The organism is Pseudoalteromonas sp. G4, assembly GCF_028875915.1.
Lineage (GTDB): Bacteria > Pseudomonadota > Gammaproteobacteria > Enterobacterales > Alteromonadaceae > Pseudoalteromonas.
Map to the genome: position 1 here is coordinate 1 of NZ_JAPEHW010000014.1, position 57,671 is coordinate 57,671.

Genomic DNA, 57,671 nt, shown 5'->3' on the forward strand with positions numbered 1-57,671 from the left:
GCGCCTTGTAAAGCACTATTACGGTATTGAGGCTGCAAATCAATTTGGTGAAAAATGGCAAAGCATCGTGTTAAAAACATCAAAAGTAAAATTAACACCAGAAGAGCTATCACGCTTATACCAAAGTGAGAGCAACCAACCAATTAATGATTTCCATCAGAAACTAGTCAAAGCAATAAAGCAATTTAAGGTGAAAGGAGCGTTAAATGTTTGAGTTTGCTTGGCCATTCGCTTTTTTATTATTGCCCTTGCCGTTTTTACTGCACAAATTACAAAAACATCAGCAAGTCGCCACTGTGCGTACGACTGCCCTTTACCATAATCCCATAGTGCAAACAGGCGATATTAAACAGCCAACACGTTTTTCAATTTGGCCTTGGCTAATTTGGTTATGTTTATGCGTTGCCCTCGCTCATCCTAAGTACTATGGTGAGCCCATTCAACTGCCTAATGAAGGCCGTGAAATTATGCTTGCCGTTGACTTATCCACCTCGATGCGTGAGCAAGATATGCAGTATCAAGGGCAATATATTGACAGATTATCTGTTGTAAAAGCGGTGGTTAACGAGTTTATTACAGCGCGCACAGGCGACAGATTAGGTTTAATTCTATTTGCCGATACCGCATTTTTACAAACCCCACTAACCCGCGATTTAACTACCGTTGCCCAAATGCTGGACGAAGCGCAAATAGGTTTAGTTGGTCAAGCAACTGCCATTGGTGATGCACTTGGCCTTGCAGTTAAACGCTTTGCCCTTAAAGATGATAGTAATCGCATACTTATCTTGTTAACTGACGGGCAAAATACTGCGGGTAATCTGGCACCCGATGAGGCACTTATTCTTGCAAAAGATGCGGGCATAAAAGTGTACACTGTCGGTGTGGGTGCGGATAGTCAGTCAAACTTTTTTGGCTTTCAGATGCAGCGTGGCAGCGCGCTTGATGAAAGCTTATTAACCGAAATAGCTCGCGAAACCGGTGGGCAGTACTTTCGTGCAACGGACGTAGCAAGTTTGCAACGTATTTACCAGATGCTCGACCAGCTTGAGCCAATTAGCGACAACAGCGAAACCGTTCGCCCGCAAACTGCATTATTCTATATACCGTTATTTATCGCGCTGTTGCTATTGTTCTTACAAACCTTAGTGAATAGTTTTAAAACGCTACTATCAAGGAGAGGCGCATGACACTTGAATTTATTCGCCCTGAAGCATTTTATTTAATGCCCTTTGTTGTTTTAGTTATCGTTTTGCAATTACTAAAAAAACGTAAACATATTGCCAGTAGTCCCATTGCACCTCATCTTGCCCAGTTTTTACTTGATGGTGAGAGCAAACAAACTAAAACCAATGCTGTGTGGCTCAGTTTATTTTTAATAGTAAGTGTATGCGCTCTTGCTGGCCCAAGTTGGCAATCACAACCCCTGCCCGTTTATAAAAGTAAACATGCACGCGTTATTGTAATGGACATGTCGCGCTCAATGTACAGCCAAGACATTAAACCAAATCGTTTAACACAAGCGCGCTTTAAAGCACTTACACTGACTGACATTTTAAAAGAAAGCGATTTAGCCTTAGTTGCTTATAGTAATGATGCCTACACAATTTCACCTTTAACCTCAGACCATCAAACACTGGCTAACTTAATCCCGAGCCTAAGCCCTGAAATTATGCCAGTTCCCGGCAGTAATGCCTTTGCAGGTATCACTCTGGCGGTTGATTTACTCACGCAAGCCAATGTAAGCAACGGGGAAATCTATTGGATTACCGATGGTATTGATGATTTTGATGAAAGCCGCGATATCGAAAAGCTCGTTAAGCAACATAACATTAAACTTAATATTTATACTGTAGCCACCGAACATGGTGCACCGATCCAATTACCTGACGAAGGCTTTTTAAAAGATAACCATGGCCAAATTGTTATTCCAAAAGCCAATTTCAGCTTATTGCAGCAACTGGCCGCAAATAGCGATGGTAAATTTAATTATTATCAAGTGAGCGATGCTGATTTAGCCCTCTTTAAACCATCATCTACTAATACAGATGATGTTATTAAACGGGAGCAAACTAGTGAACAGCCGATTGATGGCGGTATTTATTTAGTATTTTTATTAATTCCACTGGCCTTTATGATGTTAAAGCAGCAGCCTAAATTTTTACTGGGTTTATGCTGTTTCGTGCTGTTTAAACCTGAATTAAGTTACGCATTTTCACTGCCCACTTGGCTACTAAATGACGAGCAAAAAGCGCATCAGGCTTATCAACAACAAAATTACGAAGCGGCAACAAAATCAACGACCGCCAGTCTTTCAGGCTCAGCTCTATATCAACAAGGTGATTTTGAAAATGCGCTGACTAAGTTCAAGCAAGATAACAGCGCACAGGGCCTTTATAACCAAGGAAACGCCCTTGCTAAACTTAATCGTTTTGATGAAGCAATAGAGGCTTACAAAAAAGCCCTTGAAAAACAGCCTAAGTTTAAAGAAGCAGAAGAAAATAAAGCGTTGTTGGAAGATTTAAAGCAACAGCAACAAAATCAACAACAGCAAAATGGTGATGATCAACAAAAGAGCGATGAGCAGCAGCAAAGCGATCAAAACCAGCAGCAAGGCGAGCAATCGGGTGAACAATCGCAGCAGCAAAACCAACAAGAACAAAATCAATCGCAGCAACAAGGCCAACAAGATAAAAACAGCGAAGAGAGTAAAAATGGCAGCAACTCTGAACAGCAAAACAACAATCAACCAGAAATGAAAGCGGACTCAGAAGAAGTTAAAAGCGATGAACCAAAGCAAGCGCCCGAGACCCAAGCAGAGCCGCAAGAACAGTCAGGTGATGAACAACAGCAAGCGCCACAGCAACCTATCTCAGAGCAACAGGTAAATCAAGCACCTGAATTAACCCCTGAAGAAAAAGAACAAGTACAAATCATTAACCAACTACTAAGAAAGGTACCGGATGATCCGGCCATCTTGTTACGCAATAAAATGAAATTAGAAAGTCAAAAAAGATATCGTCAGCGCATCCAGCAACAAGGAGTTGAGAAGTCATGGTAAGTCGCATAGTTGTATTAATTTGCCTCGTTTTACTGCCATTGCAAGCTGTTGCAGCACTGAGCGCCAGTGTTGATCGAAACCCTGTGCTCGCAGGTGAATTTTTTAATTTAACCATTCGCGCAGACCAAAATGTCAAAGGTGAACAGCCCGATACCTCAGCGCTACTTAAAGACTTTGTGGTTGGCCCCACGTCTGTACGAAGTAACACCAGTATTATTAATGGCCAAGTAAACCATACAACGCAGTGGCAGGTTGAACTAATGGCGCGTAATCCAGGTGATTACACAATACCGAGTTTTGCTGTTGCGAATATGCAATCAAGCCCAATTACTGTGAAAGTGGTTGCCGCTTCCAATGCTGATACACAAAGTAAGGATGTGTATATTGAAACCAGTATGGAAAACAGCGAATTGTATGTGCAACAAGCAGGTGTTTACACGGTAAAACTGTTTTTAGCCAATGATTTAACCGAAGGCCAACTCGGTTCACCTGAATTAGAGAATGCTAATGTTTCTCAACTAGGAAAACAAAAAGAAAGTTATGAAATTATTGATGGCATTCGCTATTTAATCATTGAACGAAACTACCTTATTCAGCCGCAAAAAAGCGGAAAATACACTATCAAATCGCCTTATTTTAAAGGCCGTATTCGTGATAATTACCGTACCCGAGCGGCAAGTGCTATTGGCAGAGATGTTCAGCTGACTATTAAACCTATTCCAGAAAATATTTCCGGCAACTGGCTACCGAGTGAATTAGTCACATTAAATGAAGAGTGGCAACCTGAAAAACAAAGCTATCAAATTGGCGAACCAATAACCCGCACCATAACCATGACTGCGCTCGGCATCACCAAAGAGCAACTACCAGAAATCAATTTACCAAGCATTAATGGTGTACGCAGTTATTCAGACCAAGCTGAAACTAATAACCTTGTAAGAAATGGCAAAGTGATTTCACAAAAAGTAGAGTCATTTGCACTTATGCCACAAACGCCTGGCACTCACACGTTACCTGAAGTACGTGTGCCTTGGTTTAATGTAATCACTAATCGAATTGAGTACGCAACATTACCAACAAGGGAATTAACCGTCGTCGGCGATCCAAACTTTGTACAGCCAACAATCACAGCACCACAAGTTAGTAACGCACCAACAAGTGATATTAAAGAAGACTCCATTACCACACGCGTTGAAACGCCAATTTATTACTGGCCGTTAGTGATTCTGGGTTACGCACTTTGGCTAATTACACTGCTAATTATGTGGTTTAAGCGCAAGCCAGTAACTACTTTAGCAAAGACTGATAAAGAGTACGTACCAAGTGCAAATCCACTGCCAGCATTACAAACCGCAGTTAAAGAAAATAATCAGCGAGCGTTCTATCATCAACTGGTGAAAATGTGTAAGTTCCATACAGGCAGCGCTGATTTAACTAAACTTAATAACGTCATAAATAATCCGCAATTTGCAGAAGCTATTAATCACTTACAAGCAAATCTCTATGCCGGTAAGAATCACACTGTTGATCTTAAATTTATCTATCAGCAGTTAAATAATTTAAATAAAAAACCTAAAAGTGAGAATGAGTTAACCCAGCTCTACTAAAATAGTTTCAATGTTCGGAAAGAAAAAACAACAACGTCAGGTCTTAATTGACATGGCAGATAAACAAAAACGATATGAAGCGTTAGTGAATGTGTATCACAAAGAGCTATACCGCTTCGCATATTGGTTAGCAGGTGACCCGACAGTGGCCGAATACCTTGTGCAAGAAACTTTTTTAAGGGCTTGGCGCTCACTTGATTCACTTCTCGACCAGCAAGCAGCTAAAGCATGGTTAATTACGATTTTGCGTCGTGAGAATGCGCGCCGTTTTGAGCGTAAACAATTTGATTACAGCGATGTTGAGCAAGATACGCTATGCGATACACAAACCCTCGATATGGAACAAAACGCTGAGCGTTCACAGCTACAAAAACGCATTATGCAGTTAGATGAAGAGTATCGTGAGCCTCTACTTCTGCAAGTAGTAATGGGGTTTAGTGGTGATGAAATCGCATCCATTTTATCACTTAACAAAAATACGGTAATGACTCGACTTTTCCGTGCTCGCAACCAATTGAAAGACAATTTACAACCAAGTTTACAAAGGGGGATCAACAATGGATGAATTAGAATTACGACGTCGTTTATATGCTGATCCTAATACCAGCGACAAAGACGTGCTTAATGCGCTCGAATCAGACCCAGATGCACACGCATTTAGTAAAGAGCTAAAATCACTCGACAATGATATTGAGCATGCGCTAAATATCCCTGTGCCTGAAAACTTAGCAGAGCGTTTAGTGTTAAATCAGTCATTGCATGCATTTCAAACTCAGCGTAAAAAAACACGCATTCATTTAGCATTAGCAGCATCTGTGGCGTTTTTATTTGGCGTGTCGTTCACTTATTTGAATATGGGTGCACCGCTCAACTTAGAGCAGCATGCACTTGCTCATGTTTACCATGAGCCGAGTTCGCTTACTAATGTAAATCACAACTTTAGTTTGCAAGAAGTAAACGCCAAGCTAGCAAGTTTTGGCGGTAATTTTAGCGAATTACCAAACCAAGTAAGCTACCTAACCTTTTGTGATTTCAAAGGGCAAAAGAGCCTGCACTTAGTGTTTCAAACAGAGCAAGGCCCGATGACACTGTTTATTGTACCAAGTAAAAATCAGTATCGAACTGAGTCTTATTTTTCGGATGAGGCATTTGATGGTGCGACTTACCAAGGTCATAAAGCAAACCTCATTTTACTCGGTGAAAAAGGCCAAGCACTCTCACCGTACAATGACAAATTGCAAAATTCACTGCAATGGCGCATTTAATAAAAATAGAATGTAACTTAAACAAAAAAACAGCAGGTATTAATCTGCTGTTTTTATTTGAGCTGCAAGCTAAACGTTATGCCAACGCAGTTAGCAAAAACGTATAGCCCACTAGAATGATTAGCTATTTACATGAACCGCTATCACCCATAGGTATAACTTGCTTGTAAACCTAATTGTAAACCTAGGCCCCAGTAAGCAAGTAAGAACAAGGTCCAGCCAATCATAAAGGCTATTGAATATGGGATCATTAACGCGATTAATGTACCAATACCAGTATTCTTAACATACTTTTGACAGTACACCACCACTAGCGGGAAATAAGGCATTAACGGCGTGATAATATTCGAGCTGGAATCACCAATACGGTAAGCTGCTTGTGTTAAATCTGGCGAAATACCTAACTGCATTAACATAGGTACAAATATAGGCCCTAGCAGCGCCCATTTTGCACTACTTGAACCAACAAACAAGTTTACAAAACCTGTTAAGAAAATAATGCCCACCACAGTAACCGCACTTGGTAGCTGCATTGCTTTTAGTACTTCAGCGCCTTCAATCGCTAATAATGCACCCAAGTTCGACTGTGAAAACGCAGCAATAAACAGTGCACAGAAAAACGCCATAACCACATAATACGCCATGCCATGCATTGCTTTGGTCATTGCATCTATCATGTCTTTACTTGATTTAAAGGTGCCCACCACAAAACCGTAAACCGCCCCTGGGATCCAGAAAACCAAGAAAATAATCGGCACGATAGATTGCATTAGCGGCGCTTTAAAATCAGTAAGCGAACCCTCTTTACTGCGAAGTGGTGAACTTTCGCCCCACGCAGCATAGGCAAGGAGTGCAAGACCAGCAATCATGACAGCTGAGGCAATATAAAAGCCTTTACGCTCGGTGTCATTAATTTGATCAAAGCTTGGTAAGTCATCAGTGTTACCATCAAGCTCAACCTTGTTTAGGCGCGGCTCGATAATTTTATCGGTAATATACCAGCCCAGAAGCACGATAAATAAACTCGATGCCGAAGTGAAATACCAGTTATTGAGTGGATTAACTTCAATAGTAGGGTCAATAATTTGCGCTGCACTTTGAGTGAAACTTTGCAGTAACGGGTCAATACCAGATGGAATAAAGTTGGCACTAAAACCACCACTTACACCGGCAAATGCTGCGGCAATACCAACTAATGGGTGACGCCCCATGGCATAAAATATAACGCCCGCTAATGGAATTACTAATACATAGCCTGCATCTGTTGCGGTGTGGCTAACTATCGCAATTAAAATTACACAAGGTGTTAATAGCGCCTTTGGTGTGCGTTTTAACATTAGTTTTAGGCCAGTATTAATGTAGCCAGAATGCTCCGCGACCCCAACACCTAGCATTGCAACTAGCACAACACCAAGTGGTGCAAAGCCGGTGAATGTTTTAACCATATTCGCCAAAAAGGCTGCAAGGCTATCGCCAGTAAGTAAGTTATTTACAACAATTGCCTCGCCTGTGCGAGGGTCGATTGCTGAAAACGTATAATTTGAAAAAATTGCTGAAAGCACCCAAATCAATAGCATTGAGAACAAAAATATCATTGCCGGATCTGGCAATTTATTTCCTACATACTCAATACCATTAAGAAATTTATCTATGGGTTTTACTTTTTGTGTCTGTGCATCAGTGTTACTCGATGACATGGTATTTCCCTAATAGTTATTATTCTTGCTAATTTATCATAAACGATGTGGCGATAAAGGAAACTTAATTTGTTTTAACGCGTCGTTTATTTTGCATTTAATTTATATATGTGCAGTGCTACTATTCGCGTCCTTTTACTAATCGGTTTGTTTTATGCAGGTAATTAAAGAGTTCCATTTTGTTGATGAGCTCGCTCTTAACAGTCATCAACATATTTTGCGCCCCGCTACACGTGCTATCGTCACCCAAGGGCGCGATATTTTACTGCTTCATACCGAACGTTATCGTGATTACTCCCTACCTGGCGGCGGTGTTGATCATGGTGAAAGCTTGCAACAAGCGTTAATTAGAGAGTTAACCGAAGAAACTGGGGCACGTGCGATTGATAAAATTACACCCTATGGCTTAATCCGTGAGTTTCGTCCCAACTACAAACAAGATGGCCAAATTATTGAAATGCTATCTTATTGCTTTACCTGCGAAATTGATGATGAATTAGATCAGCAAAATTTAGAAGATTATGAGATTGCCAATGGCATGACGGTTCATTGGTTCGATATAGATAAAGCCATTGCTTACAACAAGCAAACAATGGCTAAGTCAGATAAAAAAGGCATCAGCATTGTGCGCGAAACCTTTTTACTTGAGCATATTGCAGAAAACTTACTTAAGCCTTCGTGCGGATAAGCAGGACGTATTAGTGAAGTGCCGCTGTATGCGGCAGCTTGGCACAGATTTCGGCTTCTGCTTCTAAAATTTCCTCTAAACGCGCATCCACCACGACTTTATCAAAATATTCATACGCCAGTTCAACAAATAAAAATGCGTGCTTTTCTTCTGATTTAGCTATGGTAACGTAAAAGTCTTTTTCTTTGCCTTCTTCAAGCGCTTCAGCAACCAATGAAAAGCGCTCATAACCACGGGCTTCAATTACCGCTGCGACAATTAGACGGTCTAGTAAAAATACATCTTTACCTTGGCGAAATAGCGCACGTAAATCTTTTACATACGAATCTTTGGTGTCTTTTCCTAGAGTGATATCGCGCTCTAACAGAATTTTCACTACTTGCTTAAAGTGGATCATTTCTTCGAGTGCTAAATCAGTCATTGCACGCACTAGTTTACGACGGTCTGGATAATGCGACAGCATTGAAAGCGCCATGCCAGACGCTTTTTTTTCAGCGGCAGCGTGGTCTTGTAAAAAGGTATCAAAATCGGCCATTACTGCTTCAGTCCATGAGAATGGCGTTTTGTATTTAAGTTCAAACATACTTGGCTAATTGTCATCAATTCAAATTAGCCGCAGTTTAATGGTCAGCTTCAAAGATGTCTATTTTAAATCCGCTTTACCATTGCGTGTTGAGTCGAGTTTGAGTGGGTTTTTGATTTGTTTCCACGCCGTAACTTTGCCGTTTACGTTGAGCTGTTCAAAACCGCCTTTCTCTTGCTTTCCCAGAAACAAACAAAATTGCTGATAACTGTTTTCATCAGTCAAGTTAACCACTAAGTGCTGATTATCGATGCGCTGCAAAAAGTCCATTACCTTGGCTTTATGCGATAAATAACACTGTTTTAAATGCGCATCATCTAACATGGTTTGCTTATTTAGCGGATTAAAAACCTCGCCATAACAGCGTTTTAAGCTTGGGAAAAAACCACCGTGTTCAGTTAGCAGCCTATCTGCCATACGCGTTAACAATACTTTGATTGATGGCAACCAGCTTGCTAAATCTCGCTCAAGATAAATAAACTTTGCCGTAGGATATTGCTGTAGTAGCGCCTCATAATCGTTAAAAACCGGTGTGTCCGCGACAAACTCGGCACTATCTAACGTTGATTGAATATACACTGTATGCGCCGTTCTAAAGCCTAATGCTAATGCGGCTGCACACACACTTGTTGTGCCTGTGCGCGGTAAACCAAGCACAAAGATTTTTTGACTACTAATAACACACCCCTTGAGTGGTCTGATGAGTTGCGATAAGCTGAATATTATCGCATGTTCTTAAGCAACTTATTATGCAACTACATACCTTAAATGGACATATACAGTCTATCTATTTAGTAGAATATTCAGATAAATTAATGTTACTGGATGGTTGCTGCCGTGCCGATTGCGATTTAGTTGCGCATTTTATTACAACCAAATTAAATCGCCCACTTTCTGATTTAAAATTGATTATGGTTACGCATATGCATCCTGATCATGCCGGTGGCGCACATAAACTGCGTGCTATGACAGGCGCAAAAATAGCAACATCAAACGCACCCGGCCACTGGTATCAGGGGTTTGATGGCATTATGATGCATATTACCGATATTCTGTTAGCGCGTTGGGTAGCCAGTCGTAAAGGTAAAAAACAAGCCTTTATGTGGTACCCACGTAAGCTTAAGGCCGATATTTATTTGCCTGATGGTGTGAGCGTGCCAAATTTTGATGAGTGGCAAGTACATCATAGCCCAGGCCATACTGACAGAGATATTTGCTTGCATCACCTACCAAGCAATATGCTTTATGTGGCTGATTTAATGGTTAAAGTTAAAGGGAAGTTAATCCCACCTTTTCCTGTTTTTTACCCAAAACGATATCTTAATTCGCTGTTAATGTTAAAAACATTAAAACCAAACTCTTTACTATTGGCACATGACGGTAAAATCCAATTTTCCGACATCGACTTCAATTATCTATTACAAAAAGCACCAAGTATCCCGATGACACATTGGCGCTCTGTTAAAAGTAAATTAAAGCAGGTTTTTAAGAGCTCTAAGGCGTATTAACCACGCAGCCGTTATATAAACTCATCCATTGCTCATAGCTAAGCGACGATGCTGTTTGACAGGTTTTAGCTTTAATCTCTTTTAACTTGCCAGAGACGCACCCTGGGCGAAACTCATGACGCATCGCAAAGCGCTCTACTTCATATTGTTGCATTTCGCTCATATAAGTTACTGGATAACGCTCGCCATTACATTCAATTTGGTTGCTGCTACGTGGCGCTGTGCTACAGGCACTGATTACTAAAACAACACTTAGCAAACATGCTTTTTTTATCAACTTCATTCTATAATCCTTGCAGCTTATCAATTACCGCACCGAGCTTTTCGATACGCTCACTCATACCCAGAATAATGCGGTCTTTTATTTTATCGCGAATCGCATAAGGCAGTTTTTGCATTGCTGTATGGGAAATTGCCAACAAAATAGTTTCATCATTTGCTTTTGCATTGATATTGCGAGTATGGGTTTCAACAAATGATCCCTCCCCAACAAAGTCGCCAGGCTCGATATGCACTAATGATGGTTTGTGCTGCTGTTTAAACAGCACAAGCTCGCCTGAAAGCACAATATAAAGATGGTTATCATGCTCATTTTGGCGAAAAACCATTTTACCTTTTTTAAATAAATGCAACTCTGAAAACGACTCTACAACCATTTGCCTTTCCGCTAATGTAAGCGTTTTAAAAAAAGATAATCGGTTAACTAATTCCATTTTCTTTATCAGTGGAATTTGGGTAATGAGTGCCACCTAAATTCTCCGCTATAAAGATTGAAGGTAATTCAAACCGCCACAAATTGCGGCAACTTGCGCATCAATACAATTTTGCTCATTAGATTTTGGGCTATCAGGATATACTTCTGTGGTTGTTACAAATTTCGCATCTGTAATACCAGCACACAGCGATAATCCTTTGCAGTCATAATTGCAAACACCAAACTGTTCGATAGCAACCCCAATAAGCTCACCATTTTCGTCTTCTGGTGCAATATGCGTTACTTGTTCAACTGATTCAATAATCGCTTTTTGAAAAGCCGCTTCAGGTCGTTTTGAATCACCAACAAGGTAAAAACCATCCGGAATATTCCAGTTAGTATGTTCTACAGCATCGCGTGCAGCAAGTGCTGGGCGAAATTCCGTATTATCGGTATCAGTTGTTTCATGTAAATCAATATGCATTAAGAAATCACAATTCAATTTAGCGAGATAATCTAATACCGCTTGTGATTCTGGTGCTGGAGAATCCATATAAAATGAACGATTTGGATCAACCGCATAGGAATTCCAACGATTAATCGTTTCAAAACCCCAAGGGCTAATACAAGGTAAAATAACGAAATTAAATGCGCCTTGGTACTCTTTCACTTTACCTTGTGCAAACGCTAGAGCTCCCATTACACCGCTTGTTTCATAACCGTGAACGCCACCAGTAATTAAAATAGCTGGTTTATCGTGCTGCCAAGACTTTGAGCGCAATGCAAAAAGCACAAGGTCTTCGCCATAAGGTAGCTCACCATATTGCTCTATCTGAAAATCAGCTTCTAACGCATTAATCTGAGAAACAACTAATTGATGATAGTCACGTTTTTTGTTTTGAAGATTTAACCACTGTGATTTTTCGGTTTCATTCCACTTTTGACCCGGAATGCCGATTGGATAATGTGAACTCAAACTACACCTACTCTAAAAAAGTACAGAGGGCGTATCATAACAACTGATTGAATAAATGACATAAAAAAAAGCGGCTATCGCCGCCTCTTTTTAAAGTAACCCAATATTAGGGGTTGCGCGGTACATATCTTTTTTCAAAGACATCATGAGCGCATTTAGTTGCTCATTTGGCTTCAAGTCAACTTTTTTGACATTTTTTGCATAGTTATAGCGTTCTTTTAACTCTTGAGTAACTGCTGCCAGTTTATTGCGTGCGGCGCGCGATTTTGCAGCAAAGTTAGAAAACTCATCAGGTTCTATGGTGTAACCTTCATACGCTTTTAATAAACGATGACAATCTTTGGCAATTTCATACTCACGAATTTTTTCATCAAGTACCATACAAGTGTTATTCACCAACTCATATCGCCACAGGTTTTTTTGCTGCCATGCATACATATCTGGCTTTAACATTTGCCTCGCTTTTTCTGCGCGTACACCAGCCAAAATACGATCTGCATCCTGTTCAATTTGTTTTTTATCGGCGTAAAAGACTTCTTTATCTGTTTCACTCGCTTGCACCAAGATATATACAATCTCTTGTAATTCTTGATATTGACGTGCGATTGCTTTATCTAGCCACTTTCTTAATTCGGGGTTGTTGATTTTTATTTTTAACATTTTTGCCTTCATCAACAGCATGTAACACTTGCGCGTTATATTTAACCTGTTGAATCACCGAATAAATATCCCATGAGTCAGCAGAAGTATTATAAATAAAGTCAGCCGCTTGTTCAGTTTTAAAATAAGGCTCAATACGGCGGTATAACCCTGTTACGTCTTCTAATTTTTTTGCACTTACAACAGCTTGGTAGTCGGCTTCATCGGTATAATACGCGTTTCGCGCCAAAAAACCGTGATGGTATGAAGAAAAACGATCTTTCTCTTTCTTACTTTGTTCAAGTAAGTTGTAGCTTGTACTAATTTGTTGATAAAGCGCTTTATGCTTTTCAGAACGCTCTTTGGTAAGCTCTATAGTAAGCAGTTTTTCATGCAAATTTTTGTTTTCAAGATTGCGTTTAACAAACTCAATATTATCTAAACTGTCTGGGTCACCACAGCCAGCTAAAGACAGCCCAAGCAAAGCTGCCATCGCGTATTGTTTCATACCACCAACCTTATAATTATTATTTTCTCGACTACGATACAAAAAATTAACAATTATTACAGTTTAATTCAATAAAATTTATGTTTTCTACGAAAATGAGTGTAATTAGGGTCTTTGGAGTGTGAAACAAATAGGGGTATTTGACTGACTTAACGTCAAGCTAAGTCAGTCGGAATTATAGAAGGGATAAAGAGTTAGCTATTCAAATTATATTTTTTCATTTTTTCAACAAGTGTAGTGCGTCTTACACCTAATACTTCAGCAGCCCGAGCAACCACGTTATCATTTCGTTCAAGCGCTTGTTCAATCAAGCATATCTCAAGCTCAGCTAAGTAACTTTTAAGTTCAATGCCTTCAACTGGTAAAACCGCAGGTTTACTTGAATCAAATACTTGTTCGGTTACTTCTTCGTCATCATCTTCAAACTCTGCAAAACCTTCGCTGAAAATGTCGTTTAATGCCTGACGCTCTAGAATTTCTTCTGGATATTCTGGAATATATTCTTCTACATCAATATGCTGATATTTTTTTGGTAAATCAGATACATCAACAACCTTTTCAGGGAACATAATCTGCATACGCTCAACTAAGTTCGACAACTCCCTCACATTACCGGGCCAGTTATGCTCTTTAAGACTTTCAAGCGCTCGCTCAGTGAACTTTACATTTGCACCACCAACAGCAAGATTACGTTTAATTAATTCTTGCAATAGTAATGGCACATCGTCTTTACGCTCGCGCAAAGACGGATTTTCAATAGGAAACACATTTAAGCGATAGTATAAATCCTCGCGAAATGAATCCTCTTCAATCATGGTTTCTAAATTACGGTGTGTTGCTGCAATTATGCGTACATCCGCTTTTATTGGCTTGCCACCACCAACACGTTCATATACTCGCTCTTGAAGCACACGCAATAACTTAACTTGCATTTGGCTTGGCATATCACCAATTTCATCTAAGAAAAGCGTTCCGCCTTGAGCCATTTCAAAACGCCCTTTTCGTGTTGAAATAGCCCCTGTAAACGCCCCTTTTTCGTGACCAAACAGTTCACTTTCGAGTAAATCGCCAGGAATTGCACCGCAATTAACTGGAATAAATGGCCCTGAGTTGCGGTTTGATAGTAAATGAATATTGCGTGCGACAACCTCTTTACCTGTACCCGATTCACCCAAAATAAGTACATTGGCATTCGTTTTAGCAACTTGCTGAATCAAAAAGCGAATATGTTCTATTTCAGATGTGGCACCAATTAAGCCGTCAAAACGTTTTTCTTGAGTATTATTAGCTAAGCTTGGTAAATGCCTTTTATATTCTTGACAATCGCGCAGTAATTCAGTGGTAGGTGCGTAGGCAAATGGTTCAGCTAAAATCCCAATTACATTTGCTAATGCTAATAAAGGTCTTAGAGTTTCACCGATGAGAATAAATGGGGTTTCAGGTTGGCTTTTGATTAGTGCTTCGTGATCGTGACCTAAAATCGCGCCTAGAAAAACCGCTTCCACATGGTGTAATGCTGAATCTTGGATTTCTGAAACCGCTGCAACTTTTGCATTTTCACCAATAAAGCACAGTGAAGATACAAGTTTATTCGCACGGTTGTCGTTTTCGTCAATTACCCATATGGCATTGCTAAGCTTCATAATAAACGCACTACAATATTATTTATTCTAATTATTGTTTTATTGTAACGGCTTAAGTTGAGGTTGCAAGGGACAAGCGGCGGGATTTTGGCGTCAATTCAAAAAATTGACACCAAAAATTGATTTATCACAAGCAAATTAAAGCAAGCCAAGTACTTGGCTTGCCGATTGATTGGCTTGACCTCTAAGTGCTATCGATGCCTGTGATAAAATATCATTTGCTGTTTTTTGTGAAATAATATTCGCGTAATCAGTATCTTGAATTCGGCTTTGAGACGCCGCAATATTAACAGCATTATTAGTTAAACCACGAATATTCTGTTCAAACGCATTTTGGCTTGCACCTAAACTTGCACGATTAGAATTAATATCATCTCGTGCCTGTTGAGTTACAGTTATTGCTGCTTGAGCACCTGCTTGTGTCGAAACATCAATAGTAAGCACATTGGCAACAACACTATTATCGCCTGGATTTATGCTTTGGGTTTGATTTGCATCTGCCCCCACTTGAAAGGTGACATCATTACCATCAAACAGTTTTGCTCCACCAAATGTAGTGTTTTCATAGGTTTCAGTAATACCTGTTTGTAGTTGCGATATTTCTTCTTGAATTGCACTTCTATCGGCGTCTGTTAATGAACCATTAGCAGCTTGCAATGAAAGTTGCTCAATACGAGATACAGATTCATTTACGCCAGCAAGCGCCCCTTCTGCGACTTGAGCATATGAAATACCATCATAAGCATTTCGGATAGCCTGATTTTGACCGTTTTGCTGTGCTTGTAACCTGTCAATAATTTGCAGTGCTGCTGCATCATCCGACGCAGAGTTAACACGCTTTCCGCTTGCTAATTGCTCAAGCAAGGTTTTACTCTTTTCTTCCGTTTTATTGAAAAACGCGAAGTTTTGATTTTGGATCTTCATACTAGGTTGCCTCCTACCTGTATTACATAATGATCTAATCAAGTTTTTGCTTGATTGATTATAGTACAAAAAGCTGCTTTTTTATGCGCATCTAAAGTGTTTATTGACAAACTATTGGCATATTTAGTGCTTATTAAGCTAAAGTAATGAAAGAACTATTAATCTTTGTGTAGTTTTGCAAATTCAATGGGAAACACTATGTTCGACAATAAAACTATTTTAATAACAGGTGGGACAGGATCTTTTGGCAAAAAATATGTCAAAACATTGTTATCACGTTATAACCCTAAAAAAATTATTGTGTTTTCTCGCGACGAATTAAAACAATTCGAAATGCAACAAGAGTTTAATCAAGACTGTATGCGCTATTTTATCGGCGATGTGCGAGACAAAGAGCGCTTAAACCGAGCAATGCGAGGCGTCGATTTTGTTATTCATGCAGCAGCTTTAAAGCAAGTTCCTGCAGCTGAATACAATCCGATGGAGTGTATAAAAACAAATATTAATGGCGCAGAAAATGTGATAGATGCAGCACTTAACAATGATGTTGAAAAAGTGATTGCTCTCTCAACAGATAAAGCTGCTAACCCAATAAATCTATACGGAGCTACCAAGCTCGCATCCGATAAACTATTTGTCGCAGCCAATAATATTGCAGGTGGCCATAAAACAACATTCTCAGTTGTGCGCTATGGCAATGTTGTTTGTTCACGAGGCTCAGTTGTGCCTGTTTTCCAAAAGTTTATAGACGAAGGTAAAGATCATATTCCAATTACCCATGAAAATATGACTCGCTTTTGGATTAGCCTACAACAGGGCGTTGATTTTGTTTTAAAGAATTTTGAAAGAATGTTAGGTGGTGAAATTTTTGTACCTAAAATACCATCAATCAAAATTACTGATTTAGCAAAAGCGATGGCGCCCAATTTACCGCTCAAAATAATCGGTATTCGCCCAGGTGAAAAACTGCACGAGGTAATGTGCCCAGCTGACTTATGCTATGACACATTTGAATATGATGACCATTTTGTAATTGCCCCAGGTATAAAATTCAGTAGTAGAAGTAATGACTTTACGATAAATGCGATTGGAGAAAAAGGCAAAGCAGTAGAACCTGGTTTCGAATACAACTCACTTGATAATGCCGACTACATGTCTATTGAGCAAATTGCCAACTTCAATATTGAGGCGCTTAAGTGATTCCATATGGTAAACAAGATATCAATCAGGATGATATCAATGCCGTTATTGAAGTCCTAAAATCTGATTTTCTTACTCAAGGCCCCGCAATCCCTGCTTTTGAAAACGCTATTGCAAAATATTGCCAAGCTAAATTTGCTGTTGCCGTAAATAGTGCCACATCAGCCCTTCACATTGCCTGTTTAGCACTTGGTGTTGGTAAAAATGATAGTGTTTGGACATCGCCTAACTCGTTTGTCGCTAGCAGTAATTGTGCTCTTTATTGTGGTGCAAAAGTTGATTTCGTTGATATTGATGTTGAAACTGGCAATATGTCAGTTGCGTTACTTAGGATGAAATTAGAAGAAGCCCAAAAAAATAATGCTCTTCCCAAAGTCGTCATACCCGTGCATTTTGCTGGTCAGTCATGTGAAATGGCTGAAATTGCAAAATTAGCAAAAAAATACCAGTTTAAAATCATCGAAGATGCGTCCCACGCTATTGGTGCAAAATATCAAAACTCACCTGTTGGCAACTGCCTTTACAGTGATATTTGTGTTTTCAGTTTTCATCCGGTCAAAATTATTACAAGTGCCGAAGGTGGTATGCTCACTACTCAAAATAAAAAACTGGCTGAGATCTTAAAAAAGCTGCGAAGCCATGGCATCACTAACGTTAAAAATGAACTCCATGATATTGATCAAGGACCATGGTATTACGAACAGCAATCACTGGGATTCAACTACCGCATTACTGATATACAAGCTGCTCTTGGGCTTAGCCAAGTGTCACGCCTAGACCAATTTGTCGAGGCGCGTAACAAACTAGTTTCTCTCTACGGTGAATATTTACCCGATGGTGTTACACATTTAACGTTAAAACCAGAGTGCTATTCGTCTTATCATCTATATGTAGTGCAATTAGACGATGCAAAAAAAAGGAAAGCTATAGTTGAAAGCCTTCGAAAAAAAGACATCTTTGCTCATGTTCATTACATCCCGATTCACTTACAGCCATTTTATAAAAATTTGGGATTCAATAAAGGCGATTACCCTAATGCAGAAGAGTATTATACAAAAGCAGTTACCTTGCCTCTTCACCCAAATTTAACTGAGAAGGATATAAATTATATAACGACCACACTTAGAGCATTACTATGAAATTGGCACTAGGCACGGTGCAATTTGGCGTTGATTACGGTATAAGCAACCACCAAGGGAAAACAAGTTTAGATGAAGTAAAACGAATTCTTAAATATGCTCGAAATCACAATTTAGAGTTACTTGATACTGCAGCTGCATATGGAGATTCTGAACGTGTATTAGGAAAGTGCGGTATTAATAATTTTGAAATAGTATCTAAACTCCCACCATTTCCAACTTCTACCACTTCGTTAGAAGTAAAAGAGTTAGCTGAATACTCTCTCAAGCACAGCCTCGAGCATTTAAAATTAGAACAAATCTATGGCTATTTACTTCATTCTGCTGATGATATAGTCAGGTTACCCTTTTTATACGACTGGCTTCAATCAAAAAAACAACAGGGGAAAATAAAAAAAATTGGTGTTTCAGTCTATAACCCTATCCAAACTAAAAATATTATTGATAAATTCGATATTGACCTTATTCAAATACCTTTAAACCTATTTGATCAGCGCTTTATTAGCTCTGGCACCCTCAATAAATTAAAAGAGAAAGGTATAGAAGTGCATGTACGTTCGGTTTTTCTACAAGGCCTTTTGCTGATGAAAGAGCGCCCAGATTACTTTCACAATATTTCCTATTTATTTGATAAACTTGAGGCAGTATCGACGAAATTTAATCTTAACAAAGCAGCTATTGCTTTAAATTTTGTGGCTCAACTGCCGCAAATTGACAAAGTAATAGTTGGCATTAACGAATTAGCTCACTTAAAACAACTCATTTCCTTACTAAACACACAGCTGCCAGATTACCCTTGGCATGAATTTAGATGCGATGATGAGCAATATATCAACCCTAGCCTATGGAAGCTATAGAAGATCTAATTTTACTACAAATAACCCGCAACTAAAGTTCTGAGTATTTAATTGGTGATTGGTGCCCTTTACGAATTAATAACAAGGTTTTCTCTGGGCCAACATTAAATAAACTATCAACCACCGCTAAATGCGAAATAAAACCACCAAAAAGTTGAGTATATTCTGGATGCTTAAAGTTTTGATAAAGAACATTAATATCGTTCTTAGCAAGTTCACCTCCGGGGGTGGTTGACTCAATATAAGCTTTAGCACCAAGTGGCGAAAAATATGTATCTCCTTGTAAATATTCACAGATACTGACTAATTTGCCATCTTTTACGCCAGACATACTTGGTAACTCAGAAGCAATGTAAAAATCACTTTCTATCCCAATGTAGTCTGCTAATAAGATTATAAGACCAATATTGAATTGACCTAACCGATAAGAATAAGACGCTTCAAAATAATGTTTTAATAACGGGTATAATTGTTCAAAAAAAGGCGCCTTTCGGTAACAAGCTTCAATACTTTTTAAGTGTTTTTTACGCCATGGGTGGCCACTTGCAAATTCAGTTGTATTGATTTGTGCTGACAAACGTCCATTAGGTGTCGCAACAGGGCAAGTTAGCATTAGCTCACCACTTGCAGATTTAATACGATTTCTAACGTGCCAATCACTTTTTTCAAGTTTTACATTATCAAGAAAAACAAATTTATCTGCGCTATCAATTAAATCAAAATAACCTAACCATGGCAGATAAGTTGGCTGCATTACACTGATAATCATTTATTGAACTCTTTAGAAGATTTACTGATTTGCATGGTAAATTCATAGGGAAACCCTCCCTCTTTTGTTACATAATCATGTGTGAGAGAAATATAAGGAGACAAAGAGCGTTTACAGTAATCAAACAGTAATAGGGGCGATACATAAAACAATTCACTATCCTGATATTCTACATAATCAGATAATGCATTAAAAATTACTGAACTCGAACAAGCTTCATAACTTTTTAATAGCGTTTTTTTGATAAACGAAAGATTATCGTCCATGAGATTATTAAAAATCCCACTTATTAATACATGATTATAATTGTTTGGTAGCGAATCATTATATATATCAAATTCGATGAATGATGCTTTGCTATCATTGGAGTAACTCTTTTTAGCGAACGATATAAATTCAGGTACAAAGTCACACCCCAAATAATTACCTTTAAAGCCATTTTTTCTCATGTATGGCAACATGTCTCCTAATCCACAGCCTAAATCAATAATATCATCGTCATTGTCGATAAGCTTTTGAAATAGAGCAAATCGCACCTCTTGAGAATGCTTAGAAACATGCTGCACAGCATTGTGAGTTGCGCCATGCATTCTAAATAACTGTTGATAATAATCTTTTAAATCTTTCATGACGTTTGAAATTCATTGATACAACTCACCATTTTTTCGAGCTGTTGTTGAGGTGTTTGTGGACGCACAAATAGATTTATTATTTTGTTTCCTATTTGCTCAGCATTGGGGCACTGAGTCGAAGTTTGTAGTTCACTCAGGCTTTTATAATGCGTTGTAAAAAGCACCCCTTGTTGCTTTGCAAAGCTAAGAAATTCACCTCTTTGATTACATAATAATGGATAACGCCAATATGCATATTCTTGTTGATAAGGCAATTTTACGAAACCTTTGTTAGTGATATTTTGTGTTAAATATTTAACATTTTTCAGCCTTTGCTCAACGTATTTAGGTAAATACTCCATTTCCATAACCAGCTTTTCGGCTAAATCGCAATTGTTAAATACACTTATTTCATTATTATTTAGGAAGGCTAGTAACGCATTTTGCTTTTCTGCTTCATTTACCAATACAGCACCACCATAACCTAAATTTATCGGCTTATCGTAGCCAAAACTTACTACAGAATAATCACCAAAACTACCAACGGCTCTCCCGTTGACACTGCTTCCATAAGCCAAGCAAGCATCTTCAATCAGTGCGATATTTCGATCTTTAGCAAACCTTTCTATCGCCTCTATACCACAACATCGTCCATATCCATGTACAGCAATAATTGCACTTACAGAGTTATCATAAACAGCACTAATTTGCTCCACTTCCATCGACAAAGACGTCAAAGACACATCAGCAATTTTGACATCAAAGCCAGCTATTTGAATTGCAAATAAAACAATTGGACACATACTTGCTGGGATAATTACTTTGCTGCCAGGTGGCAATTTTGCACTATGTAATGCGGCAATAATTGCCATACTACCAGAACGAGTTAAAACTGCGTTTTCCCGCTGGCATAGTTGTGCAAGTTTTTGCTCCACTAGTGCTAAAGCCACAATCTAATATCCTTCCGATAACCTGATAGAGTAAATTCACTGGGTTGTGTTAAGACCTCAAATTTGCAGACTAAATCTGAAAGTTCACTTTGTAAAAGAGCAAGGTCATAGAATTGCCATTGAGAGTAACGATGGATGTAGGGTATTTTCTGTTCATATGCCAAGTCGCTATTACTTTTAATTTCATTTTCATAGCTAGAATCCAGTACATCGCCAATCAGGATAATACCACCTGGCTTTACAACTCTGATCATTTCTTTAACCACTGAAAGCGCATATTCTCGGTCAGGAAAATAGTGGAAAATACTATAGCTTAGCAATTTATCAAATGAGTCACTTGTAAAGGGTAGAGTTTTTGCTTCACCACAATAGAAATTAGCATTGGGAAGTAATATCTGTGCCTTATCTACCATCGCCTGAGCATAATCAATACCACTGATATTTGCGCAATTCCTTGCAAGTTTGGACAGTAATAATCCACTACCACAGCCAACATCTAATAAGTCATCTGTAAGTTGCAACATTAGCTTTTCCTGAACATCCACAGCTAAAAGTTGCCAACTTTCATCACTTTGCGGACGTCCAACTTGAAGTTTGAGGTCATCTGACGACTCAGCTTGTTGCTGCCACTCCGTTTGTTTTGTTAAAAATTCACTCATGTATGACCTCTAGAATCTTTTTTGTTAAATGCTTCATCGAGTTTCTATCAAAGTTACTTTTTTGGGCCGTTAACTGTTTAGTAGCACTGTCATTAATAAACTGTGATAATTTCACACTTAATTCATCTTGTGATATTGATTCAGCCAAACCTAAATCAAAGCATAAGTTAGCCTTAGCTAACATGTTGGTGTCCTCTTGCTGCTCTTTTGTCTGGGACAAAGCAGCATTTGGTTTTAAACAAAACCCTGCCTCATATTTAGTAAGACCGCCACCAGAAATAATAATATCAGCCCAATCATATAACTGAGCTATATCGTCAACAAATGACCATTGTTCAAGGTTATTATTCTTTAATTCAAAATCTAACTTATTCGCAGCAACCAAGATAATGTGTTTATCTAACAACAAATTATCGAGCAAAGCTAAAAGTCGAGCTGCTATTTGGTGCTTATCATGAGCCCCTATGAAAACCATAACATGCGAGATAGAGCCTTTATTATTCTTTGAAAGCGTTTTATCTCTTACCGATATCAAATCTTCAGAAAAAGGGAAGAAAGTTAAATCTAGCGCATGGCGAGGAGTCACCTTACAAAGCTTTGCGGCGCCATATCGAAAATTCACAATTAATTTAATAAAGTCATAATTATATTGATCAAAATCATCAATGAGGATGAGCTTGCCACCAGCCGCATCAATTGCCAATAAATGGTTTATACCCAAATTATAGTCATCACATAAAACCGTCTGACCAAAAATAACATTTAATTCGCTCGAATATGAAAACCCAGCATTAACAAGTTTGTTATTTGCAAAATCATCGTAAAGTCCACAAAAGGTAACTGACACTCGACATTTTTTTAGAGCCAGAGCAATATTAAAACATCGAGAGAAGTGACCAAGCCCTGATTTTTTGTTTCCATTACAGTGAATTACAACATCATGCATTTGCGAGAAACTCATTAATTTCTTGATATGCAAGCTTTAATACATCATTTTGTAACCAACAACGTCCACTAAACCTTCCTGATAAGATAAAATTATCAAAATGCTGAGTTAATTGTTGATAATGGGCATCCGTCAACTTTGCAAAATCATGAGTTGGTACTGGAAAAGTATTATGTATAGTCTGCTTTAAACTCGATAATACTTGCGCATTCTCTTCAATCAGCCCCATTGCTTTTAAATCTTTTAGACCTTGCTCTAGGCTAATTTCTTGTGCCTCTTCTTTACTGCTCAAAATTTCAGCTGTCAGCTGATATTGCTGATTCTTGCGGATATTATGGTACAGAGTGATTCTAAAGATTGGCGAACACGCGTCCCAATTCCATAAATAGTGTGCAATATCATTATTAGGTTTTATATCAAATGTATAATGCAATAAATTAGCCGTTCTAAAGCTAATTGGTGCAGTTTCAACGTCTAATAGTGCGGCTTTTAATGCAAAAATGGGCGGCGCACTCCAATACACCAGTTGGCAATCTAACTCTTGCCCACCACTTAACAGCACACTAGTAATTGCCCCAGATTTACTATTTATTTTAACCACTTGCTGTGAGGTGAAAATCTCAACGCCAGCTGTTTGTGCTTTGGCAGCAAGTTTATCAATCCATACTTCTGCGCCACGCTCCCCTTTTGGGTAATAATACTCGGGTAATAAAACACCTTGCTCTGCTAATAAGGCTTCATATTCTGCTGCGCTATGAAAACCAAGTTTGCTATCAAAACTTGGATGTGTTTTTAACACTTGAGTTGTCGCTTTATCAAATGCTTTTATTCGCCCGGCACCAAAGTAATTCACCCCAGTGCGCAGTGCTAGGGAGGCGCAGTCCACCTCACTACCATATAGTTTTTTAATTATTGGCTCAGCAAGATGCTGATAGAATGTCGTTCCTAGCGTTGATTTCAAATAAGCTTCGATATTACTTGAGTCAGGAGTATCTACCAATTGCATAAACTCACCAACCCCTTGTTGGTACAAAGCAGCTGGTAACTTACGGGCATCAATTGTTTGCGTCGTGTTATCCCAACTACCAGCAAAGTAGTTGCCTGTGACTAAAGGAGATAAAGCATGCCAATTGTCACTAAGGTCCTGCTCGTCAAATAGAATTTCATCTATTTCTGCTACTCCTATCTTTTCAGGAATGTGTGTACCTTGATCATAGCTATTGCCAAGCTCATCGGATACGCTCGATAACAAGCCACCTAGCTGATCACTTTGTTCTATCAAATACACTGAGTCGAAATGCTTTTTTAATAAGATAGCAGCTGTTAAGCCACTGATCCCACCACCTACAACAACGCATGCTTTCATTCTACTTCTCCGTCAACCCCGTTACCGTATCAAAGGTAACACGATCACCGTGAGAAACATCTCGGGCGACGGTTTTACCTAGAACATCATCATAGTATTGGGTATGTAAGCCAAACCCTGGCCGTACCGATTGAATATCATTTTCTGTTATCACAGCGCCAGCGTTTAAATCTCGACAAAAATACAGTGAACGTCTGGCGAGAATATTTTTCTGAGCAGACTGGGTTATCGAATAATTGACTGAACCAATAGCTTGTTCAGCATCTCTAACCGCACCAACCAATTGTTTAAACTCTTTTTCATCGAGTGAAAAAAATGCGTCTACCGAATCATCTGATTTATCTAAAATAAAGTGCTTTTCTATAATCTTGGCACCTAAAGCAATGCTAGCAATTGGTGAAACTAACCCTAGGGTATGGTCTGACAAGCCAGAAACACAATTAAAGCGTGTAGGTAAATCCACGATAGTCGCTAAATTACATTCCGAAAATGGCGTTGGGTAAGCAGTGGTACACTTTAAAATAGCAAGTTGCTCGCAGCCATTTTGCCTAAGAGTTTGAACAGCCAGTTCAATATCACTTAGTTCAGCAATACCGGTAGATAGAATAATGGGTTTGCCAGTACTGGCAACCTTCTTCAATAATGGGATATCTGTAATCTCTGGCGAAGCAATCTTATAGACAGGCGCATCAAGCGATTCAAGTAAATCAACCGCACTAGCATCAAACGGGGAAGAGAAAATATCTAACCCGATTTTTTTTGCTTCTGCAAATAAGGTTTCATGCCATTGCCAAGGTGTAAAGGCTTTTTCATACAGCGAGTACAGAGATACATGTTCCTGCCAAGGGTTATCTGAAGGTAAACAAAAATCAGGTTTAGTTGAATTAAGTGTAATAGTTTCAGCACGGTACGTTTGAAGCTTCACAGCATCCGCGCCTGCCGCTTTTGCTGCATGAAGGATTTCAATAGCTTTCTCTAAACTCCCTCCATGATTTGCGGACATTTCAGCTATGATATAACACGGCTCACCTTCACCAATTATACGGTCATTAATTATTAACTTATTCACTTAGCTCTCCAATTTCAGATTCTTGCAAAAGTGAAATTGCTAATCCTTCATTACGTTCAATGTGTTTATTTATTGATTTAATTTCGGGGTGGTTATCAAAAAATGATTTGACCGATTGGTAATCCATTTCTTTCACATTAGGGTTTGCTTGATAAAAGGCTTCAATCACTTGCCAATCTTCACTACTATCCAGTGTATAGCGGTAGTGACTGTCATCCTGTATGTTTTTCATTTCTAAACAGCGGTAATTCTTATCATTATTTTCATAAAAGTGAAGGGTTACATGCTCTTGTTCTGATGGTCTCAGAGTGCTGCTATTGAGTTTTTTCAACTCTTGTGCGTTAATTACTTCGCAATCAACCCCTTCTGCAAAACGCTCACTCAAATAAGCGTAATCAACATTCTCATGAAAATAAGCGTCTATAAGTTGGTCACAAATTGAGGGGTCAACTAAGGGGCTATCACCAGTTATACGCACAATAACATCAGCCGGATAAAGCGCTAGTGCAGATTGGAAACGTTCTAGTACATTCTCTTCATCACCAGCAAAAACATCAACTCCATATGCTTTAAGGCAATCAATTAGAGGGATGTTTTCCGGATTTATTGAAGTTAAAACAACAATACCGTCAATTTTACGACACAACTTTAATCGCTCTACAATATGAATAATAACCGGTTTACCATTTAGACACTTCATGACTTTTCCAGGTAAGCGGGAGGAGCCCATTCGCGCTTGAATAAATGCTAAGACCGACATTAATTCAACCTTTGAAAGCCACTATGACAAACTTCATTTTCAATAAGAGTTTTCAAATCAATACCTTGTTCCATAGCATTCTTAATCATAGTGAATACTTCTTTTACTGTATCGAGATACTTATCAATTAGTTCAGTTGTATGTGCAATGGACAGGTAAATTACATTGCTAGCAAGATATCCACGTTTAAGCATTTCTTGAGTGAACAATGTCTTTGTTGCAAGGGGGTTATCCCCAGGAAAAATAAAAATTGGCACGCTATCAATGCCAATAATTTTTAAATCAAACCCCGTTTCTTCAGCTACTTGTGAAAGACCTAATTTCAGATATTGCCCAATCGACATCAATCGTTCAGGAACATTCTGAGATTCGAAAATTTCAAGGGTTTTTAAAGCCGCCACAAACCCAACTCGTTCAGTCCAATAAGAACTACTTATAAATGATTGCTGGGCAGCATCCATCACAACATGTTTACCAATAACAGCACCAATCGGGTGTCCATTTCCTAATGCTTTTCCAAGAACACAAATATCAGGTTCGATATCCCAAAGTAAATGAGAAGCGCCCGTGTTTAATCTAAATCCAGATGAAATCTCATCAAATATAAGCACAATATTATGTTGATCACATAATGCACGGATCTCTCTAATAAAAGTCAGATTTGGAGCACCATGTCGAAATACTTCCATCATTACAACACCTAGTTTATCACTATGTTTTGCAAGAATTTCTTTAAATCCTTCAATATCACCTTCTTTAAATGGTAACACTGAACCACCAAGCTGCTGCGGAACACCCGCGGGTTTTAAGCCAGGAAGTAATTGTTCGTCAAGGTTTCCTTTATCATTAATATTTGTAGCGAGATACCAATCATGCCACCCATGATAACCACAAAACGCTACCATATCTTTTTTTGCATAAGCTCTAGCAATGCGTATTGCTAGAGCGCATGATTCACCACCCGTTCTCGTAAACCTTGCCGCTCCTGCCCAAGGGTGTAAAGCAATTAATTTTTCAGCTAATTCAACTTCTTCCGGGCAATTTAAACTAGACATAGTGCCATCTTGAATAGCATTAATTACTGCTTCATTCACTTCGGCATGTGAGTACCCTAAAGAACTTGTACCAATACCCATAATTGAAAAATCATAGTAATGATTATTGTCTAAATCCCATACTTCACAGCCTTTTGATTTTTTGTAATACGCGGGCCATGCCTCCGGCAAAAACATTTCAGCACGTTTTGAGAGTAATTGATTACCGCCAGGTATAATTTTCTTGGCTTGTTGCCAAAGTTTTGCGCCTGAATTTTCTTTAAGTGACAAAATTTAAACTCCACAATGCGTTGTTTTTACTGAAATCATCTGCAATATTTACACCATAAATAGAAAGTTAAAATTCACTTACAATGACATCAAATAAAAAGCGATTACTCGTATTCGTTTGTGATCTAGGGGCCATTCAGATCATAACATCGCTCTATCATTTATTATCGGCAAATTTCGAAATTAGTTTATTGCTTTCAAAAGAGCAGAAAATAAAATCTTGCATGGATTTCAAAACGGTTGAAAGTAACGAAGACGTATTGACCCATATAAAAAATTTTTGCCCTGATTTGATTTTACTTGGTACAAGTAGCGGTAATTTGATTGAGCCATTTATTATAAAAAGCGCAAGGTCTCTCAAAATTAAAACTATTTCGTTTGTGGATCAATGGCACAATTATACTTTACGCTTCACACACCTAGATCAACTGGTACTTCCAGATAAAATACTTTTTCCAGATGAAAATGCACTCTATGAATTTAAGCGAGAAGTCTCAGAACAGCCTACTTTGGTTGCATGTGGACAACCTTATCTAGCTCAAATAAGAAAGCTTAATAGACCAAAGAAACAATCCAAAGAATTACAAGTATTGCTGATAAGTGAACCAATCTCAAAATATTTAGATAAAGCGCAAAAAGATGTGTTGTATGGGTTTGATGAAAAGATACTTCTCAAAAGTACTTTAAAGGTATTAAATCATTTAAATGCTAAGTATAAATGTACCGTAAAAATACACCCAAAAGAATCAGGATATCTTAAAACGCATTCTAAGCGGTTTAAAGTATTCCATAAGACCATGTCACACAATCAATTAGTAAATTTTGATATAATTATTGGTATGCATTCAACCATGCTAATTGAAGCCTACTTATTAGACTTAAATGTCATAGTTTTTCACCCTCGAGGAGAAAACCACTTTGACCATTGTATGTTAAGTAGATTTGGCTTCACGGAACGTGTCACAACCACGTTTGCATTAATGAAAAAGCTAAAAAAGAAAAAAAGAACACAAAAAAGACTAGCTATACAAGAATATAAACTTATTGATTTTCTAAAAAATATCAACTAACTATCAAACGCATGTATAAACCATCGTCAGTTTCTTTATAGATCACAAACCCTAATTTTTTATAAGCACTAATAGCAGCAATATTTTCACATTCAACTCCGAGTAAAATGGAATTAATATCAAATTTTCGCCTTAAATATTGAGCCGTTGCAGAAATCACTTCACCTGCTACCCCCCTTCCACGCCATTTAGGATCACCAATTAAGATCCCCATAGTTGCTTCACGCTTAACAAAGTCAATCGGCTCATATTTTATATTGCCAATATGGACATCTTCAGCAAATATACCCAAGAACAAACAGTTTTTAGCTTGCGCTTTTTCAAGAATATAATTTTTTAGTTGTTTAGTTGAGTCAGCACGTTGAGCAATAAATTGCTGAGTTGTGATATCTTCAAACCAGCTTAGGTAACGCTCACTTGCATCAGCAACTGTGAGCGGTCTTAAAACAAATCGCTCGGTACTAATCTCCAACATTTTCAACTGAGGGTTTGCTGTAATCAAAACTATAATCGCTTAATTTATTCCAACGTTCACGATAATAATCAGGCGCCTGCTTAAGGAAATCAATCCAAAGTATTAATGCGTCTTTGTAATAAGGTAAAGCTTGCTCTGAAGAGCCAAAATTATAAAGTGCACTTATCAGGATCGAACTTGTATACAAACACTCACCTTCTAAAATCAAATATAAATGAGCATAACGCGCTTCTTGTTTAAAAGAGTATAAAAATCGTAAGCTAGCCAATAAATTTTCCAACGCTTGCTCGCGCGATGTCATTGGTTGTTCTAAAATTTCGACCATGCTGTTGCAGATACTCTCAAAAATATCGAAATCTAAATATTTTTTTGCATCTATGCTTTTATCAAAAGGCTTATAGCACTCTTCTTTGATAAACTTTATTACGTTTTGCTTTGTGGCTGTAGATTCATCGAGCAAAATATCAGAAGAACGAAGTGGTAAAGCACCTTCAATTTTAGTTCCGTCGCTACAGTTATAACAATTTAGATGCGTACCTTTAAATGATTCTAGCAAGCGTTCCATCTGCTCTTTGCCTGTATACATGAAATGGTCTGTAATAACTTTTTTACCAAAGTTTCCGTCTACAACCATCTCATTACCCATTTTAAGAGGGCTATGAATAGTAGACCCTTTATCGTTATAATAATAACTTGCTTTAGAATGATGGTGATTAGGATCTACATAACCATTATCAACACCAAACAAATAAATTTCTTTGAACTTTTTGCTCGCGAAAAAACTTAATGCAGTGTTTCCAACTAAAGGATTACAGTATCCTACTGTCGTTGTAATTTTCTGTGTTTTTATATATTCGGCAATGTGATAAATACTTGTTCCAGGCTCATTCCCTTTAAAGCCAACGCCACACCAGCCAAAAAGTTCAGGTACTTCTGGATACATAACATTAACAGTAATAAGTCCTATTTTCTGACGCTGCTCTGGTGTAATAAAAGCAGTGAGGAAATCAGCAGTTGCCTTTGTTCTTTCTAATGCAACATGAAAATCAGGAATAATACCTTGCTTAAGTAAAGCTGTTGTCGCTGAATTACAAGACACTAAAACTACCTGCTCTTTCATCGCTCGAATTACTTCGATGTCTTTATCCAGTGATGGTCCGTTTGCAACAATAAATATTGGAAATTTTTCAATTTCAGCGGGCAATTTATCATGCTGAACCAAAAGATTAATGTCTTTATGAGTGTTTTCTAAGGTGTGGGCAATACTCATTAAAGCATCATCAAAAAAGCCCCATCCCATAAAAAATTGATGAAAGTTTATTTTTATTTTTTCAATTAATTCATTCACTTCCTGAGAAGGATAATGTTGATAAAAGAAGGAGTTTGAAATACTAAACGCCCCTAAATATTGAGCTCTTCGGTATAATTCTTCATATAACTCTTCTTCAGGCACACCTATACCAATGTAAAGTGCACTTCCTTGCTCATCAATTGTGTTTAAGTAACCAGCCCAATCAAAACAAAATAAACTACCAAAAAAATAATCTTCATTGGGTTCAAAAATATTAATATATGAAGCTCTTACCTGCTCGTTCAAATAATTTAAATGATAGCCAAGACCAACACCAAAAATAATCACGCTCGGTATGACATCATCAAGCATAGTATTTGGCGGAAGCTCACTTTTAGCTTTGTTATAAACAACACCAATACTTTTTAATAAGTCAACGTGAAGGAAATTAGTTTCGTTTGATAGATGTTCAATCACAGACTGATCTACACGACAAACCTCAGGGGTTGCAATAGCATCATCTACCTGCTTTTTACTCTGTAAAACTGGGTTTTCTGAATAAAAAGGAACATCTAACTTGGTGTCTGTAATATTACCTGTGCCATTGTTGTTAACAAATAAATTGAATTTTTCTGTGGGCTGATAAAGTACAAATTTCTCATATATATCAGGAAAATATTTTTTAAATGCAAGCATATTTGATTCGAACCGTTTATTTGCTTGTTCTACGAAGTTCGATTCTCGTTCAAGTTGAGATTTAGCATTATCAATGGAGGAAGCTAGTTGGTTTATTTCCTGATCAATTGAAGACATGTGAGCCTACTATTTATGTTGAATGTATTTATTTATTTTTAGGTTGTTACTTTTAAATTGAGCAATTTCTTTAATTAAGGATTTTTTGTTATCTGACATTTTACTAACTAACTGCTCAAATATATTAAATTGATAAAGCAAATCTTTATAATCCTTTTCAGTCAAGCCTTGCTGCGTAATTTCAATCGCAAATTCATGTTTAAATACAGCAAGACTATTCATTGCAGCACTGTAATTACCAGTGTCAATATCAAAAGAAAGTTGTGAGATAATTTCTTCAATTTTATCCGACACTTGCGCTCGCTTCTCCATTGAGTGTTTGCTCTCTTACATCAACAGGAATTGCATCCCAACCTAATTTTATTTCTTTGATCAAATTAGATACTTCTTCAACTATTTCAGGATCATTCTTAATACTCGCATCAATTAAACGGTCAAGCATGTAACTATAAAGAGCGTATAGGTTTTCCATCACATCACCTCCTACCTCAAAATCAAGACAACCTCTAAGTGCCTCTATTATTGCACTTGCTTTAGAAAGGTGTTCAGCTTTGGCCTCTAAATTTTGCCTTTCAATAGATACTTTTGCCATTACGAGTTTTTCTATCACACCTGCCATTAACATTTGTATTAGTTCGTAGCGATCCGCACCAGCTACTTGAGTCTTAAGTGCTTCTTTTTGGTAATTTTTTACTTTGGCATTATACATTTTCTGTTACCCTACTTTTTAGCTGAAGTGAAACCAGGCAAACTTGCAAGTTGCGCACTCAAATAAGACTGCGTTGATTGCATTTCCGCGAGTAGTACATCTAAAGAAGAATATTGTTTCCTAAGTCTAATCTCTAGTTGCTCCATTCTATATTCATGATTCAAGAAGTCTTCTTCCATATCATCTAATTGTTGATTTAGAGAAGAAGAGCGTTCCTTGATAATTCCTTTAGAATCTATGTAATTATCAATAAGTCCTTGAAACTGTTTTGCTAGACCATTTTCACCAGCAAAAGCTTCACCAACTTTGTCATAATAATTATCTAAAGAATCATTGACGCTTCTAACTAAAGTAGATTTTTCAAGGTAACCTTCTTTATCAATACCTAAACCTATATCAAAAATTGTGCCAAAAGGTTCAACACCAGTTAGATTTGTACCAAGAATACTTGTTAATTGATTATCCAATGAACGCATTGAAGCATCACCATTTAAAGGATTGCCTATACGTGTTTGAAAACCTATATTTCCGATGAGGTTATTGTAATTGGCAATAAATTCGTCAATTAAGGTATTAACAGCAGCTTTATCATAATCTACATTAATTCGAGCTGTTTCGTTATTTTCACTTACTTGCTTTGCTGTAATTGTCATATCTTGAACAGCATCAGTAAATGTATTCGAATCATTTGTAACTGTTATTCCATCTACTTTGATAATAGCATCTGTAGCTTGGTCTGTAGCAGCAATTGCAAGCCCTCCAGCCCCACCACCATTTGCTACTGTAGAAACAGCATCTAATTCTGCTATGTCATTACTCACAACTAAATCATTACCAAGACCTGTTTTGGTAGAAGTCAAAACTAGCTTAGATTCAGAACCAGTATTTATAATGTTGGCAATAACGCCAAAGTTGGTATTCTCATCATTAATTGCATTTCGAACATCTTCAAGTGTTGCTCCTGCATCTAAAGTTACATCAAAACTTGAAGTGCCAGCACTGAAACTTAGTGTTCCACCTGACGCAGTTACTACATCGGTACTGCTGCTATATCCTGTTGCAGACACAGCTCTACTGCCTTGAGCAAGTTGGACTACTTCAATATCAAATTTTCCAGCAGTCGAGTCTTTTGTGGTTGAGACGCTAATTATTTCGCCTGAAGAAGGTTGAGTTATTGATGCTGTACGTTTATTGAAGTTATCGATATCACTAAGCTTTTCAATCGTAGATTCAAGCTGAGAAATTGCTGAACTAATAGTATCAATTGAACTTAGTTCTTTTTGAAGTGACTCTTCTTTGGCAGCAAATGCTTGAAGTTTTGGTATATTCTCAGCATCAATTGAAGCTTTTATAATGCTTTCTAAATCTAAACCAGAGCCAACCCCTGCTGATGTAATGCTTGCCATAACTCACCTCTAAAATAGCACTCTACTAACTCGCACACCCTAAACAGAATCGTTAAACAAAATTCCTGTTTGAGTAATTAATTTATCGGCCAAACTTTCAAAAGCTTTAGCGACATCCCTTATTTCTTGCGGCGGGATCTCTCTTATAACTTCATCATTTGACTTATCGATCACTTTTACCACTGGCGGCTCTCCCAGTTCATCAAATTCAAATATTAAATTTGTTGAGCTTACAGGAATAAAGTCATTAATTTTTTTCAGATTCTCTCTAATTTCATCAAAAAAATTTTCATCGTTTTTTTGTGAATCATTTCTTTTAATAGATGTTGTATCTGAAACATTTTCACTTTCATTAGCACGATTCATACCAATTGATTGTGAAAGCTCTTGCTTTTTAAGCGCGCTGTTAATGTCGAGCACACTTGAAACTGTTTCTGGAATTGTATTCATAACAGGTTCCTCTTCTAACAAGTATAGCTTAATTCTGATTGCATCAGCATTAGCCTATGCAATCAGAATTAACTTGCTAATTAACCCAGTAGAGACAATGCTACCTGAGGACGTTGATTAGCTTGACTCAGAATTGATGTACTTGCTTGTTGCAAGATCTGATTGCGAGTCAATGTTGCAGTTTCCGCCGCAAAGTCTGTATCACGGATTCGTGAACGCGCAGCTGCTAGGTTTTCAGAAACATTCGCTTGATTTCGAATTGATGATTGGAAACGGTTTTGAACAGCACCTAACTCAGCACGCTTTTTATCAACAACTGCAATCAATGAGTCCATACCTGCAAGCGTAACTTGAGCATTTACTTGACTAGAAACACTGATAGCAGTGGCAATAAAAGCAGCTGCAAAGGTGTCTGTTGTTAATGCTGCACCACCAATATCAGAGGCACCTTCAGCAAGTGTAGACAGACGCTGACCAGTAACTGCACTTGCAACACCTGCGATACCAGACAATGTAAAACCGCCATTAGCACTAATACTATTAATGGCAGCTGTACCACCAACATTTTGCATTGAAAAACCAATAGTCTGAACTGCATCAGCACCGATTTGGAAGTTCGCGTCATATGAGCCATCTAGTAAATTTTGGCCACCAAAGGTTGTATCCTCTGCCACACGGTTAACTTCTTCAGATAACTGACGAATTTCTTCCTGAAGTGCTAAACGGTCTTCATCAGTATTTGAACCATTAGATGCCTGTTGAGCTAGTGTTCTCATACGTTGGAACATACCTGTAATTTCATCCATTGCGCCTTCTGCTGTTTGCGCAAGAGAAATACCGTCATTCGCATTACGAATACCTTGGTTCAAACCATTAATTTGACCAGTTAGACGATTAGAAATCTGCATACCAGCCGCATCATCTTTCGCACCATTGATACGTAAACCAGATGACAAACGTTGGAATGAAGTGTCTAGAGCATTACCTGACTGACTTAACTGTCTTTGAGCATTTAAAGAGCTCACATTTGTATTTACATATAAAGCCATAATTGCCTCCGCTTTATTAACTATAGTGCTTTCTAAGTGAGTACCCCTACTCAACATGAAAGCCCAAATTAGAATCCTAATATAGGTGTTCTATCTGCCTTATCGACATCTTTAGAAAAAGCTTTAGAGTTTTTTTTAATTTTTTTTAGTTATAAAAAAAGCCCCAAAAATGGGGCTTGTTTACGATTAAGTAATTATTACAAATTACCCTTGTAACAGGCTTAATGCAGCTTGAGGTCGTTGGTTTGCTTGACCTAGAATTGTTTGACTTGCTTGCTGAAGGATTTGAGCGCGTGTTAATGCAGCTGTTTCAGCCGCAAAATCAGCATCTTTAATTCGAGATTTAGCCGCACTTAAATTTTCTGCAATATTCGCTTGGTTGCGAATTGTTGATTGGAAACGGTTTTGAACCGCACCTAATTCAGAACGTTTTTTGTCAACAACGGCAATAAGTGAGTCTACACCAGCCATCACAATTTGAGCATTTGTTTGTGTTGATACACTAATTGCGGTAGCTATAAATGCTGCAGCAAAGGTATCTGTAGTTAATGCTGCTCCAGCGATATCTGATGCGCCTTCTGCGAGAGTTGACAAACGTTGCCCTGTAACGGCACTTGCAATACCTGCAATACCAGAAAGTGTGAATCCACCGTTTGCACTTAAACTGTTGACAGCAGCTGTGCCACCAACATTTTGCATACTAAAACCTACAGTTTGAACTGCATCAGCACCTATTTGAAAGCTAGCTGAATAGCTACCGTCTAGTAGATTACGACCACCAAATGTTGTATCTGTTGCAACTCGGTTAATTTCTTCGGATAGTTGACGAATTTCTTCCTGAAGAGCTAATCGGTCTTCATCTGTGTTTGAACCATTAGCAGATTGTTGTGAAAGTACACGCATACGCTGTAGCATGGTTGTCATTTCATCCATTGCGCCTTCTGCAGTTTGCGCTAATGAAATACCATCGTTAGCATTTCGGTTACCTTGGTTTAAACCTAAAATTTGTGACTGAAGACGATCGGAAATCTGAAGACCTGCGGCATCATCAGCTGCACTATTAATTCTTAATCCAGAAGACAAACGTTTGAAGGCTGAATCCAGATCACCACCTGATTTATCTAGTTGGCGCTGAGCATTTAGCGAGCTTACATTTGTATTTACATATAAAGCCATAATCTTACTCTCTCTATCTCTTTTTATATGGTTAGATATGAGTAACCCGGTAAACGCAGTACTATCGCACCACTTGCAACAATGCCATTAGGGTTTAGGAAAATACTTGCCAGCTCAATTTCAAAAGCGGCAAATTAACACCTAATTTTTCCTACATATCTTGTTCAATAGAGTAGAATTCAATAATTGTGCCAAAAACTATTTTATAGTCATCAAAGATCATTAATTAGGTTAAGGAGTTTAAATTTTATTACTTTTCGATAGCATGCAAATGGACTCACTATTCAAACCTTAATAAACACTTACTATTTATAAAAAATAAGCAATTGTTACCCCGGTGAAAATCATTATTGCCAATGAAGAAATAACATTTTAAACAATTTTTAAGTATTTATTTTCCGATACTAGATCAACTAAAAATTCTTTAACTCATTTTTAAGGTTTAGTTGCAAGTGTTAACAAAGAACAATTTCAATCAATAAAAAAGGGGCCAAGCGGCCCCTTTTAGAGATAGTGAAAGTAAGAGTGAAATATAGCGATGTCAAAAAACTTGTTTTATACTTGGTACTATATTTGCTTAATTAATTTTAGTACGAGATACCTGCATGGTGTCTTATACTTACTTGTTTGGATATTTTAGCAGTTGCCTCCGCTTTAAATATCCCTTTTAATGCCCTTGCCTATTACCCCATTTGGCAAGGGCATTTTCATTATTAGCCTAGAAGGCTTAATGCTGCTTGAGGACGCTGATTAGCTTGACTCAAGATTGTTTGGCTAGCTTGTTGCAGAATCTGATTGCGTGTTAACGCCGCAGTTTCAGCTGCAAAATCAGCATCTTTAATACGTGATTTAGCCGCACTTAAGTTCTCAGCAATGTTTGACTGGTTTCGAATTGTAGATTGGAAACGGTTTTGTACCGCACCTAGCTCTGCACGCTTCTTGTCAACAACTGCAATCAGAGAGTCAACACCAGCTAGGGTCACTTGTGCATTTACTTGACTAGAAACACTAATTGCCGTTGCGATGAAAGATGCTGCAAATGTATCTGTAGTCAGCGCTGCACCACCGATATCTGATGCACCTTCTGCCAATGTTGATAAACGTTGACCTGTTACTGCACTTGCAACACCAGCAATACCCGACAGTGTGAAACCACCGTTAGCGCTTAAACTGTTAATAGCTGCAGTACCGCCTACATTCTGCATCGAAAAGCCGATTGTTTGAACTGCATCAGCACCAACTTGAAAACTTGCTTCATAGCTACCATCTAGTAAGTTTTGACCACCAAATGTAGTATCAGTTGCGACACGGTTAACTTCCGAAGAAAGCTGACGAATCTCTTCTTGAAGAGCTAAACGATCTTCATCTGTGTTTGAGCCATTTGCAGCTTGTTGCGCTAGGGTACGGATACGCTGAAACATACCAGTAATCTCATCCATTGCACCTTCAGCAGTTTGTGCAAGTGAAATACCATCGTTTGCGTTACGGTTACCTTGATTTAGACCGTTGATTTGCGATTGCAGACGGTCAGAAATCTGAAGACCAGCAGCATCATCTGCTGCACTATTGATACGAAGACCTGATGATAAGCGCTGAAAAGATTGATCTAACGCTGTACCTGAATTCATTAATTGACGTTGAGCGTTTAATGAACTTACGTTTGTGTTTACATAAAGTGCCATGACTCATTCTCCCGAAGTAAAATAACTTACTTTCAAATCTCAAATAAACTGATATTGGTTTGACTGTTTTGTCTTGTTCAATATCTCTAAGTTATTTTTGTTATCGGGCGGAAAAAATTTTCCTTTAGGTTATTTTTTAACTTTTTTTGTTTAATTTCATAAAGTTAAAAAACATTAAAAGAAGGGCTAACTAATATATCGACAGTTAGTTTATATACTTTAAAGCTTTTTAGTAAATTTAATAATAAGTAGCAAAAGAAAAGCGGTATAACCGCTTTAATAAATATTATGGGGCAAAATTTTATCGTATGTAATCGAATAGTGACAACTGTGTTAAGCGGCCAAAAGTTGCCTGTGAAGCCTGTAATGCAGTTTCCTCTTTAGTGAGTTCTGATATTGCTGCAGCCATATCAAGCTCAATCAAATTTGCTTTGGATTCTTTATGATTAATATTAATATCGGCTGTTGAGCTTAAAAGTCGTTCGGCAACGTTCAAACGTCCACCTAAGTTTGCTTGAGTTATGGATACTTGATTTTGAGCATTAGTTAAACCTGTAATGCCATTTGCTAAATATTCATGATATTGATCGTTTGACAAACCAGGAGTCGTTAGACCATTAATAAGCTCTTCCAAAGTATTCAGCATATTTTTCTTTTCAGGCGCTGCTAATGTAAAATCAGCAGTCCCCGGTGCGCCCCCCGACAAACTGATTTCCATGCCCTGAAACTTGATTGTATCTCCAGTAAAACTTCCTGAACCGACAGGCGTACCACCCAAAGTTATCGCATATGTATCAGGTGCACCTGCAGAGACTGTAACTTGGAGGTTATTATTTGCAGGTACAAGAGGGTCATAATTTGCTTTATGAAAGGAATCAAATTGAGCTTGTTCCTTCACAAAAACTGAGCCCCCTGTAATACTACCTCCTACCGTTGGCGTATTTGTGTTTACATTTAAACGCGCATCTACATTTTCAAATGCATCTACGCCATTATCGCTAGAACGAAGTGTAACACCCACCGCCAACTGCATTTCATGATTACCTTGGTCACCTTGATAATCATAAGTACCGGTTGCACCATTAAAAACATATGTTTGATTACTATCTTGAAATCCTGAGAATATAAATTTGCCATCCTCCGATTTAGCATTCATTAAATCATATAGAGTTGCTTGAATTGATTTCATTTCTTCAGCAATTGTTTCTCTGTCTTGCTCTGATAGAGCGCCATTACCGGCTTGGATGGTTAATTGATAACCTCGCTGCAAAGAAGTTTTAATATTCTGTAAAACACTTTCTTCAGTTTGAAGCTTACTTGTTAAATAACTATTGTTTTTCTGGAATTGGTCATTTATTTCAATTCTCTCACCAAATAATAATGCTTGCGCAGAAGCGGCAGGATCATCAGAAGGTGTTAAAATACGTGTTTGTGTCGAGACCTTCTCTTGTGCAATAGCAACTTTCTGCTGATTATCTAAAATTTTATCAAGGTTATTTTGATACATTATGTTGTTTGATAAACGCATTTAAATTACCTCGCTGCATTCAATATAGTGTCAAAAACTGTTCTGGCTGTAGATAGTATTTGAGCAGCAGCAGAATAAGATTGTTGGAATCTTAAAAGGTTTGCCGCTTCTTCATCTAAATTCACACCAGAAATTGACTCATACCAAGCATTCGATTGATTCGCTAAAGCTTCAAAAGCCACTTGATTTGTTTTTGCTGAAGATGTCCTAATACCTACATCCGTTATTAAATTGCCGTAAGCTTCATTCAACTTCGTTAAATTGTCACCACCCGGTGAAGATTGAATATTAGCGCGTACCAATTCTTTATCTTGTAACCCTGCAAGCATTAAACCATTACGGTTGTCATCAAAACCATTAGTATTAAATTCAACCGTGAATGTATCCCCAGCATTAGGAACGCCCTCAAGATTAAAATCAAAACCATAAGCGTTATAAGGTGCCCCAGCCTGATTTAGCACATTATCGTAAGGTGGAGTAAGTACCACAGTAGTCGTTACTGCAGGTGTTCCATCCGTAATATTAAACTCATTTGGATTACCCGTTTTAGTAATCGTAATAGGGCCATTTGTTAGCGATGGAGGTGGGCCTGCGGTAAAGCCCGCAGCACTTGTATCTGTAACAATACTGGACGAAATACTACCTGTACCTTGGTTATTAATATTATTACTAGTACGTATTGGCGAAGCCAAAGCCAAATCTTCTGGACGAGTGGTTGCTAGTTGAATATTGGTTGAAGCATCTGAATTTAACTTCAACTCAAATTGGTCACCAATATTTGCACCCGCAGTTAAATTAATTTGCAGGCCAAACAACTCTCCTCCAACTGCAGTCGAGGAATCCGCTTGTCCGGCGACAATATTGGCAACAATTGGGGTTCCTGTAGGGTCACCATATTTATCTAATGCGGAAACTGTGATTTGATTTGCCGCAGTATATTCAATTAGGAAATCGGATGCCGGTAACTCAGAGCCTTTGCCTGGCTCTAATGTGCCAGTCACTTGAGCAGTCCCGGTATTTGCAGCAAAAGCATAAGCGCCTGCCGTTGGAATAGTAAATAAATCACCACCCAACTCGCCGTCTGCATCTAAACCGAGTCTATTTTGCTGATTAAATGCATCAGCCATTGCTAGACTAAGCTGGCCTAACTTATTTTGTGAAGGGATCAAAATATCTTCGCGATAAGCTAAAAGACCACCTATTTTGCCTTTTAGTAAACTGGTATTCACCTCTAGCGGAATTGCTTTGCCTGAATCTACATCTAATTTTAGATCTTTGAAGTTTGGATCAGGATCACCAGATAAAGAGAATAAATTAAACGAACCATTTTCCATCACCACAGCTTCACCAGTGCCCATAAACACTAATTTTTCACCATTTGGTCCATCAAGCGTTTCGATATCAATATATTCTGCAAGCTCTTTAATCGCTAGGTCGCGCTGGTTAATCGTGCTATTGAGTGCACTGCCATCAGGGCCAGAAGAGCCTGATGCAATAGCTAGGTTTAACTCACTAATTTTAGAAATAAGGCCATTGGCTTCATCGGCATAAATTTCCAATTGATCATTCACAATCGTTTTTTGGTCAAACACAATGCCCGATAAACGACCTAATTGATCAATGTAACCTTGCGCATCGTTAAAAAACAAACTGCGGCTAACGGTTGATGATGGTTGATTTAAACTTTCTTGCAATGAACTAAAAAGTGAATTTATGCTAGTCGATAAACTATTAGATTCTTCAGCAAACAAACTATCTACACGCGCAGATTCATCAACAAACTGATTAAAGAAAGCAAGGTTTGAAACATCGCGATTTAACTGCTGCTGAGCAAAATCATTTACTAAACGAAACGTCTGTCCAAGACCCACTTGGTTATCGAACAATGTTCTATGCTCGGTGCGTTCACGAACATATCCCTCAGTATTAACATTGGTAATGTTTTTACTGGTCGTTTGTAGCAGCTCTGAACTAGCACGAACCCCAGAGTTAGCAATATTAAGTAGATTAAAAGACATTAGTTACTGCCTCCTAAACCTGTTATCGAACTTTTCATAATATCCTTTACATTCATTCCAGCAGCGACAGATTTAATCGCATCATGAAATTCACTTCTGTTTAGTACATTAATTATTTTATCTGCGTAATTTGGGTCGGTTGCGTAACCCGCTTTTTGCAACTCGCTAAGATATTCAGTTGGGTTGGCAGTGGTTTTTAATGCAGATTGGTAACGCGGGTTCTGCTGTAAGAAATTAACAAAGTCATCAAAGCTCTCTGCAATACTGTTATAGGCTCTGAAGTTAGACTGTTTTTTAACTGCAACACCATCTTCAAATTCAAGCGATGCTTTAGCAGCCTTATCACCTTGCCATGATTTATCTGCTTTAATATTGAAAAAGTTATTGGAGCTTTGCCCGTCACTTTTAGTAATAACATGTTTGCCCCACCCTGTTTCTAATGCCGATTGCGCAAGCATAACAGCAGGGCTTAAACCAATTTTCTCAGCAGCTTGTTTCGCATGTTGCCAAAGTTCTGACACAAATGACTGCTCACCTTCAATTGGCTTTGTATTTGCCGAACTTGTAGTCGTTTCATCTGGGATAGCTTTCACGCTACTTGACTTAGAAACCTGAGGTGCAATCTGACTTGGCGCAAATAAACTTGCTGGTGTGTATTTCCCTGGTGTTGGCGAAAGTTGTTCAACAATAATATCTGCAAGGCCTAATGCGCCACTTTGTGATAGCTCCATCGATAGCTGCTGATCATGCATATCACGATAAAACTTAACACTACTTGCATTAAATGGACTGTCTTCATCTTCAAATGCTTCATTTGCTTTACGCATACTTTTAAACAACATTTGCGTGAAGATTGATTCAAATTGCGCAGCAACCTGTTTCAATGCCTTTTTATCAGGATCGCCTTGCAACGCTTCTTCCCTAAGTGAATTTAAGTTACTCAGGTCAAAAAAGCTTTGATGTTGATTTATGTTGTTGCCATCCATAATTCAGCTCTCATTCAATAAATTGGCTACGAAACACACTAGCAAAACAATGCAAAAATCAAGCCAACGAAATGAAATTAAAGCCCAAAACAAAAAAGCCCTGCAATGCAGGGCTTTAAGAAATTGATAAACTTAAATCACTATTAACTGACCACTTATTGCGCCAGCTTCTTTCAGCGCCTCAAGAATTGCCATTAAATCACCTGGCGCTGCGCCAACTTCATTGATAGCACGTACCAAATCATCCAAACTCGCGCCAGGATCGAATACAAATGCACGGGTGTCGTCTCGTGCAACATCAATAACGCTCTGCTCTGTAACAACAGTTTGGCCACCAGCAAGCGCATTTGGCTGATTCACATTTTGTTGCTCAGCAATCGTTACTGTTAAACCACCATGGGTAATCGCAGCAGGTTCTAACGTCACATTTTTACCTATTACAATCGTGCCTGTTCGCGAATTAACGATAATTTTCGCGCTGTTATCTGCTGGTTCAAACTCTAGATTTTCAAGCGTTGCAAGGTATGCAACACGCTGTGCTGGATCACGTGGTGCTAATACTTTTACAGAGGCTGCGTCCATTGCCGTTGCCGTATTTGGACCAACTAAATCATTAATGGTATCTGACAACGCTTTTGCGGTAGAAAAATCTGGACGATGCAAATTAAATGTAATGTGATCCCCTTGATTAAACGGCGATGCAACAGCACGTTCAACAATTGCACCATTAGGTACCCGACCCACAGTCGGCGTATTGACTAATACCTTACTGCCATCGGCACCTTCAGCACCTAAGCCACTAACAACTAAACTACCCTGTGCAATCGCATATACATTGCCATCTACACCTTTAAGAAAAGTTTGGATTAACGTACCACCACGCAGGCTCAATGCACTACCTATTGATGAAACCGTTACATCAATCGTTTGCCCTGGTTTAACAAAAGGGGGTAAATCGGCATGCACGGCAACAGCGGCAACATTTTTGATTTTAGGTTTTAAATTCGCAGGTAATGTAATCCCAAAGCTACTTAACATTGCTTTAAAGCTTTGCTCCGTGAAACTACTTTTTTCACCCGTTCCTGGCAAACCTACAACTAAGCCATAGCCTACTAGTTGGTTACTTCTCACCCCTTCAACCGCTGTTACATCTTTGATGCGCTCAGCAGATAGCGGAAAATGAATCACACTCAGTAATGCGATAACTATAAACGCTAATTGACGCATGCTGCCTCCTAAAATGGATTTAATGGGCTTAAGAAAAATTGCGCTAACCAACCGGCTTCTTGCGCATCGGCAAGAGCACCTTTGCCAGAATACTGAATACGTGCATTAGCAATGCGATTTGACATCACCATATTATCAGCACTGACATCCTTAGGACGAACAATACCTTCTAGGCGAATGAACTCTTCACCAGTATTTAATGTTAGCCATTTTTCACCACGAATAACCAAGTTACCGTTTGGCAAAACTCGCATTACGTTCACGGATATATTGCCGTTTAAGCTGTTGGATTGATCCGATTTTGCATCACCTTTGTAAGAGCCTTCCGAACCCACGCCATATTGCAGTGCATCACCATTAATCGTGATTGGATTTCCTCCTAACCCTGTTACGGGTGATAGTGCAAAGTCAGTTTCACGATCTGTTTCGGTTTTTGCTGTTTTGGATGCCTGTGTCGACTCACTCAACACCACAGTAATAATGTCACCTTGGCGCAATGCCTTTTGATCAGAATAGAGGTCATTTGAGTAATGTGTATTAAATAGCGAACCTGTGTTTACTTGCGAAACATTGGTGTCTTCTGGATACAGTGGCGCATAATAAGGATCATCGCGTTCAACAAAACGGTTCGCAGTCGTTACACAACCACTCAACAACACCCCTGAAACAACTGCCAAAACTAACTTACTCATGGGATTCACCTATTAAAGCTGTTGGTTAATGTAACTTAACATCTCATCAACAGATGAAATGACCTTTGAGTTCATTTCATAAACTCGCTGAGTTTCAATTAAATTAACTAACTCTTCTGTTACATTTACGTTTGAAGTTTCAAGCGCACCTTGAACAATAACGCCTAAGCCATCAATACTCGGGTTACCTTGCACTGGCGCACCACTCACAGCCGTTTCGGTATAGAGGTTTTGCCCCATCGGTTCCAAACCAGAAGGATTAATGAAATCTGAAATTGTTAGCTGACCAATAACTGCGTTATCAGCTTGCCCTGCAATGCGCACAGACACCTCACCATCTTGCGAAACAATGATCTGCTGTGCATCATCTGGTACGTTCATTTCTGGTTGCAAAGGGTATCCTGCACCAGACGTTACAATGCGGCCCTCTTCATCGGTGGTAAACTGACCATTTCGCGTATAAGCAAGACTGCCATCAGGCATCGCAACTTCAAAAAAACCTTGCCCTTGGATCATCCAGTCCATTGAGTTGTCGGTTGTTAACATATTCCCTTGCGAGAAATTCTTTTGAGTTGCAACCACTTTCGAACCCGCGCCAAGCATTAAGCCTGACGGTAACTGCGTATCTTGTGATGAGCGGCCACCCGGTTGATTAATGTTCTGGTAAAGCAAATCTTCAAAAATTGCACGACTCTTTTTATAACCAACCGTACTTGCGTTCGCTAAGTTATTTGATATGACAGACGTATCGGTTTGCTGAGCATCGATACCTGTTTTACTAATCCACAATGCAGGATGCATACTAACCTCCAAAAACCATTAATAAATTCGCATAAGAGAAGCTTGACTTTCGTCAATTTTCTCTGCTGTTTTCATCATTTTGACTTGTAACTCAAATTGGCGCTGATGGGATATCATTCCCACCATTTCATCAACAGGATTTACATTAGACATTTCTAATGCGCCGCTGGTTACTGTCATATTTGGGTCAGTATCGAGCACATCCCCATCTTTATTTCGAAAAAGACCATCAAGTCCTTTTTCAAGGGGTTGAATCCCATAGGCACTGACCAATTTCAACCTATCGATATCTTCAATAAAATTTGCTGGCGCGCCTTGTGGTCTCACTTGGATCATGCCATCTTTCGATATTTGTACCTTCTCGATAGGCACTGGCAAAATCACCGGGCCCGCTTCACCAATTACTGGTAATCCATTGGCAGTAAATAACTGCCCTGTCTCGCTCATTTTTAAATTACCCGAACGGGTATAAGCTTCTTGCCCATTGGCATCTTGTACAGCTAACCAACCATTCTCACCAATCGCGATATCGAGCTCGCGCCCTGTCATTGACATTGCGCCTGCACTTAATCGAGAACCAGGTCTTTCTTCCATTGCGAAAACACGTGTAGGTAACCCTTCACCAAATGCCTGCATTGAACGCGCTTGTTCTAAATCAGCTTTAAAACCTGTGGTTTTTGCATTTGCTAAGTTGTTCGCTTTAACCGCGATACCAAGCATGTTTTGCTTTGCGCCTGAGGTGGCGATGTAGAGTAATTTATCCATCAGCACAACCATTAAAAAATCTCTAATAACTAATTAGAGCAAAAATAGTGCCAATAAAAAGAGTAGAAAATTGACGCCAAAACTATGACTGATGTGAATATAAAAAGGGTTGATAAATCAACCCTTTGAAGAAGTGAATAAAGTAGTAGATTATCGAATCTGTAAAATATTCTGCTGCAGAGTTGAGTTAACTTCTAACGCACGCGAGTTTGCTTGGAAGTTACGCTGAGCTGAAATTAAGTCTACTAACTCATTCGTCAGATTCACGTTCGATTGTTCAAGTGCACTAGAGTTAACGGTACCAAGCGTACCTGATCCTGGCTCACCGGCAATCGGCTCACCTGAGGTTAAGCTTTCTTTCCAAGCGGTATTACCTACTTGTGATAGACCTTGCGAGTTGGCAAAACGTACCATAGACACTTGGCTGATATAAGTAGAGTCACCATTACTATATGAAGCTACAATCTTACCATCAGTACCAATATCAATGCCGGTTAAACGACCTACTGTAGCACCATCTTGCTCGAGTGCTTTTACTTCAAAACGGCTAGCGTACTGAGTTGGTTGTTTATTAGCTGTACCCGCTTCATCACGCCAGTTGATATTTACATCATTTGGAAAGGTAGCACCATTGGTTAAAATATTTGAAAGGTTAGCCGAAGTCAGTGATACCGGGTCAAAAGTTGTGTTAGGTGCGGTTACTGGTGCAGAAGGCAAACCACTGGAATCGAATGTAAAGGTAGATAATGGACCACCAGCAGGGCTAGTACCCGTATTATCAAACTCCTGTCCATCTAAAGTTGCACGTACTTCCCACTGGTTATTTACACCTGTCTTCAAAAAGAAAAACTGCATAATATGCGGTTCACCAAGTGAGTCATATACCGTTGTTGATGTTGACGCGTTAAACGTTGCAGAATCAGTCGGATTAAATGGTGCAACCGTAGGTTGAGTCGCACCAGCATCTAAGTTAAATGAGGTATAAACATTATTTGTTGCACGTGGTGCACCTGACGCATCCGGAATTTGAATTGGTGTTGCCGTACTTAAACTTACAGAAGTAGTATCCCCATTAGAAGGATCTACAGGAAAACCTCGTAGGAAGTTGTTTTGAGCATCTACCACAAAATTATCTTTGTTTAGCTTAAATGCACCAGCACGTGTGTAAGTATAATCTTGAGATGAAAGTGAGTCCGTCATAGCAAAATAACCTTCACCTGTAATAGCTAAGTCAAGTGCATTTTGGGTAAATTGCAATGAACCTTGATTAAATTGTTGTGCTACTACGGTAGTTTGTACACCATCGCCATTCTTCGTTTTACCTGAACTAAATACAGACGCAGCATATACATCTGCAAATTCAGCGCGTGATTCTTTAAAACCTGTTGTATTTACGTTTGCAATATTATTTGCTGTAACATCGAGATCTTTTTGCGCTGCCGCCAATCCCGTTAATGCGATATTAAAACTCATAATTCACCTCTAAATTTTGCAGCTTCTAGTTTGTAATGAACTGCCTTACACTGAGTTATTTATTCAACTTTAATGCCAAGATTAACCTTGAGCGATTTCGACAACGTCGCTTAAATTAATCGAGCCTGCGCCAGTATTAAGTACTAGCCCATGCGTACCTTTTAAACTTACGCTTGATATATTTAAAAACGCCCCTGTTGGGAAGCTCATATATTCACCGTCCGCCACACGACCTTCTGCAGTCATCGCATAATTGCCAGGTGGCAATGAATTTCCGCTCTCGTCTTTGCCATCCCATTCAAACTTAACTGCTCCTGCAGCGTTTGAACCAATGTCTAGGGTACGAACTACTTCGCCAGCTTCATTCTTAATTTTTACTGTGACATCATGAGCAGCTGTATCAAGTGCAACACTGCCTTTGGAAGGCTTACCATCACTCAGTTCCAATACTGTAGAAGGTACTAAAGCATCTTTACCGACAAGGGTTGATGCCTGAAGCGCTGAGTTTGATGTCATCGAAGATGCAAAGCTTTCAAAATTTGCATTCAATTGACTAATACCATCAGCCATTGAAAAGCTTGTCATTTGCGCAATCATTTGATCATTATCTGCAGGCTTTGTCGGATCTTGATAAGATAATTGCTGTGTCAGCAATGCAAAAAAGTCTGACTGAGTTAGCTGGTCATTATTATTCGGGTCTGGCACTCCCGAAGGTGTTTGCCATTTTAATGAGTCGATATAGCTATCATTAGATACATTAGTTGTCATCGTCATCCCCTACTAGTTCTGACCCATACGCAATGTACGAGACAACATTTGCTTTGCGGCGTCTGCTACTTGAACATTGGTTTGATAATTTCGTGAAGCAGAGATCATATTTGCCATTTCCTCAACGACATTGACATTTGGCTTATAAATAAAGCCATCTTTGTCAGCTAATGGATGTTCAGGATTAAACTCTCGTTTAAGTGGCTTATCGCTTTCCACAATACCCAACACTTTTACGCCCACAGCTTCCCCTTGTTGCGCATTAACAGCTTTACTTAGTTCAGCTGAAAAAATAGGATGCCTTGCACGATATGTTTCATCTGCACTTGAACTTACGGTATTTGCATTTGATAAATTACTGGCTGTCGTATTCAATCGAACCGATTGCGCACTCATGCCCGTACCTGAAATATTAAATACGTTGTACAAACTCATAATTATGCTCCTTGACCGCCAATTGCTTTTTTCAAGCCCTTAAACTTGCCACCTAGAAAATTAATACTCGCTTGGTATTCCATTGCATTTTGAACATATTTACCTCGTTCAAGTTGCATATCTACCGTGTTGCCATCACCTGTGTCAGGTTGGTTTGGTACACGGTATAGCGTGTTACTTTCTAAACTGTTAATTGATAAATCGAAGTGTTTTTCGTGAGTGGTTACAAGGCGCTTAGATTGACTCGATTTAGCCTGTTCAAGAGCTTTTGAAAAATCAATGTCGCGCGCTTTGTAGTTAGGCGTATCTGCATTAGCAATATTAGTTGCTAACACCTCTGCTCTTTGAGAACGAGCAAGTGTTGCTTGCGGATGTATACCTAATGCTCTGTCAAAACTGATAGCCATAACTTCTCCAAAAAAGTGACTTTGGAGAAGTTATGCAATTAGTAAGCCAGCACTAGTTCGTGGTGTTATTTTTTTTGATAAATGATGCCAGGGTTACAGCGGATCATTTCAAAATCATCGCTCAGCCCAGTCATAGATTCAGATGCACCTAAAAATAAATATCCTTTTGGATTAAGTGCTTGGTGGAATTGCTTGATGATCTTAGCTTTCACTTCAGGTGAAAAATAAATTAATACGTTACGACAAAAAATGATTTCAAATTTTCCCATCAAGGCATAGGAATCGAGTAAGTTTAAATGGCGAAAATTGACCATTCGCTTGATATCATCATTCACTCTTGCCATGCCATGACCCGAATCGGTGAAAAACTTACGTCTTCGCTCTGGTGAAAGCCCGCGAGCTAATGCCAAGGAGTCATATTCAGCATTTTTACAAATATCGAGCATAGTATTTGAGATATCTGTCCCTACAATATTTACTCCAGCTAAAGCACCGGGTTTCATCTGCTTATATTCAGCCGCACTCATTGCAATTGAATAAGGTTCTTGACCAGAAGAACTTGCCGCCGACCAAATTTTAATAGGTCTTCTTAACTCTGCTAATTCTGGGAATAATTTGTTTTTCAATAACTCAAAGGGATAAGTGTCTCTAAACCATAACGTTTCATTCGTTGTCATTGCGTCAACAACAGCTGCACGTAATTGCCGCTCTCGTGGACTCAATGTTTTAGTAACTAATTCAGATAAAGAACCAACTTCAAAACGCGCCATTAATGGTGCTAAACGACTTTTTACTAAGTACTGTTTGTTGTCACCAAGTACAATACCGCATTGCTGCTCTAAGAAACTTCTAAACTGTTGATAATCTTTATCATCTAAGCTTTTGTTCAAATTTATTACTCGCTGGTTTAATCTTCATGAACCCACTTTTTAACCGCAGTTGCCAATTCGTCTGGGTTAAACTTCGCAATAAAATCGTCAGCACCTACCTTTTCAACCATTGCTTGGTTAAACACACCACTTAACGATGTGTGTAAAATCACATGCAGTGGTGCTGTTCGAGGGTCTGCTTTTAATTCTGCTGTTAGCGTGTAACCGTCCATTTCAGGCATTTCAACATCTGAAATTAATAATGCTACTCGTTCAGTTATGACATTCTGACAGTCTTTTTCGGCAATTTCTTTCAGCCTGATCAATGCTTCGCGCCCATTTTTTGCAACTTCAGTTTGCACACCAAGAGGTTCAAGGGCTCTCTTTACTTGGTTTCTTGCAACAGTTGAATCATCCGCAATGAAAACAATACGCTCACCCAAGTCTTTTTGCATCTCACCATCAGCAAGTAGATCTTGACTCACTTCCGTATTTACCGGGCAGATTTCATTGAGAATTTTCTCAACATCTAAAATTTCAACTAACTCTTTTTCAATTTCAGTTACCGCTGTTAAATATGAGTATCTGCCAGAACCTGATGGCGGTGGCATAATTGATTCCCAATTGATATTAACTATGCGTTCAACAGAATCCACCAAAAAACCTTGAACAGAGCGGTTATATTCAGTGATGATAATAAAGCAATCTTTAGTATCCTGAATGCCTGGTCCGCCAATCGCAAGTGAAAGGTCAATCACTGAAATGGTTTGACCGCGAATATGCGCCACTCCTTTGACATAATGATTTGATTTTGGCATTGCAGTTAAGTTAGGACACTGTAAAACTTCACGTACTTTAAATACGTTAATACCAAATCTTTGCCTGCCTTTTAATTTAAACAGCAACAACTCTAATCTATTTTGACCTACGAGCTGCGTTCGCTGATTAACCGAATCTAAAATGCCTGCCATTTCAATCTCCTAACTTGAAGCAATGAAAGGGTATACTTCTTGCTTCTTTGTTATTGTACTACCGTATAACGGCACTGTGCCATAATTTTGACAGTGTGAAGTTATACCTTGTTTTACCCATAAAGCATAGTCGAAACATTATGAGTTTGTTTAAAAAAAACCTGTATTTATTCATTTTAATACAAATCGTGCCTCTTGCTATGACCTCACTCAAAGCAAAAGCATATACTAAGTTAGAGCTACAACAATTAGCGATCGATTTTGTCAGCCAACAAGTGCAAACAAACAGCTCAGAAATATCTAACTCAGAGCTTTCAATTACCGCATTGCCTCTCGATTCACGTATCGAAACGCGTGATTGCGACACACCACTCCAGTTAAGCGCTGCAAACCCTATAGATAATAATCGGCAATCTACTATAAAAATTAAGTGTTTAGATCAAAATTCTTGGCAAGTATTCGTTTTTACACGTCAAGTGGAGTTGGTTGAAGTCATTACTGCTGCAAAAGGGATCAGCAAAGGCCAAAAAATTACACCCCAACATCTCGCGACCAAAAAAGTAGCAAAACATCTTTCACGCTCTAACCAATATAAATCTAAACAATTTTTAATTGGTGGACGCAGTAAACGAAATGTTCGCGCTGGCCATTCTATTAACTACAATTACATATGCAATGTCTGCAAAGGTGATAAGGTAACTATTATTGCGAGTTTTAAAGGTATGACAATTAAGACCCAAGGTGAAGCACTGGAAGATGGTCGAGTAGGTGACAACATTTCAATTAAAAATGTAAAGTCGGGCAAGAAAATACAAGCCCAAGTAACCAATGCTCAACAAGTTAAAGTGATTATTTAACACTGTACTAAAAGATAAAATTCAGGTTAAATAATAGGTTATAAAATTTAAAAAAATATCCATTTTTTTATTAAAGGTTGTACCTTATATGCCGATAACTAAGATGAGAAATCTTAGTAGAGAGAAATGTCATGGTTAATCAGATAAATCAAGGCTCAAACAGCCAAGCTAATGTCAGGCTTGAAAGTACCAAGCAACAAGCAACTGAATCAGCAAACAAGCAGGTGCAAGTAAATACTGCAACAGCAAAAGCAACTAGTGACTCTGTTAGCATCACGCCACAGGCTCAACAGTTGAAAAAGCTTAACGAAAAAGCAGAACAAGCATCTGGTATTGACCAAAAGAAAGTCAATGAGCTTAAAAAAGCAATTGCTAATGGTGAATACAAAATTGACGCTGAAAAACTTGCTGAAAACATCAATAAGTTAGAATTTAAACTTTTTGGCCGATAACGAATGAATTTAGAACAGATATTATCGCAACAACTAGATGAGCTGAATGAAATGGCTCAACTACTAACACAAGAGCTAGATGCAATTGTGTCACGCGATCATGAATCACTAATATCTGTTGTGGAAAAAAAAGTAGAATCGCTGCGTTCAATTCAACAGCGAGATCAACATATTGCTAAATTTTTCGAGCAAGAAGGTACTGATGTTGCAGCTTATCAAGAAATTATAAGTAAAATTAATCAGTCACTTGCAGAATGTAAAAAGCAAAATGATGTGAATCAAGTTGCGGCAAATCAAAGCCAACTTGCATCGCAAAAGTTAAAAGATATTTTGTTTGGCAAAAACCAATCAGGATACGATAAAACGGGTAAATCTATCTCTCTACCTAATCCTATTGCCCGTGGATTAAAAGCTTAAGATTTTAAATCTTCTAAAATTAAAGTGACCAACAATTAAAAGTAGGTCACTTTTTTTACGCTTCGTGGTTTTGTTTGACCAATATAGAGATCATGTACTAGCTTCATATCAAGCTCAACCTCAGTTGCATAGGTATCACCTACAGCATAACTTTTAGTGACTTTAGCACCACGCACAACTCCTTGAACCCGAACTTTTAATGTATCATTACTAGCAACCATACCTTGAACATTTGTCTGTGCGTCAACTTTTTGCCCATACACTTGTTCAGCGAGTTCTCGATAGGCCTCTAGTTTTGAAGCCTTCATTGCCATAATCGCTTTTTGCTCTTCAGTTGCACCTGGTTGTAAACTTATTGGAGCATAACCAACAGCATGTAATACCGGAAAACTATCAGGTTTTTGATATTCGTATTCAATATGTTTATCAAATAATTGACTACAACCTGCAAGCAATAAAACGCTTGAAATAATCGTTGTTTGTAAAAAATGTTTCGTCATGCTTATCACCATCATATAGGTATATACATCTTTTGAAGCAATTTTTAAGCCAGTTGAAGTTTGGTATAGAAATTGAATGTTAAAGATCACTATTTTTCTAGAGACATTAACTATGCGCTTAATCGCACTGCTGATATTTGTGAGTTTTTCAAGTCATGCTGTTTGGTATGAATCGACAGGACAAGCCAAAATTAGAAATGGTGATATTGAGCAAGCAAGATTAATGGCAACCGAAGAGGCCATTCAACAAGCACTTCTTTTTTCTGGTGCCCAAGTTACTAGCTTACAACAAGTTATCAATGGTATTTGGCAAACGCCAACCACGCAAATATCTTCTCATGGCGCAATCGACCAAATTGAAGTAATTGACGAACTCCAGTCATCAGATACATTATCAATCACCTTGCGCTTGGATATTTTAGACGACAGTGAAACCTGTCAAAATTCATCACTCAAAAAGAACATTGCAATTACCAGAGCCGGTTTTAAATTTCCTGAGCAAGCGACCTACGGCCAAATTTTTGAACTGCCAAAAGCCTACAGCAACAAATTAGTTAACCATTTAAATCAATTCAGTCATTTGTTTAACACAAAACCAGATATTAACCGTAAATTAAATACAACATCGTTATTCACAGCACATCATGATGCAAATTCGAGCGCACTTATTCAACAAATTGCAGATCAAAATAACAGTCAGTTTGTTTGGGTTTCTCAAATAGACGATGTTTCACTAGGTGAGCAACAAAGTTCATCACTTTCTTTTTGGCAAGATAAAGCGTTTGAGCGCTTTTTTAGTTTAAATACTGCTTTATATAACGGCCTTACAGGTGAATTAATGACGCAAAAGCGTTACGACAGCTTTGCAACGTGGCAGACTAAAAAAACAGCCCGTATTGATGTAAATAGTGAGAAATTTTGGACCATGCCCTATGGCCAAGAAATCACAGATATTAATTTAAAACTAGGCCAAGATTTAGCAAGCTACCTTGCCTGCGTACCAGCTCAAGCGCGTATTCTTAATATAGATCACGACACCATTATTATTAGTTTAGGCGCCGAAAATAACCTAGTGAAAGGGCAAAAGTTACAGGTTGCATTGCGCAAAGGGTTTAATCAAAAGCAGTTAATCATTGACACTGATTACCAACTTCGCGTTACACAGGTCAATCAAAACACAGCCATAGCGCAGGTGATTGGCGATAAGCTATTAGCCAACGTTCAATTAGGTGACTTAGTCACATTAGCAAGCTTCTAATTGAACCATGGACTCATTTTTATAATGACTCAGTTGAAAAATTAAATCGCCTTAATCAAAGATAGTCAGAGTAAACTTTTGAAATGAGGCACTTTCAGTGCAAAGAAGAGCGACTTTTATCTTAACTCAAAGGGCTGTCGCTATTGGTTCCGCCAACTGCACTGATTGCTCACATATAGCACAAATAAGCCACTTACATGTCTCTTTGCTATCAAAATAAAGATACTAGTGCGGAACATACCTATTTAAATAAGAGTCATTAATTTCCTGCAAGAATACGCGCATTCAAGCTTAATAACATATTCAATTCAGTAAGCTGTTAGATAAGTAGAGCAGTAACGTTAACACATATACTGTTAGCAAATCATAGAGGTAATTTAAGGATTTAATGGCGTTCCCGGCAGGAGTCGAACCTGCGACCCTTCGCTTAGGAGGCGAATGCTCTATCCTACTGAGCTACGGGAACATGTTGAAACAAAAAAACTATTAATAACTTAGAAGAATGGGGTGAATAAAACTCAGATTTAATATAAACCTGTTTGTATGTCAGTTATCAAAAGCCACACTATACGGAATGATGTATTTAGCACTTGCTAAAATACTTTGATTTTCTAAACTGGTAATTCTTGAATTAATCACAACACCATTTTCTTTATATAACAAAGTACCACTTAAAACAGCGTTAATATGTCCTTTCGTATTTAACTGCATAACATCTCTTGAATAACTATAGTCTCCCCCACTATCAATTCTCACCATTGGCATCACTTTATGATCAACAATATTTAGACCAAAAGCTTGAACTTCTGTAATCATAGATTCAGCTAACTGATTGCCTAAATTTAGACCAAAAGCTTGAACTTCTGTAATCATAGATTCAGCTAACTGATTGCCTAAACGACTTGCTGTTTGCAGTGACCCATCAAGATCAACAAAAGAAGCCACTGCTAGCCTAATTGTTTCTGGCTCAGCTGCTAAATTTTCCATTAATTTTATAGCTAACTGTTCAACATATTCATCTAACAGATAATCATTAATTGGGTAAACACGATAAGAAGGATGATAAGTTTCCGCTTCACTTATAACAGGCTCGATAGATTGCTGTTGTGTTTTACTCGCACAACCTGTAAGAAGAATGGCTGATACAATAATTGATAATTTCATAATCACCTCATCACCCTCTTCGTAGAGGAATGCCATCATTATTTTTAGTGTTCTGTAAAGATTTGATCGCATAATCTGGCACTAAACCTTGTGCCGAAGCAACAACTGCTTTCGACTTTATACCAATAATTCTAGCGTTTACTAAATAACCTTTCTGATGCTTAGTCAAAGTACCTGTTAAAACATAATCAATGGGAAGATCCGTTCTCAATTCCATATAATCACGGCTAAATATAAAATCACCATCTTCACTAATTCTAAAAAAATCTGTCGTTTTATAATCTAATACAGGTAATCCAAATTTGTGCACTTCATGAACAAAACTTTCCGCAATTTGGTTGCCCACTAAGGTAGTTTTTTGTAGATCACTATCAAGCAGAACAAAACTCATGACGGCTATAGGTGTGTTTTGATTAACATACTTAATATTGTCGGCTAGTTGATGCATCAGACCACGAACATAGTGGTTAATATTCTTAATTTCTTTTACAGAACCTTTATTAGCCATAAAAGACTCAGCACTGTACGCTTGAAATCGACTATCAACTTGTATTGCCGTTTTATCACTGGCTGCAACAGTTTCCTTAGGAGCATTAAATGTCGAACAACCAATCACTGAAACAGTCAACGATGCGACACATAAAGACTTAAAAAAATTAACTTTCATTAGTAATTGCTCCTATAAAGTTTTCCATCTCTGAGTAATACTTTATTTTCTTGCCAATTAATATTGGCAGGAAACATTTCAGTGGCAGCCGATACAACGCGTTTATCCGTTAAGTCTATTAAACGAGCATTTACAATAAAGCCGCTTTCAACTTGGCTAATCGTGCCTGTTAAAAAATAATTAATGGCCAGCTTATTTGCCAAATCATTTTGTGTGCGAGATAGCATAATATCTTGGTTATCGGCGATATTTATATATTCTGAAGCCTTAAACTCAATGACATTAGCGCCTACTTGAGTGTATAGGGTTTGCAAACTTGATTGCACCTGATTCCCCAAAGTGACTAATTGAGCATTCGTTTGATTATGTAAGTCACTTTCTGGCAAAAATGTTCCTACAGCAATTCGATTATCCGCATTGAGTTTTGGCATAGTGTCAAACATACTGACCGCAAGCTGCTTAGCAAAACTATGAAGATTACGCTCTGATACGGTCGTTTTATTAAATACTCTAGCCTCTTCAGATACTGCGATCTTAGGCTCATTTGCACATCCTAAAAGTAATGCACTTGCTAAAACCATAAAGCCAAGCTGTTTCATTTATTTCGCCTTAAAATACGGGTGAACTGCTATAAGCAAAGCAAAAAAAATGCCACTTTTAAGTGGCATTTTCTAATTTCTATTCCAAAACGAATTAAAGTAGCGTTTTAATGTATGCTTTTAGCTCATCTTTTAGTTCGTCACGACGCAGTGCATATTCAATATTGGCTTTCATATAGCCTAATTTTGAGCCGCAATCATGGCTTTTACCTTTCATATAATAGGCATCAACTTGCTGCTCTTTCATTAACATGGCAATTGCATCAGTAAGCTGAATTTCATTGCCTGCACCTAGCGGTGTTTGTTTAAGCAGTGGCCAAATTGACTTATCCAGCACATAACGGCCAACAACCGCTAAATTTGAAGGTGCATCTTCACGTTTTGGTTTTTCCACAATATTTTTAATTGCAGTGCTGCCACCAGGTAATAAGTCGTTACCGTTAATATTTACTATACCGAACTTATCAACATCCTCATCAGCCACTTTTTCAACCATAATTTGGCTGTGACCCGAATCTGAGAAACGTGTAATCATTTCCGCAAGATTATCTTTTTTTAGATTGCAGCTCGCATTATCTAAAATAACATCTGGCAGTATTACGGCAAAAGGCGCATTCCCTACGATTGGTCTAGCACACTCAACCGCATGCCCTAACCCTTTTGCTTCACCTTGACGCACATGAATAATAGTCACGTCTTTTGGGCAAATTGCCTGTACTTCTTCAAGTAATTGACGTTTTACACGGCGCTCTAAAGTTGCCTCAAGTTCAAAACTTGTATCAAAGTGGTTCTCAATTGAATTTTTACTTGAGTGGGTTACCAGTACAATTTCTTTAATACCAGCAGCGGCAACTTCTTCAACAATGTATTGAATTAATGGCCTATCAACAATCGGAAGCATTTCTTTAGGAATTGCTTTGGTTGCTGGCAACATACGTGTGCCAAGTCCAGCTACAGGAATAACAGCTTTCATTATTATTCTTTCCTTAGTATTTTTTACACGGCAAATGGGTATTTTATTGCCTCATGATATTGATAACCTTCCACGGTAAAATCATCAGTACTGACCCAAGTTTCAATATCTTCTAGTGATTTAATATTCGGGTTTATTTTTAGCGTTGGTGACTCAAACGGTTCACGTTTAAGCTGTACATCACGCATCAATTCCAGCTGATTTTCATAAATATGGGCATTTACAATTTTATGGTACGCCTTACCTGGTTTTAAACCACAAATCTGTGCCATTAAAGCAAGT

The 57,671-nt window shown here is 38.3% G+C and carries 62 protein-coding genes, 1 tRNA gene and 1 pseudogene (1 of these 64 running past the window's edge); 16 read left to right on the plus strand and 48 right to left on the minus strand.

Annotation, left to right across the window (positions count from 1 at the left end; translation table 11 throughout):
- The 6 genes and pseudogenes from ON073_RS06705 to ON073_RS06730 all read left to right on the plus strand — a co-directional run.
- Positions 1–214, plus strand: a pseudogene (locus tag ON073_RS06705) (DUF4381 domain-containing protein); the annotation flags it as partial.
- Positions 207–1,187 (plus strand): vWA domain-containing protein, encoded by a 981-nt coding sequence (locus ON073_RS06710; RefSeq protein WP_274761097.1) that lies wholly within the window; start codon positions 207–209, stop codon positions 1,185–1,187. The pseudogene ON073_RS06705 and the gene ON073_RS06710, both read left to right, overlap by 8 nt.
- A complete protein-coding gene (locus tag ON073_RS06715; RefSeq protein WP_274761098.1) occupies positions 1,184–3,058 on the plus strand; it encodes a vWA domain-containing protein in 1,875 nt (624 codons plus the stop codon). The genes ON073_RS06710 and ON073_RS06715 overlap by 4 nt, the downstream gene beginning before the upstream one ends.
- Positions 3,052–4,665: a BatD family protein gene (locus ON073_RS06720; RefSeq protein WP_274761100.1), complete on the plus strand. Its 1,614-nt coding sequence runs from the start codon at positions 3,052–3,054 to the stop codon at positions 4,663–4,665. The genes ON073_RS06715 and ON073_RS06720 overlap by 7 nt, the downstream gene beginning before the upstream one ends.
- A gap of 52 nt (positions 4,666–4,717) precedes the next feature.
- Positions 4,718–5,230: a sigma-70 family RNA polymerase sigma factor gene (locus tag ON073_RS06725; protein ID WP_446728518.1), complete on the plus strand. Its 513-nt coding sequence runs from the start codon at positions 4,718–4,720 to the stop codon at positions 5,228–5,230.
- Positions 5,223–5,930: a DUF3379 domain-containing protein gene (locus ON073_RS06730; protein ID WP_274761102.1), complete on the plus strand. Its 708-nt coding sequence runs from the start codon at positions 5,223–5,225 to the stop codon at positions 5,928–5,930. The genes ON073_RS06725 and ON073_RS06730 overlap by 8 nt, the downstream gene beginning before the upstream one ends.
- A 143-nt stretch (positions 5,931–6,073) precedes the next feature.
- Here the strand turns inward: ON073_RS06730 and ON073_RS06735 are convergent, their stop codons facing one another.
- Positions 6,074–7,627, minus strand: a complete 1,554-nt coding sequence (locus ON073_RS06735) for an AbgT family transporter (RefSeq protein WP_100912936.1) — start codon at positions 7,625–7,627, stop codon at positions 6,074–6,076.
- 154 nt (positions 7,628–7,781) lie between these two features.
- Between ON073_RS06735 and ON073_RS06740 the strand changes: the two genes are divergently transcribed.
- Positions 7,782–8,315 carry an NUDIX hydrolase gene (locus ON073_RS06740; RefSeq protein ID WP_274761103.1) on the plus strand — a complete coding sequence of 178 codons (534 nt, stop codon included), beginning with the start codon at positions 7,782–7,784 and terminating at the stop codon, positions 8,313–8,315.
- Between the two features lie 10 nt (positions 8,316–8,325).
- Here the strand turns inward: ON073_RS06740 and miaE are convergent, their stop codons facing one another.
- Positions 8,326–8,898, minus strand: coding sequence for a tRNA-(ms[2]io[6]A)-hydroxylase (gene miaE, locus ON073_RS06745; RefSeq protein WP_274761104.1), 573 nt, complete (start codon positions 8,896–8,898; stop codon positions 8,326–8,328).
- Positions 8,899–8,958: 60 nt separating this feature from the next.
- Positions 8,959–9,555: a sulfotransferase gene (locus ON073_RS06750; protein ID WP_274761105.1), complete on the minus strand. Its 597-nt coding sequence runs from the start codon at positions 9,553–9,555 to the stop codon at positions 8,959–8,961.
- 92 nt (positions 9,556–9,647) lie between these two features.
- Here ON073_RS06750 and ON073_RS06755 point away from each other — a divergent pair, with 92 nt between their 5' ends.
- Positions 9,648–10,406, plus strand: a complete 759-nt coding sequence (locus tag ON073_RS06755; RefSeq protein ID WP_274761106.1) for an MBL fold metallo-hydrolase — start codon at positions 9,648–9,650, stop codon at positions 10,404–10,406.
- Here the strand turns inward: ON073_RS06755 and ON073_RS06760 are convergent.
- The 7 genes from ON073_RS06760 to ON073_RS06790 form a co-directional block, all read right to left on the minus strand.
- Positions 10,393–10,689, minus strand: a complete 297-nt coding sequence (locus tag ON073_RS06760) for a hypothetical protein (RefSeq protein ID WP_274761107.1) — start codon at positions 10,687–10,689, stop codon at positions 10,393–10,395. The genes ON073_RS06755 and ON073_RS06760 overlap by 14 nt on opposite strands.
- Position 10,690: 1 nt before the next feature.
- Complete coding sequence (locus ON073_RS06765) at positions 10,691–11,155, minus strand: cyclic nucleotide-binding domain-containing protein (RefSeq protein WP_274761108.1); 465 nt, start codon at positions 11,153–11,155, stop codon at positions 10,691–10,693.
- A 12-nt stretch (positions 11,156–11,167) separates the two neighbouring features.
- Positions 11,168–12,076, minus strand: a complete 909-nt coding sequence (locus ON073_RS06770) for a M14 family metallopeptidase (protein ID WP_274761109.1) — start codon at positions 12,074–12,076, stop codon at positions 11,168–11,170.
- A 90-nt stretch (positions 12,077–12,166) separates the two neighbouring features.
- Positions 12,167–12,736 (minus strand): hypothetical protein, encoded by a 570-nt coding sequence (locus tag ON073_RS06775; RefSeq protein ID WP_274761110.1) that lies wholly within the window; start codon positions 12,734–12,736, stop codon positions 12,167–12,169.
- The gene (locus ON073_RS06780) at positions 12,687–13,223 is read right to left on the minus strand and encodes a hypothetical protein (protein WP_274761111.1); all 537 of its coding nucleotides are present in this window, start codon (positions 13,221–13,223) and stop codon (positions 12,687–12,689) included. The genes ON073_RS06775 and ON073_RS06780 overlap by 50 nt, the downstream gene beginning before the upstream one ends.
- Before the next feature lie 194 nt (positions 13,224–13,417).
- The gene (locus tag ON073_RS06785) at positions 13,418–14,866 is read right to left on the minus strand and encodes a sigma-54 dependent transcriptional regulator (RefSeq protein WP_274761112.1); all 1,449 of its coding nucleotides are present in this window, start codon (positions 14,864–14,866) and stop codon (positions 13,418–13,420) included.
- Between the two features lie 138 nt (positions 14,867–15,004).
- Positions 15,005–15,790: a flagellin N-terminal helical domain-containing protein gene (locus tag ON073_RS06790; RefSeq protein ID WP_274761113.1), complete on the minus strand. Its 786-nt coding sequence runs from the start codon at positions 15,788–15,790 to the stop codon at positions 15,005–15,007.
- Positions 15,791–15,988: 198 nt separating this feature from the next.
- Between ON073_RS06790 and pseB the strand changes: the two genes are divergently transcribed.
- The 3 genes from pseB to ON073_RS06805 are packed head-to-tail and all read left to right on the plus strand — an operon-like array spanning position 15,989 to position 18,986.
- Entirely contained in the window at positions 15,989–16,990 is a 1,002-nt protein-coding gene (gene pseB, locus ON073_RS06795; protein WP_274761114.1) for a UDP-N-acetylglucosamine 4,6-dehydratase (inverting), read from the plus strand.
- Entirely contained in the window at positions 16,987–18,129 is a 1,143-nt protein-coding gene (gene pseC, locus ON073_RS06800) for a UDP-4-amino-4,6-dideoxy-N-acetyl-beta-L-altrosamine transaminase (protein ID WP_274761115.1), read from the plus strand. The genes pseB and pseC overlap by 4 nt, the downstream gene beginning before the upstream one ends.
- Positions 18,126–18,986, plus strand: coding sequence for an aldo/keto reductase (locus ON073_RS06805; protein WP_274761116.1), 861 nt, complete (start codon positions 18,126–18,128; stop codon positions 18,984–18,986). Before pseC ends, ON073_RS06805 begins: the two co-directional genes overlap by 4 nt.
- Before the next feature lie 31 nt (positions 18,987–19,017).
- Here the strand turns inward: ON073_RS06805 and ON073_RS06810 are convergent, their stop codons facing one another.
- Genes ON073_RS06810 through ON073_RS06850 form a run of 9 tightly spaced genes read right to left on the minus strand, consistent with a single transcriptional unit; the run spans position 19,018 to position 27,441 of the window.
- A complete protein-coding gene (locus ON073_RS06810; protein WP_274761117.1) occupies positions 19,018–19,755 on the minus strand; it encodes a WbqC family protein in 738 nt (245 codons plus the stop codon).
- Entirely contained in the window at positions 19,752–20,384 is a 633-nt protein-coding gene (locus ON073_RS06815; protein WP_274761118.1) for a class I SAM-dependent methyltransferase, read from the minus strand. Before ON073_RS06815 ends, ON073_RS06810 begins: the two co-directional genes overlap by 4 nt.
- A complete protein-coding gene (locus ON073_RS06820; RefSeq protein WP_274761119.1) occupies positions 20,381–21,301 on the minus strand; it encodes a DegT/DnrJ/EryC1/StrS family aminotransferase in 921 nt (306 codons plus the stop codon). The genes ON073_RS06815 and ON073_RS06820 overlap by 4 nt, the downstream gene beginning before the upstream one ends.
- 5 nt (positions 21,302–21,306) lie before the next feature.
- Positions 21,307–21,975: a class I SAM-dependent methyltransferase gene (locus ON073_RS06825; RefSeq protein ID WP_274761120.1), complete on the minus strand. Its 669-nt coding sequence runs from the start codon at positions 21,973–21,975 to the stop codon at positions 21,307–21,309.
- Positions 21,968–22,936 carry a glycosyl transferase gene (locus ON073_RS06830; RefSeq protein ID WP_274761121.1) on the minus strand — a complete coding sequence of 323 codons (969 nt, stop codon included), beginning with the start codon at positions 22,934–22,936 and terminating at the stop codon, positions 21,968–21,970. The genes ON073_RS06825 and ON073_RS06830 overlap by 8 nt, the downstream gene beginning before the upstream one ends.
- Complete coding sequence (locus ON073_RS06835; protein ID WP_274761122.1) at positions 22,914–24,287, minus strand: NAD(P)-binding protein; 1,374 nt, start codon at positions 24,285–24,287, stop codon at positions 22,914–22,916. Before ON073_RS06835 ends, ON073_RS06830 begins: the two co-directional genes overlap by 23 nt.
- Position 24,288: 1 nt before the next feature.
- On the minus strand, positions 24,289–25,356 hold the full coding sequence (pseI, locus tag ON073_RS06840) for a pseudaminic acid synthase (RefSeq protein ID WP_274761123.1): 1,068 nt from the start codon (positions 25,354–25,356) through the stop codon (positions 24,289–24,291).
- Positions 25,349–26,116, minus strand: coding sequence for a glycosyltransferase family protein (locus ON073_RS06845; RefSeq protein WP_274761124.1), 768 nt, complete (start codon positions 26,114–26,116; stop codon positions 25,349–25,351). The genes pseI and ON073_RS06845 overlap by 8 nt, the downstream gene beginning before the upstream one ends.
- Complete coding sequence (locus ON073_RS06850) at positions 26,116–27,441, minus strand: aminotransferase class III-fold pyridoxal phosphate-dependent enzyme (protein WP_274761125.1); 1,326 nt, start codon at positions 27,439–27,441, stop codon at positions 26,116–26,118. The genes ON073_RS06845 and ON073_RS06850 overlap by 1 nt, the downstream gene beginning before the upstream one ends.
- A gap of 83 nt (positions 27,442–27,524) precedes the next feature.
- On the opposite strand from ON073_RS06850, the gene ON073_RS06855 reads away from it, so the two are divergent.
- A complete protein-coding gene (locus ON073_RS06855; protein ID WP_274761126.1) occupies positions 27,525–28,511 on the plus strand; it encodes a hypothetical protein in 987 nt (328 codons plus the stop codon).
- Here ON073_RS06855 and ON073_RS06860 read toward each other — a convergent pair.
- From ON073_RS06860 to ON073_RS06965, 22 genes are all read right to left on the minus strand, one after another.
- Positions 28,504–28,986, minus strand: coding sequence for a GNAT family N-acetyltransferase (locus ON073_RS06860; protein WP_274761127.1), 483 nt, complete (start codon positions 28,984–28,986; stop codon positions 28,504–28,506). The genes ON073_RS06855 and ON073_RS06860 overlap by 8 nt on opposite strands.
- The gene (locus ON073_RS06865; RefSeq protein ID WP_274761129.1) at positions 28,973–31,090 is read right to left on the minus strand and encodes a motility associated factor glycosyltransferase family protein; all 2,118 of its coding nucleotides are present in this window, start codon (positions 31,088–31,090) and stop codon (positions 28,973–28,975) included. The genes ON073_RS06860 and ON073_RS06865 overlap by 14 nt, the downstream gene beginning before the upstream one ends.
- Before the next feature lie 9 nt (positions 31,091–31,099).
- The gene (locus ON073_RS06870; protein WP_274761130.1) at positions 31,100–31,384 is read right to left on the minus strand and encodes a hypothetical protein; all 285 of its coding nucleotides are present in this window, start codon (positions 31,382–31,384) and stop codon (positions 31,100–31,102) included.
- Positions 31,374–31,799 carry a flagellar export chaperone FliS gene (fliS, locus tag ON073_RS06875; protein ID WP_274761131.1) on the minus strand — a complete coding sequence of 142 codons (426 nt, stop codon included), beginning with the start codon at positions 31,797–31,799 and terminating at the stop codon, positions 31,374–31,376. The genes ON073_RS06870 and fliS overlap by 11 nt, the downstream gene beginning before the upstream one ends.
- 11 nt (positions 31,800–31,810) lie before the next feature.
- Positions 31,811–33,205 (minus strand): flagellar filament capping protein FliD, encoded by a 1,395-nt coding sequence (gene fliD / locus ON073_RS06880; protein WP_274761132.1) that lies wholly within the window; start codon positions 33,203–33,205, stop codon positions 31,811–31,813.
- A gap of 39 nt (positions 33,206–33,244) precedes the next feature.
- Positions 33,245–33,655 carry a flagellar protein FlaG gene (locus ON073_RS06885; RefSeq protein ID WP_274761133.1) on the minus strand — a complete coding sequence of 137 codons (411 nt, stop codon included), beginning with the start codon at positions 33,653–33,655 and terminating at the stop codon, positions 33,245–33,247.
- 80 nt (positions 33,656–33,735) lie between these two features.
- Positions 33,736–34,704: a flagellin N-terminal helical domain-containing protein gene (locus tag ON073_RS06890; RefSeq protein ID WP_274761134.1), complete on the minus strand. Its 969-nt coding sequence runs from the start codon at positions 34,702–34,704 to the stop codon at positions 33,736–33,738.
- A 204-nt stretch (positions 34,705–34,908) separates the two neighbouring features.
- The gene (locus ON073_RS06895; protein WP_274761135.1) at positions 34,909–35,880 is read right to left on the minus strand and encodes a flagellin N-terminal helical domain-containing protein; all 972 of its coding nucleotides are present in this window, start codon (positions 35,878–35,880) and stop codon (positions 34,909–34,911) included.
- Positions 35,881–36,593: 713 nt separating this feature from the next.
- Positions 36,594–37,562 (minus strand): flagellin N-terminal helical domain-containing protein, encoded by a 969-nt coding sequence (locus ON073_RS06900; protein ID WP_274761136.1) that lies wholly within the window; start codon positions 37,560–37,562, stop codon positions 36,594–36,596.
- Positions 37,563–37,863: 301 nt separating this feature from the next.
- Positions 37,864–39,090, minus strand: coding sequence for a flagellar hook-associated protein FlgL (gene flgL / locus ON073_RS06905; RefSeq protein ID WP_274761137.1), 1,227 nt, complete (start codon positions 39,088–39,090; stop codon positions 37,864–37,866).
- A gap of 5 nt (positions 39,091–39,095) precedes the next feature.
- Positions 39,096–41,108: a FlgK family flagellar hook-associated protein gene (locus ON073_RS06910; RefSeq protein WP_274761138.1), complete on the minus strand. Its 2,013-nt coding sequence runs from the start codon at positions 41,106–41,108 to the stop codon at positions 39,096–39,098.
- A complete protein-coding gene (gene flgJ / locus ON073_RS06915; RefSeq protein WP_274761139.1) occupies positions 41,108–42,094 on the minus strand; it encodes a flagellar assembly peptidoglycan hydrolase FlgJ in 987 nt (328 codons plus the stop codon). The genes ON073_RS06910 and flgJ overlap by 1 nt, the downstream gene beginning before the upstream one ends.
- Positions 42,095–42,226: 132 nt before the next feature.
- Positions 42,227–43,321 carry a flagellar basal body P-ring protein FlgI gene (locus ON073_RS06920; protein ID WP_274761140.1) on the minus strand — a complete coding sequence of 365 codons (1,095 nt, stop codon included), beginning with the start codon at positions 43,319–43,321 and terminating at the stop codon, positions 42,227–42,229.
- An 8-nt stretch (positions 43,322–43,329) separates the two neighbouring features.
- Positions 43,330–44,013: a flagellar basal body L-ring protein FlgH gene (flgH, locus tag ON073_RS06925; RefSeq protein WP_274761141.1), complete on the minus strand. Its 684-nt coding sequence runs from the start codon at positions 44,011–44,013 to the stop codon at positions 43,330–43,332.
- A gap of 12 nt (positions 44,014–44,025) precedes the next feature.
- Positions 44,026–44,814, minus strand: coding sequence for a flagellar basal-body rod protein FlgG (gene flgG / locus ON073_RS06930; RefSeq protein ID WP_274761142.1), 789 nt, complete (start codon positions 44,812–44,814; stop codon positions 44,026–44,028).
- A gap of 18 nt (positions 44,815–44,832) precedes the next feature.
- Complete coding sequence (locus ON073_RS06935) at positions 44,833–45,579, minus strand: flagellar basal body rod protein FlgF (RefSeq protein WP_274761144.1); 747 nt, start codon at positions 45,577–45,579, stop codon at positions 44,833–44,835.
- Between the two features lie 150 nt (positions 45,580–45,729).
- Complete coding sequence (flgE, locus tag ON073_RS06940) at positions 45,730–47,052, minus strand: flagellar hook protein FlgE (RefSeq protein WP_274761145.1); 1,323 nt, start codon at positions 47,050–47,052, stop codon at positions 45,730–45,732.
- A gap of 81 nt (positions 47,053–47,133) precedes the next feature.
- Positions 47,134–47,820 (minus strand): flagellar hook assembly protein FlgD, encoded by a 687-nt coding sequence (locus ON073_RS06945; RefSeq protein ID WP_274761146.1) that lies wholly within the window; start codon positions 47,818–47,820, stop codon positions 47,134–47,136.
- A gap of 12 nt (positions 47,821–47,832) precedes the next feature.
- Positions 47,833–48,255, minus strand: coding sequence for a flagellar basal body rod protein FlgC (gene flgC / locus ON073_RS06950; RefSeq protein ID WP_274761147.1), 423 nt, complete (start codon positions 48,253–48,255; stop codon positions 47,833–47,835).
- A gap of 2 nt (positions 48,256–48,257) precedes the next feature.
- On the minus strand, positions 48,258–48,662 hold the full coding sequence (flgB, locus tag ON073_RS06955) for a flagellar basal body rod protein FlgB (RefSeq protein ID WP_274761148.1): 405 nt from the start codon (positions 48,660–48,662) through the stop codon (positions 48,258–48,260).
- A 65-nt stretch (positions 48,663–48,727) separates the two neighbouring features.
- Complete coding sequence (locus tag ON073_RS06960) at positions 48,728–49,552, minus strand: CheR family methyltransferase (protein ID WP_446728520.1); 825 nt, start codon at positions 49,550–49,552, stop codon at positions 48,728–48,730.
- 17 nt (positions 49,553–49,569) lie between these two features.
- Positions 49,570–50,502, minus strand: a complete 933-nt coding sequence (locus tag ON073_RS06965) for a chemotaxis protein CheV (RefSeq protein WP_274761149.1) — start codon at positions 50,500–50,502, stop codon at positions 49,570–49,572.
- Positions 50,503–50,642: 140 nt separating this feature from the next.
- Here ON073_RS06965 and flgA point away from each other — a divergent pair, with 140 nt between their 5' ends.
- The 3 genes from flgA to flgN all read left to right on the plus strand — a co-directional run bounded on the left by flgA (position 50,643) and on the right by flgN (position 52,228).
- A complete protein-coding gene (gene flgA, locus ON073_RS06970; RefSeq protein WP_274761150.1) occupies positions 50,643–51,359 on the plus strand; it encodes a flagellar basal body P-ring formation chaperone FlgA in 717 nt (238 codons plus the stop codon).
- A gap of 131 nt (positions 51,360–51,490) precedes the next feature.
- Positions 51,491–51,811 (plus strand): flagellar biosynthesis anti-sigma factor FlgM, encoded by a 321-nt coding sequence (gene flgM, locus ON073_RS06975; protein ID WP_274761151.1) that lies wholly within the window; start codon positions 51,491–51,493, stop codon positions 51,809–51,811.
- A gap of 3 nt (positions 51,812–51,814) precedes the next feature.
- Entirely contained in the window at positions 51,815–52,228 is a 414-nt protein-coding gene (gene flgN / locus ON073_RS06980) for a flagellar protein FlgN (protein ID WP_274761152.1), read from the plus strand.
- A 35-nt stretch (positions 52,229–52,263) separates the two neighbouring features.
- Here flgN and ON073_RS06985 read toward each other — a convergent pair whose 3' ends face one another.
- Positions 52,264–52,728: an LPP20 family lipoprotein gene (locus ON073_RS06985; protein ID WP_274761153.1), complete on the minus strand. Its 465-nt coding sequence runs from the start codon at positions 52,726–52,728 to the stop codon at positions 52,264–52,266.
- A 76-nt stretch (positions 52,729–52,804) separates the two neighbouring features.
- Here ON073_RS06985 and ON073_RS06990 point away from each other — a divergent pair, with 76 nt between their 5' ends.
- On the plus strand, positions 52,805–53,986 hold the full coding sequence (locus ON073_RS06990) for a flagellar assembly protein T N-terminal domain-containing protein (RefSeq protein WP_274761154.1): 1,182 nt from the start codon (positions 52,805–52,807) through the stop codon (positions 53,984–53,986).
- Between the two features lie 389 nt (positions 53,987–54,375).
- Here the strand turns inward: ON073_RS06990 and ON073_RS06995 are convergent.
- From ON073_RS06995 to ON073_RS07020, 6 genes are all read right to left on the minus strand, one after another.
- Positions 54,376–54,452 (minus strand) — tRNA-Arg (locus ON073_RS06995).
- A gap of 80 nt (positions 54,453–54,532) precedes the next feature.
- Complete coding sequence (locus ON073_RS07000) at positions 54,533–55,150, minus strand: FlgO family outer membrane protein (RefSeq protein WP_274761155.1); 618 nt, start codon at positions 55,148–55,150, stop codon at positions 54,533–54,535.
- A 10-nt stretch (positions 55,151–55,160) separates the two neighbouring features.
- Positions 55,161–55,817: a FlgO family outer membrane protein gene (locus tag ON073_RS07005; RefSeq protein WP_274761156.1), complete on the minus strand. Its 657-nt coding sequence runs from the start codon at positions 55,815–55,817 to the stop codon at positions 55,161–55,163.
- Entirely contained in the window at positions 55,817–56,416 is a 600-nt protein-coding gene (locus ON073_RS07010) for a FlgO family outer membrane protein (RefSeq protein ID WP_274761157.1), read from the minus strand. The genes ON073_RS07005 and ON073_RS07010 overlap by 1 nt, the downstream gene beginning before the upstream one ends.
- Before the next feature lie 94 nt (positions 56,417–56,510).
- Positions 56,511–57,389, minus strand: coding sequence for a UTP--glucose-1-phosphate uridylyltransferase GalU (gene galU, locus ON073_RS07015; protein WP_274761158.1), 879 nt, complete (start codon positions 57,387–57,389; stop codon positions 56,511–56,513).
- A 23-nt stretch (positions 57,390–57,412) separates the two neighbouring features.
- Positions 57,413–57,671, minus strand: partial view of a thymidylate synthase gene (locus tag ON073_RS07020; RefSeq protein WP_274761159.1) — the end only. 593 nt of this gene lie beyond the right edge of the window; the window shows 259 of its 852 coding nt (coding positions 594–852); its start codon lies off the right edge, out of view — the gene reads right to left on this strand; its stop codon occupies positions 57,413–57,415.

Coding starts and splice junctions, on each gene's coding strand:
- ON073_RS06815 (WP_274761118.1), bottom strand. CDS start 20,384: ATGAAAGATTTAAAAGATTATTATCAACAGTTATTTAGAATGCATGGC.
- ON073_RS06845 (WP_274761124.1), bottom strand. CDS start 26,116: ATGTCGGTCTTAGCATTTATTCAAGCGCGAATGGGCTCCTCCCGCTTA.
- flgH (WP_274761141.1), bottom strand. CDS start 44,013: ATGAGTAAGTTAGTTTTGGCAGTTGTTTCAGGGGTGTTGTTGAGTGGT.
- flgB (WP_274761148.1), bottom strand. CDS start 48,662: ATGGCTATCAGTTTTGACAGAGCATTAGGTATACATCCGCAAGCAACA.
- ON073_RS06825 (WP_274761120.1), bottom strand. CDS start 21,975: ATGAGTGAATTTTTAACAAAACAAACGGAGTGGCAGCAACAAGCTGAG.
- ON073_RS06780 (WP_274761111.1), bottom strand. CDS start 13,223: ATGAAACAATACGCGATGGCAGCTTTGCTTGGGCTGTCTTTAGCTGGC.
- flgJ (WP_274761139.1), bottom strand. CDS start 42,094: ATGGATGGCAACAACATAAATCAACATCAAAGCTTTTTTGACCTGAGT.
- ON073_RS06945 (WP_274761146.1), bottom strand. CDS start 47,820: ATGACAACTAATGTATCTAATGATAGCTATATCGACTCATTAAAATGG.
- ON073_RS06775 (WP_274761110.1), bottom strand. CDS start 12,736: ATGTTAAAAATAAAAATCAACAACCCCGAATTAAGAAAGTGGCTAGAT.
- ON073_RS06920 (WP_274761140.1), bottom strand. CDS start 43,321: ATGCGTCAATTAGCGTTTATAGTTATCGCATTACTGAGTGTGATTCAT.
- ON073_RS06990 (WP_274761154.1), top strand. CDS start 52,805: ATGTTAAAGATCACTATTTTTCTAGAGACATTAACTATGCGCTTAATC.
- ON073_RS06830 (WP_274761121.1), bottom strand. CDS start 22,936: ATGAGTTTCTCGCAAATGCATGATGTTGTAATTCACTGTAATGGAAAC.
- ON073_RS06735 (WP_100912936.1), bottom strand. CDS start 7,627: ATGTCATCGAGTAACACTGATGCACAGACACAAAAAGTAAAACCCATA.
- ON073_RS06720 (WP_274761100.1), top strand. CDS start 3,052: ATGGTAAGTCGCATAGTTGTATTAATTTGCCTCGTTTTACTGCCATTG.
- ON073_RS06710 (WP_274761097.1), top strand. CDS start 207: ATGTTTGAGTTTGCTTGGCCATTCGCTTTTTTATTATTGCCCTTGCCG.
- ON073_RS07000 (WP_274761155.1), bottom strand. CDS start 55,150: ATGAAATTATCAATTATTGTATCAGCCATTCTTCTTACAGGTTGTGCG.
- ON073_RS06855 (WP_274761126.1), top strand. CDS start 27,525: ATGACATCAAATAAAAAGCGATTACTCGTATTCGTTTGTGATCTAGGG.
- flgL (WP_274761137.1), bottom strand. CDS start 39,090: ATGCGTTTATCAAACAACATAATGTATCAAAATAACCTTGATAAAATT.
- ON073_RS06730 (WP_274761102.1), top strand. CDS start 5,223: ATGGATGAATTAGAATTACGACGTCGTTTATATGCTGATCCTAATACC.
- flgA (WP_274761150.1), top strand. CDS start 50,643: ATGAGTTTGTTTAAAAAAAACCTGTATTTATTCATTTTAATACAAATC.
- ON073_RS06865 (WP_274761129.1), bottom strand. CDS start 31,090: ATGTCTTCAATTGATCAGGAAATAAACCAACTAGCTTCCTCCATTGAT.
- ON073_RS06810 (WP_274761117.1), bottom strand. CDS start 19,755: ATGATTATCAGTGTAATGCAGCCAACTTATCTGCCATGGTTAGGTTAT.
- ON073_RS06895 (WP_274761135.1), bottom strand. CDS start 35,880: ATGGCTTTATATGTAAATACAAATGTAAGCTCGCTAAATGCTCAGCGC.
- pseB (WP_274761114.1), top strand. CDS start 15,989: ATGTTCGACAATAAAACTATTTTAATAACAGGTGGGACAGGATCTTTT.
- ON073_RS06965 (WP_274761149.1), bottom strand. CDS start 50,502: ATGGCAGGCATTTTAGATTCGGTTAATCAGCGAACGCAGCTCGTAGGT.
- ON073_RS06890 (WP_274761134.1), bottom strand. CDS start 34,704: ATGGCTTTATATGTAAATACAAATGTGAGCTCTTTAAATGCTCAAAGA.
- flgM (WP_274761151.1), top strand. CDS start 51,491: ATGGTTAATCAGATAAATCAAGGCTCAAACAGCCAAGCTAATGTCAGG.
- ON073_RS06755 (WP_274761106.1), top strand. CDS start 9,648: ATGCAACTACATACCTTAAATGGACATATACAGTCTATCTATTTAGTA.
- flgE (WP_274761145.1), bottom strand. CDS start 47,052: ATGAGTTTTAATATCGCATTAACGGGATTGGCGGCAGCGCAAAAAGAT.
- flgN (WP_274761152.1), top strand. CDS start 51,815: ATGAATTTAGAACAGATATTATCGCAACAACTAGATGAGCTGAATGAA.
- ON073_RS06725 (WP_446728518.1), top strand. CDS start 4,718: ATGGCAGATAAACAAAAACGATATGAAGCGTTAGTGAATGTGTATCAC.
- ON073_RS06805 (WP_274761116.1), top strand. CDS start 18,126: ATGAAATTGGCACTAGGCACGGTGCAATTTGGCGTTGATTACGGTATA.
- ON073_RS06835 (WP_274761122.1), bottom strand. CDS start 24,287: ATGAAAGCATGCGTTGTTGTAGGTGGTGGGATCAGTGGCTTAACAGCT.
- ON073_RS06760 (WP_274761107.1), bottom strand. CDS start 10,689: ATGAAGTTGATAAAAAAAGCATGTTTGCTAAGTGTTGTTTTAGTAATC.
- ON073_RS06715 (WP_274761098.1), top strand. CDS start 1,184: ATGACACTTGAATTTATTCGCCCTGAAGCATTTTATTTAATGCCCTTT.
- ON073_RS06790 (WP_274761113.1), bottom strand. CDS start 15,790: ATGAAGATCCAAAATCAAAACTTCGCGTTTTTCAATAAAACGGAAGAA.
- ON073_RS06985 (WP_274761153.1), bottom strand. CDS start 52,728: ATGACGAAACATTTTTTACAAACAACGATTATTTCAAGCGTTTTATTG.
- ON073_RS06860 (WP_274761127.1), bottom strand. CDS start 28,986: ATGTTGGAGATTAGTACCGAGCGATTTGTTTTAAGACCGCTCACAGTT.
- ON073_RS06740 (WP_274761103.1), top strand. CDS start 7,782: ATGCAGGTAATTAAAGAGTTCCATTTTGTTGATGAGCTCGCTCTTAAC.
- fliS (WP_274761131.1), bottom strand. CDS start 31,799: ATGTATAATGCCAAAGTAAAAAATTACCAAAAAGAAGCACTTAAGACT.
- ON073_RS07005 (WP_274761156.1), bottom strand. CDS start 55,817: ATGAAAGTTAATTTTTTTAAGTCTTTATGTGTCGCATCGTTGACTGTT.
- flgC (WP_274761147.1), bottom strand. CDS start 48,255: ATGAGTTTGTACAACGTATTTAATATTTCAGGTACGGGCATGAGTGCG.
- ON073_RS06935 (WP_274761144.1), bottom strand. CDS start 45,579: ATGGATAAATTACTCTACATCGCCACCTCAGGCGCAAAGCAAAACATG.
- miaE (WP_274761104.1), bottom strand. CDS start 8,898: ATGTTTGAACTTAAATACAAAACGCCATTCTCATGGACTGAAGCAGTA.
- flgG (WP_274761142.1), bottom strand. CDS start 44,814: ATGCATCCTGCATTGTGGATTAGTAAAACAGGTATCGATGCTCAGCAA.
- ON073_RS06785 (WP_274761112.1), bottom strand. CDS start 14,866: ATGAAGCTTAGCAATGCCATATGGGTAATTGACGAAAACGACAACCGT.
- ON073_RS06900 (WP_274761136.1), bottom strand. CDS start 37,562: ATGGCACTTTATGTAAACACAAACGTAAGTTCATTAAACGCTCAACGT.
- fliD (WP_274761132.1), bottom strand. CDS start 33,205: ATGGCAAGCATTACATCAGCAGGGGTTGGCTCTGGTTTAGATTTAGAA.
- galU (WP_274761158.1), bottom strand. CDS start 57,389: ATGAAAGCTGTTATTCCTGTAGCTGGACTTGGCACACGTATGTTGCCA.
- ON073_RS06910 (WP_274761138.1), bottom strand. CDS start 41,108: ATGTCTTTTAATCTACTTAATATTGCTAACTCTGGGGTTCGTGCTAGT.
- ON073_RS06885 (WP_274761133.1), bottom strand. CDS start 33,655: ATGAATACAATTCCAGAAACAGTTTCAAGTGTGCTCGACATTAACAGC.
- ON073_RS07010 (WP_274761157.1), bottom strand. CDS start 56,416: ATGAAACAGCTTGGCTTTATGGTTTTAGCAAGTGCATTACTTTTAGGA.